Annotated in this window: 54 protein-coding genes, 1 tRNA gene and 1 riboswitch (2 of these 56 cut by a window edge); of the genes, 30 read left to right on the forward strand and 25 right to left on the reverse strand. The window is 63.4% G+C overall.

Annotated elements, in window-relative coordinates; all coding sequences use genetic code 11:
- Positions 1–682: the 3' portion of a homoserine O-acetyltransferase MetX gene (gene metX, locus ACZ2HM_RS14605; protein ID WP_037480293.1), read on the forward strand. The gene continues 455 nt to the left of window position 1, outside the view; 682 of the gene's 1,137 nt are visible here — the last part of the coding sequence; its start codon lies off the left edge, out of view; its stop codon occupies positions 680–682.
- A complete protein-coding gene (gene metW / locus ACZ2HM_RS14610) occupies positions 679–1,272 on the forward strand; it encodes a methionine biosynthesis protein MetW (protein WP_037480289.1) in 594 nt (197 codons plus the stop codon). The genes metX and metW overlap by 4 nt, the downstream gene beginning before the upstream one ends.
- 6 nt (positions 1,273–1,278) lie before the next feature.
- Here metW and ACZ2HM_RS14615 read toward each other — a convergent pair whose 3' ends face one another.
- The gene (locus ACZ2HM_RS14615) at positions 1,279–2,436 is read right to left on the reverse strand and encodes a GGDEF domain-containing protein (RefSeq protein ID WP_096061318.1); all 1,158 of its coding nucleotides are present in this window, start codon (positions 2,434–2,436) and stop codon (positions 1,279–1,281) included.
- 85 nt (positions 2,437–2,521) lie between these two features.
- Complete coding sequence (locus ACZ2HM_RS14620; protein WP_069065702.1) at positions 2,522–3,406, reverse strand: LysR substrate-binding domain-containing protein; 885 nt, start codon at positions 3,404–3,406, stop codon at positions 2,522–2,524.
- A 336-nt stretch (positions 3,407–3,742) separates the two neighbouring features.
- Here ACZ2HM_RS14620 and ACZ2HM_RS14625 point away from each other — a divergent pair, with 336 nt between their 5' ends.
- The 3 genes from ACZ2HM_RS14625 to ACZ2HM_RS14635 all read left to right on the forward strand — a co-directional run bounded on the left by ACZ2HM_RS14625 (position 3,743) and on the right by ACZ2HM_RS14635 (position 8,152).
- Positions 3,743–6,034: a CDC48 family AAA ATPase gene (locus ACZ2HM_RS14625; protein ID WP_470425540.1), complete on the forward strand. Its 2,292-nt coding sequence runs from the start codon at positions 3,743–3,745 to the stop codon at positions 6,032–6,034.
- 143 nt (positions 6,035–6,177) lie between these two features.
- Entirely contained in the window at positions 6,178–6,813 is a 636-nt protein-coding gene (locus ACZ2HM_RS14630; protein WP_037480756.1) for a class I SAM-dependent methyltransferase, read from the forward strand.
- A 73-nt stretch (positions 6,814–6,886) separates the two neighbouring features.
- On the forward strand, positions 6,887–8,152 hold the full coding sequence (locus tag ACZ2HM_RS14635; protein WP_037480753.1) for a glutamate-5-semialdehyde dehydrogenase: 1,266 nt from the start codon (positions 6,887–6,889) through the stop codon (positions 8,150–8,152).
- 193 nt (positions 8,153–8,345) lie between these two features.
- Here ACZ2HM_RS14635 and kdsA read toward each other — a convergent pair whose 3' ends face one another.
- Positions 8,346–9,182, reverse strand: a complete 837-nt coding sequence (gene kdsA, locus ACZ2HM_RS14640; RefSeq protein ID WP_470425541.1) for a 3-deoxy-8-phosphooctulonate synthase — start codon at positions 9,180–9,182, stop codon at positions 8,346–8,348.
- Entirely contained in the window at positions 9,179–9,472 is a 294-nt protein-coding gene (locus ACZ2HM_RS14645) for a hypothetical protein (protein WP_470425542.1), read from the reverse strand. Before ACZ2HM_RS14645 ends, kdsA begins: the two co-directional genes overlap by 4 nt.
- 21 nt (positions 9,473–9,493) lie before the next feature.
- Here ACZ2HM_RS14645 and ACZ2HM_RS14650 point away from each other — a divergent pair, with 21 nt between their 5' ends.
- Both ACZ2HM_RS14650 and ACZ2HM_RS14655 read left to right on the forward strand, forming a co-directional pair.
- The gene (locus ACZ2HM_RS14650) at positions 9,494–10,627 is read left to right on the forward strand and encodes a hypothetical protein (RefSeq protein ID WP_470425543.1); all 1,134 of its coding nucleotides are present in this window, start codon (positions 9,494–9,496) and stop codon (positions 10,625–10,627) included.
- A complete protein-coding gene (locus ACZ2HM_RS14655) occupies positions 10,624–12,000 on the forward strand; it encodes a cytochrome P450 (RefSeq protein WP_470425544.1) in 1,377 nt (458 codons plus the stop codon). Before ACZ2HM_RS14650 ends, ACZ2HM_RS14655 begins: the two co-directional genes overlap by 4 nt.
- Positions 12,001–12,013: 13 nt before the next feature.
- Here the strand turns inward: ACZ2HM_RS14655 and ACZ2HM_RS14660 are convergent, their stop codons facing one another.
- The 4 genes from ACZ2HM_RS14660 to ACZ2HM_RS14675 form a co-directional block, all read right to left on the reverse strand.
- Positions 12,014–12,910: a transglutaminase family protein gene (locus ACZ2HM_RS14660; RefSeq protein ID WP_470425545.1), complete on the reverse strand. Its 897-nt coding sequence runs from the start codon at positions 12,908–12,910 to the stop codon at positions 12,014–12,016.
- Positions 12,907–15,381, reverse strand: a complete 2,475-nt coding sequence (locus ACZ2HM_RS14665) for a circularly permuted type 2 ATP-grasp protein (protein ID WP_470425546.1) — start codon at positions 15,379–15,381, stop codon at positions 12,907–12,909. The genes ACZ2HM_RS14660 and ACZ2HM_RS14665 overlap by 4 nt, the downstream gene beginning before the upstream one ends.
- Positions 15,381–18,740: a transglutaminase family protein gene (locus ACZ2HM_RS14670; protein WP_470426863.1), complete on the reverse strand. Its 3,360-nt coding sequence runs from the start codon at positions 18,738–18,740 to the stop codon at positions 15,381–15,383. The genes ACZ2HM_RS14665 and ACZ2HM_RS14670 overlap by 1 nt, the downstream gene beginning before the upstream one ends.
- 63 nt (positions 18,741–18,803) lie before the next feature.
- A complete protein-coding gene (locus ACZ2HM_RS14675) occupies positions 18,804–19,085 on the reverse strand; it encodes a hypothetical protein (RefSeq protein WP_470425547.1) in 282 nt (93 codons plus the stop codon).
- Positions 19,086–19,121: 36 nt separating this feature from the next.
- A riboswitch (TPP riboswitch) is annotated at positions 19,122–19,231 on the forward strand.
- Positions 19,232–19,275: 44 nt separating this feature from the next.
- Here ACZ2HM_RS14675 and thiC point away from each other — a divergent pair.
- The gene (thiC, locus tag ACZ2HM_RS14680; RefSeq protein WP_470425548.1) at positions 19,276–21,207 is read left to right on the forward strand and encodes a phosphomethylpyrimidine synthase ThiC; all 1,932 of its coding nucleotides are present in this window, start codon (positions 19,276–19,278) and stop codon (positions 21,205–21,207) included.
- Between the two features lie 605 nt (positions 21,208–21,812).
- Here the strand turns inward: thiC and ACZ2HM_RS14685 are convergent.
- From ACZ2HM_RS14685 to ACZ2HM_RS14710, 6 genes are all read right to left on the reverse strand, one after another.
- Positions 21,813–22,226, reverse strand: coding sequence for a DUF2442 domain-containing protein (locus tag ACZ2HM_RS14685; RefSeq protein ID WP_037476956.1), 414 nt, complete (start codon positions 22,224–22,226; stop codon positions 21,813–21,815).
- Positions 22,223–22,471, reverse strand: a complete 249-nt coding sequence (locus tag ACZ2HM_RS14690) for a DUF4160 domain-containing protein (RefSeq protein ID WP_037476954.1) — start codon at positions 22,469–22,471, stop codon at positions 22,223–22,225. Before ACZ2HM_RS14690 ends, ACZ2HM_RS14685 begins: the two co-directional genes overlap by 4 nt.
- 47 nt (positions 22,472–22,518) lie before the next feature.
- On the reverse strand, positions 22,519–22,785 hold the full coding sequence (locus ACZ2HM_RS14695; protein ID WP_037476952.1) for a type II toxin-antitoxin system RelE family toxin: 267 nt from the start codon (positions 22,783–22,785) through the stop codon (positions 22,519–22,521).
- Complete coding sequence (gene relB, locus ACZ2HM_RS14700; RefSeq protein WP_037476950.1) at positions 22,769–22,987, reverse strand: type II toxin-antitoxin system RelB family antitoxin; 219 nt, start codon at positions 22,985–22,987, stop codon at positions 22,769–22,771. Before relB ends, ACZ2HM_RS14695 begins: the two co-directional genes overlap by 17 nt.
- A gap of 70 nt (positions 22,988–23,057) precedes the next feature.
- Complete coding sequence (locus tag ACZ2HM_RS14705) at positions 23,058–23,345, reverse strand: type II toxin-antitoxin system RelE/ParE family toxin (protein WP_037476948.1); 288 nt, start codon at positions 23,343–23,345, stop codon at positions 23,058–23,060.
- Positions 23,345–23,587: a type II toxin-antitoxin system ParD family antitoxin gene (locus ACZ2HM_RS14710; protein ID WP_052027793.1), complete on the reverse strand. Its 243-nt coding sequence runs from the start codon at positions 23,585–23,587 to the stop codon at positions 23,345–23,347. The genes ACZ2HM_RS14705 and ACZ2HM_RS14710 overlap by 1 nt, the downstream gene beginning before the upstream one ends.
- Positions 23,588–23,672: 85 nt before the next feature.
- Here ACZ2HM_RS14710 and ACZ2HM_RS14715 point away from each other — a divergent pair, with 85 nt between their 5' ends.
- A complete protein-coding gene (locus tag ACZ2HM_RS14715; protein WP_081912942.1) occupies positions 23,673–23,900 on the forward strand; it encodes an AbrB/MazE/SpoVT family DNA-binding domain-containing protein in 228 nt (75 codons plus the stop codon).
- A 6-nt stretch (positions 23,901–23,906) separates the two neighbouring features.
- Entirely contained in the window at positions 23,907–24,314 is a 408-nt protein-coding gene (locus ACZ2HM_RS14720) for a type II toxin-antitoxin system death-on-curing family toxin (RefSeq protein ID WP_470425549.1), read from the forward strand.
- Positions 24,315–24,326: 12 nt separating this feature from the next.
- On the opposite strand, the gene ACZ2HM_RS14725 is transcribed toward ACZ2HM_RS14720, so the two are convergent.
- Positions 24,327–24,644, reverse strand: coding sequence for a hypothetical protein (locus tag ACZ2HM_RS14725; protein ID WP_043150137.1), 318 nt, complete (start codon positions 24,642–24,644; stop codon positions 24,327–24,329).
- A gap of 251 nt (positions 24,645–24,895) precedes the next feature.
- On the opposite strand from ACZ2HM_RS14725, the gene ACZ2HM_RS14730 reads away from it, so the two are divergent.
- A complete protein-coding gene (locus ACZ2HM_RS14730; protein ID WP_470425550.1) occupies positions 24,896–26,749 on the forward strand; it encodes an ABCB family ABC transporter ATP-binding protein/permease in 1,854 nt (617 codons plus the stop codon).
- A gap of 108 nt (positions 26,750–26,857) precedes the next feature.
- On the opposite strand, the gene ACZ2HM_RS14735 is transcribed toward ACZ2HM_RS14730, so the two are convergent.
- Together ACZ2HM_RS14735 and ACZ2HM_RS14740 are read right to left on the reverse strand one after the other, a co-directional pair.
- Positions 26,858–27,253 (reverse strand): acyl-CoA thioesterase, encoded by a 396-nt coding sequence (locus tag ACZ2HM_RS14735; protein WP_470426864.1) that lies wholly within the window; start codon positions 27,251–27,253, stop codon positions 26,858–26,860.
- A 122-nt stretch (positions 27,254–27,375) separates the two neighbouring features.
- Positions 27,376–29,436: a S9 family peptidase gene (locus ACZ2HM_RS14740; RefSeq protein ID WP_470425551.1), complete on the reverse strand. Its 2,061-nt coding sequence runs from the start codon at positions 29,434–29,436 to the stop codon at positions 27,376–27,378.
- Positions 29,437–29,557: 121 nt separating this feature from the next.
- Between ACZ2HM_RS14740 and ACZ2HM_RS14745 the strand changes: the two genes are divergently transcribed.
- Entirely contained in the window at positions 29,558–31,348 is a 1,791-nt protein-coding gene (locus ACZ2HM_RS14745) for an aminopeptidase P family protein (RefSeq protein WP_470425552.1), read from the forward strand.
- Here ACZ2HM_RS14745 and ACZ2HM_RS14750 read toward each other — a convergent pair.
- A complete protein-coding gene (locus tag ACZ2HM_RS14750; protein ID WP_257785054.1) occupies positions 31,345–31,470 on the reverse strand; it encodes a hypothetical protein in 126 nt (41 codons plus the stop codon). The two genes, ACZ2HM_RS14745 and ACZ2HM_RS14750, sit on opposite strands and share 4 nt — an antisense overlap.
- 115 nt (positions 31,471–31,585) lie before the next feature.
- On the opposite strand from ACZ2HM_RS14750, the gene ACZ2HM_RS14755 reads away from it, so the two are divergent.
- A tRNA-Thr gene (locus tag ACZ2HM_RS14755) sits at positions 31,586–31,660 on the forward strand.
- Positions 31,661–31,959: 299 nt separating this feature from the next.
- Here the strand turns inward: ACZ2HM_RS14755 and ACZ2HM_RS14760 are convergent.
- On the reverse strand, positions 31,960–32,790 hold the full coding sequence (locus ACZ2HM_RS14760) for a helix-turn-helix transcriptional regulator (RefSeq protein WP_037473128.1): 831 nt from the start codon (positions 32,788–32,790) through the stop codon (positions 31,960–31,962).
- Between the two features lie 98 nt (positions 32,791–32,888).
- Between ACZ2HM_RS14760 and ACZ2HM_RS14765 the strand changes: the two genes are divergently transcribed.
- The 4 genes from ACZ2HM_RS14765 (at position 32,889) to ACZ2HM_RS14780 (ending at position 36,724) form a co-directional block, all read left to right on the forward strand.
- Complete coding sequence (locus ACZ2HM_RS14765; RefSeq protein WP_470425553.1) at positions 32,889–33,797, forward strand: SDR family oxidoreductase; 909 nt, start codon at positions 32,889–32,891, stop codon at positions 33,795–33,797.
- 307 nt (positions 33,798–34,104) lie between these two features.
- Positions 34,105–35,121, forward strand: coding sequence for an AraC family transcriptional regulator (locus ACZ2HM_RS14770; protein WP_237748769.1), 1,017 nt, complete (start codon positions 34,105–34,107; stop codon positions 35,119–35,121).
- Positions 35,122–35,223: 102 nt separating this feature from the next.
- Positions 35,224–36,255: an SDR family oxidoreductase gene (locus ACZ2HM_RS14775; protein WP_076605455.1), complete on the forward strand. Its 1,032-nt coding sequence runs from the start codon at positions 35,224–35,226 to the stop codon at positions 36,253–36,255.
- Positions 36,245–36,724, forward strand: coding sequence for a DUF2147 domain-containing protein (locus tag ACZ2HM_RS14780; protein ID WP_037473133.1), 480 nt, complete (start codon positions 36,245–36,247; stop codon positions 36,722–36,724). The genes ACZ2HM_RS14775 and ACZ2HM_RS14780 overlap by 11 nt, the downstream gene beginning before the upstream one ends.
- Here ACZ2HM_RS14780 and ACZ2HM_RS14785 read toward each other — a convergent pair.
- Both ACZ2HM_RS14785 and ACZ2HM_RS14790 read right to left on the reverse strand, forming a co-directional pair.
- Entirely contained in the window at positions 36,721–38,064 is a 1,344-nt protein-coding gene (locus ACZ2HM_RS14785) for a spinster family MFS transporter (RefSeq protein ID WP_470425554.1), read from the reverse strand. The two genes, ACZ2HM_RS14780 and ACZ2HM_RS14785, sit on opposite strands and share 4 nt — an antisense overlap.
- An 85-nt stretch (positions 38,065–38,149) precedes the next feature.
- Positions 38,150–38,431: a hypothetical protein gene (locus ACZ2HM_RS14790; protein WP_052027812.1), complete on the reverse strand. Its 282-nt coding sequence runs from the start codon at positions 38,429–38,431 to the stop codon at positions 38,150–38,152.
- 563 nt (positions 38,432–38,994) lie between these two features.
- Here ACZ2HM_RS14790 and ACZ2HM_RS14795 point away from each other — a divergent pair.
- The 10 genes from ACZ2HM_RS14795 to ACZ2HM_RS14840 all read left to right on the forward strand — a co-directional run bounded on the left by ACZ2HM_RS14795 (position 38,995) and on the right by ACZ2HM_RS14840 (position 49,549).
- The gene (locus tag ACZ2HM_RS14795) at positions 38,995–39,792 is read left to right on the forward strand and encodes a MipA/OmpV family protein (protein ID WP_470425555.1); all 798 of its coding nucleotides are present in this window, start codon (positions 38,995–38,997) and stop codon (positions 39,790–39,792) included.
- Positions 39,793–39,898: 106 nt separating this feature from the next.
- Positions 39,899–40,513, forward strand: coding sequence for a class I SAM-dependent methyltransferase (locus ACZ2HM_RS14800; RefSeq protein ID WP_470425556.1), 615 nt, complete (start codon positions 39,899–39,901; stop codon positions 40,511–40,513).
- The gene (locus ACZ2HM_RS14805) at positions 40,510–41,373 is read left to right on the forward strand and encodes an MlaA family lipoprotein (protein WP_052027813.1); all 864 of its coding nucleotides are present in this window, start codon (positions 40,510–40,512) and stop codon (positions 41,371–41,373) included. The genes ACZ2HM_RS14800 and ACZ2HM_RS14805 overlap by 4 nt, the downstream gene beginning before the upstream one ends.
- Before the next feature lie 72 nt (positions 41,374–41,445).
- Positions 41,446–41,916, forward strand: coding sequence for a (2Fe-2S)-binding protein (locus ACZ2HM_RS14810; protein ID WP_037479840.1), 471 nt, complete (start codon positions 41,446–41,448; stop codon positions 41,914–41,916).
- A gap of 56 nt (positions 41,917–41,972) precedes the next feature.
- A complete protein-coding gene (locus ACZ2HM_RS14815; protein ID WP_202807687.1) occupies positions 41,973–42,587 on the forward strand; it encodes an Isoquinoline 1-oxidoreductase subunit in 615 nt (204 codons plus the stop codon).
- Between the two features lie 25 nt (positions 42,588–42,612).
- The gene (locus tag ACZ2HM_RS14820; RefSeq protein WP_470425557.1) at positions 42,613–44,793 is read left to right on the forward strand and encodes a xanthine dehydrogenase family protein molybdopterin-binding subunit; all 2,181 of its coding nucleotides are present in this window, start codon (positions 42,613–42,615) and stop codon (positions 44,791–44,793) included.
- A gap of 127 nt (positions 44,794–44,920) precedes the next feature.
- A complete protein-coding gene (locus ACZ2HM_RS14825; protein WP_470425558.1) occupies positions 44,921–46,009 on the forward strand; it encodes an endonuclease/exonuclease/phosphatase family protein in 1,089 nt (362 codons plus the stop codon).
- The gene (locus ACZ2HM_RS14830; protein WP_470425559.1) at positions 46,006–47,160 is read left to right on the forward strand and encodes a TonB-dependent receptor domain-containing protein; all 1,155 of its coding nucleotides are present in this window, start codon (positions 46,006–46,008) and stop codon (positions 47,158–47,160) included. The genes ACZ2HM_RS14825 and ACZ2HM_RS14830 overlap by 4 nt, the downstream gene beginning before the upstream one ends.
- 11 nt (positions 47,161–47,171) lie before the next feature.
- Positions 47,172–48,683: a phospholipid carrier-dependent glycosyltransferase gene (locus ACZ2HM_RS14835; RefSeq protein WP_470425560.1), complete on the forward strand. Its 1,512-nt coding sequence runs from the start codon at positions 47,172–47,174 to the stop codon at positions 48,681–48,683.
- A gap of 77 nt (positions 48,684–48,760) precedes the next feature.
- Complete coding sequence (locus ACZ2HM_RS14840; RefSeq protein ID WP_443211301.1) at positions 48,761–49,549, forward strand: YncE family protein; 789 nt, start codon at positions 48,761–48,763, stop codon at positions 49,547–49,549.
- 18 nt (positions 49,550–49,567) lie between these two features.
- On the opposite strand, the gene uvrB is transcribed toward ACZ2HM_RS14840, so the two are convergent.
- From uvrB to ACZ2HM_RS14855, 3 genes are read right to left on the reverse strand one after another with little or no spacing between them, the layout of a single operon-like run.
- Positions 49,568–51,751, reverse strand: a complete 2,184-nt coding sequence (gene uvrB / locus ACZ2HM_RS14845; protein ID WP_037475123.1) for an excinuclease ABC subunit UvrB — start codon at positions 51,749–51,751, stop codon at positions 49,568–49,570.
- Positions 51,752–51,791: 40 nt separating this feature from the next.
- Positions 51,792–52,220: a hypothetical protein gene (locus tag ACZ2HM_RS14850; RefSeq protein ID WP_037475120.1), complete on the reverse strand. Its 429-nt coding sequence runs from the start codon at positions 52,218–52,220 to the stop codon at positions 51,792–51,794.
- Complete coding sequence (locus ACZ2HM_RS14855; protein ID WP_470425561.1) at positions 52,207–52,968, reverse strand: DNA/RNA non-specific endonuclease; 762 nt, start codon at positions 52,966–52,968, stop codon at positions 52,207–52,209. Before ACZ2HM_RS14855 ends, ACZ2HM_RS14850 begins: the two co-directional genes overlap by 14 nt.
- A 402-nt stretch (positions 52,969–53,370) precedes the next feature.
- On the opposite strand from ACZ2HM_RS14855, the gene ACZ2HM_RS14860 reads away from it, so the two are divergent.
- On the forward strand, positions 53,371–53,931 hold the full coding sequence (locus tag ACZ2HM_RS14860; protein WP_470425562.1) for a DUF3617 domain-containing protein: 561 nt from the start codon (positions 53,371–53,373) through the stop codon (positions 53,929–53,931).
- 83 nt (positions 53,932–54,014) lie between these two features.
- Positions 54,015–54,521: a DUF3617 domain-containing protein gene (locus ACZ2HM_RS14865; RefSeq protein ID WP_470425563.1), complete on the forward strand. Its 507-nt coding sequence runs from the start codon at positions 54,015–54,017 to the stop codon at positions 54,519–54,521.
- 386 nt (positions 54,522–54,907) lie between these two features.
- On the opposite strand, the gene ACZ2HM_RS14870 is transcribed toward ACZ2HM_RS14865, so the two are convergent.
- On the reverse strand, positions 54,908–55,669 hold the full coding sequence (locus tag ACZ2HM_RS14870; RefSeq protein WP_470425564.1) for a COG4705 family protein: 762 nt from the start codon (positions 55,667–55,669) through the stop codon (positions 54,908–54,910).
- 137 nt (positions 55,670–55,806) lie between these two features.
- On the opposite strand from ACZ2HM_RS14870, the gene ACZ2HM_RS14875 reads away from it, so the two are divergent.
- Positions 55,807–55,902, forward strand: partial view of an efflux RND transporter periplasmic adaptor subunit gene (locus ACZ2HM_RS14875; RefSeq protein WP_470425565.1) — the 5' portion only. Its footprint extends 897 nt past the window's final position; only the first 96 of its 993 coding nucleotides appear in the window; it begins with the start codon at positions 55,807–55,809; its stop codon lies off the right edge, out of view.

The following is a 55,902-nucleotide window of genomic DNA, read 5'->3' on the forward strand; positions in this document are numbered from 1 at the left end:
GATCGGCGGGTCGATGGGGGGCATGCAGGCGCTGACCTGGCCGACCCTCTTCCCCGACCGGGTCGAAAGCTGCGTCGTCATTGCGTCGACCGCACGGCACAGCGCACAGAATATCGCCTTTCATGAAGTGGGGCGCCAAGCGATCATGGCCGATCCGCAATGGCGCGGCGGCGATTATTATGCCGACGGGCAGGTACCGAGCGCGGGCCTCGCCGTCGCGCGGATGGCGGCGCATATCACCTATTTGTCCGAAGCCGGGCTGACCGAGAAATTCGGGCGGCGTTTGCAGGGCCGCGACGCCAAGACCTTCGGCTTCGACGCGGATTTCCAGGTGGAAAGCTATTTGCGGCATCAGGGGTTGAGCTTTGTCGATCGGTTCGACGCCAACTCCTATCTCTACATCACCCGCGCCATGGACTATTATGACATTGCCGAGGATCATGGCGGGTCGCTGGCCCATGCCTTTACCGCGAGCAAGGCGCGCTTCTGCCTCGTCAGTTTCGATACCGACTGGCTTTATCCCACCACCGAATCACGGATCATCGTCCATGCGCTGAACGCGAGCGGCGCGCAGGCGAGCTTCGTCGAACTGTCCAGCCCGTTCGGTCATGACGCCTTCCTGCTCGAATGTCCCGAACTCAACCGGGTGGTCGACGGCTTCCTGAAGGGCGGGCGAGCATGAGCGCGGCGTTACGCCCCGACCTGGCGTTGATCGCGCGGACCGTGCGGCAGGGCGCGCGGGTGCTGGACGTGGGCTGTGGCGAGGGCGCGCTGATGGCGGCGCTGCGCGACAATGCCGGGGTCGATGCGCGCGGGCTGGAGATTGATGGATCGAACGTCGCGGCGGCGGTGGCGCGCGGCCTGTCGGTGGTGCAGGGGGATGCGGACACGGACCTGCGTTACTATCCCGACGCCAGTTTCGACTATGCGATATTGAGCCAGACGCTCCAGACGACCCGGCGGCCCGACCTGGTGGTGGAGGAATTGCTGCGCATCGGCGGGCAGGCGTTCGTGTCCTTCCCCAATTTCGCGCATTGGCGCGGGCGGCTGTCGTTGCTGTGGGGCGGGCGGATGCCGGTAACGCGGCTGTTGCCCGACACCTGGTACGACACGCTCAACATCCACCATGTCACCGTCGATGATTTCCGCGCCCTGGTGAAGGAGCGCGGCTGGACCATCGACGGGCAATGGTTTTTGAAGGGCGACCGCGAAACCACCCACGCGAACGCCAATCTGTTCGCGGAACATGCGGTGTTTTTGCTGCGCAAATAGCGCCGGTCAGTCGGTTTCGGCGGCGAGGTAGACGCGGTTGCGGCCATGTTCCTTGGCCAGATAGAGGGCGCGGTCGGCGGCCTTGAGCGCGGCGCGGGCGTCTTCATAGGCCAGCACATTGGCGACCCCGGCGGAAAAGCTGACCCGATCCATCCGCTCGCCGGTGGCGCGGTTGACGAGGCTGCGGTTGGCCAGATCCTCGCGCACGCCGTCCACCACTTCGCCTGCTTCGCCCGGCCCCTTGCCGCGGAACAGCATGACGAATTCCTCGCCGCCATGACGGGCGACATGGCAGCGGTCGTTGGACGCTTTGGCCAAGAGGCCAGCCACGAATTTCAACACCCGGTCGCCCGTGTCATGGCCGTGGGTGTCGTTGACATGCTTGAAATGGTCGATGTCGCAAAAGGCGACCGAGAGTTGCTCACCCTGCGCCTGGGCCAGCGCCACTTCCTCGCGCAGCACGGTCTCAAAGGCGCGGCGATTGGGCAGGCCGGTCAGATGGTCATGTTCGGCGGCGCGGCGGGCGGTTTCGAGGCTGGATTTAAGCGCCTTGGTCTGCTTCTGATTTTCGCGCAGCTGGGTTTCGACGAGGCGGGTCTTTTCGACCATCGAGCGGGTGAGGCCGACCAGCCGGGCCAGCACGGGCTCGCTATCGCCGCCTTCGACCAGATCCTTGGCCTGTTCCTGCAGCGCCGCGCCATAATCCTTCGCCGAATTGCGCGATTCATGCATCAGGCCGGTGAACTGGGTGAGATTTTCCTCGACCTTGTCGAGCATGGTCGCCAGCGAATCGGGGGTGACTTCATCGGCGCGCTGTTCGGCCGCGATCGTCTCGATCCAGCCATTGGTAATTTTGCCGCGCTCCATCATTACAGCGCGGATCGCCTTTTCCACGCCGATATTCGCGCCGGTCAGATAATCCAGCGCGACGCTGAAATTGATGGGCGTGAGGTCGAGGTCGTGGGCGAAGAGAAAATCACCAATATCTTCATAGAGCTGGCGGCGGCGGTTGATCTCGCGGCTGGACGATGATCCGGCGCGGGGCCGGGCTTCGACTTCCGCGCTTTCCTCCTCCGCCTTGCCCGACAGACCCTTGGCCCAGCGCGTCAGCCGATCGGTAAGCCCATGTTGCGAGCCTGCGGAAGAAGAAGATGCCCCGGTCATGACCCTCATAACGGCAGAGGTGGAACAGGGTTAAGAGCATAGCGGGAAAGAATCGATCCGTCTCCCCTTCCCTCCATGCGCCGTGTCAGATGTCGGCGGCGACCAGCCAGTCGCGGAAGATGCGGACGGCCCGCGTCTGCAGCGCGCGGGGGCGGCAGACGAAGAAATAGCGATAGGGGCTGTCGACATGCGTGTCGGGGAAGAGCCGCACCAACCGGGTATCGCCTGACTGGTTGAAATGGCTGGCATGCATGACGGCCACGCCCAGCCCCTGCGCCGCAGCCTCCAGCATCAACTGGCCCGAATCATAATTGTCGATCGCCAGCGGTTGCAGGTCGGGCAGGCCGACCGCTTCCTTCCAGGCGTCGAAGGATTGGGCCATGTCGCGGTGGATGAGGACGGTATGGTTCGCCAGTTCCTGCGGCGCGGTCAGCGCATGGGGCGCTTCGAGCAGTTCGCGCCGCCCGATCAGATAGACTTCGTCATGGTCCAGCTCATGGGCGTAGAGCGCCGGATCGATATCCTTGGCCAGCAGCACGATCGCCGCGTCCAGCCCTTCGCCAAGCCGCGCCACGGCATGGGGCGTCGTTTCGATGTCGATATGCAGCTGGGGGTGGAGTGCGCGCAGGGCACCCAGATGCGGGAAGAGACGCTGGGTCGCGAACAGCGGCAGCACCGCCAGCCGCAACCGCAACTGGTTGCCGCCGCTCTGGATATTTTCCAGCGCTTGCGCCAGAGAATCGAGGGCGGGTGCGATGTCGTCGAGCAGCCTTTGCCCCTCGGCATTGATCTCCAGCGCTTGATGCTTGCGGTCGAACAGGGGGCGGCCGATGAAGCGTTCCAGCGCCTGAACCCGGCGGCTGAGCGCAGGAGTCGAGAGCGCAAGCTCTTCCGCCGCCGCCTTGACCGAGCCGAGGCGTGCGACCTGCACAAAGGCCTCCAGGGCCGTAAGGGGCGGTAATCTCCGCATGATCTTTTACAATTCCATCGCCGGTGCGCTGCGCCGCGTCATCGCCTGTTATCGAGTGGGCAGCTTCCGGTCTCAAGCATCCTTGCCCTACAGAGCAGGAAAATCAGGCGAATGGCAAGATGCATTTTTTGCAACCGGAACTTTTGCGTTCGCACTTGCAATATCGCGTTTAACGCTACATATAGAGCAGGCCTTTCAGGCATCCTCTCCTAAAACTTTACGGGCTGGCCCTTGTGGCCGGCCCTTTTTTTATGCCCAGCGCGTGGCACATGGCCCCCTTTTCGCGGCGGCCGACGTTTCCTATCTCGTTACGGAACAAGAAGGACGGGGTGCCCGATGGCCGATGAGGAAATGACTGGACGCCGCATCCAGGTCGCCAATGCGCGGCCCGAAGATGCGGGACGCGGGCTTGCACGGCTGCCCTTGACGGTGATGGCCGAATTGCAGCTGAGCGAAGGCGATGTGATCGAGATCGTCGGCAAGCGATCCACGCCCGCGCGCGTGGTGCGTCCGTACAAGGAAGATGAAGGGCTGGACGTGCTGCGCCTCGATGGCTTGCAGCGCGCCAATGCCGGGGCCGGGTCGGGCGATTTCGTCCATATCGAGAAGGTCGAACCGCGCCCCGCCCAGCGGGTCGTGTTCGCGCCTGCACAAAATAATTTACGGCTTCAGGGTCATCCCGAAGCGCTCAAGCGGGTCTTCTTCCAGCGGCCGCTGACCGCGGGTGATGTCGTCGCGACGGCTGGCCAACAGCAGGTGCCGACCGGCGACATGCCGCCGCAATTGCGCCAGATGCTGGCTGCGCCCGCCTATGCGTTGCAGGAAATCCGGCTGGTCGTGGTGTCGACCGTGCCCAAGGGCGTGGTCCAGATCGACGCGGAAACCGAAGTCGAGCTGCGCCCCGAATATGAGGAGCCCAAGGAAGCGCGCCGTGCCGACGTGACCTATGACGACGTCGGCGGCATGGCCGATACGATCGACCAGTTGCGCGAAATGGTCGAATTGCCGCTGCGCTATCCCGAACTGTTCCAGCGGTTGGGCGTCGATCCGCCGCGCGGCGTGCTGCTCCATGGCCCGCCGGGCACTGGCAAGACGCGGCTGGCCCGCGCCGTCGCCAACGAATCGGAAGCCGAATTCTTCCTGATCAACGGGCCGGAGATCATGGGGTCGGCCTATGGCGAATCCGAAAAACAGTTGCGCGAGATATTCGAGGCGGCGGCCAAGGCTGCCCCCTCGATCCTGTTCATTGACGAGATTGATTCGATCGCGCCCAAGCGGGGACAGGTGACCGGCGAAACCGAAAAGCGGTTGGTCGCACAATTGCTGACGCTGATGGACGGGCTGGAGCCGCGCACCAATCTGGTGGTGATCGCTGCGACCAACCGCCCGGAGGCGATTGACGAGGCGCTGCGGCGACCCGGCCGCTTCGACCGCGAGATCGTGGTCGGGGTGCCCGACGAGCGCGGTCGGCGCGAGATATTGGGCATCCACACGCGCGGCATGCCGCTGGGCGACAAGGTCGATCTGTCCGAACTGGCGCGCATGACCTATGGCTTTGTCGGCGCGGACCTTGCGGCGCTGACCCGCGAGGCGGCGATCGAGACGGTGCGCCGTTTCATGCCGCGCCTCAACCTGGAGGACGGGACGATCCCGGCCGATGTCCTGGAAGAATTGTGCGTCACGCGCGAGGATTTCATGTCGGCGATCAAGCGGGTGCAGCCATCGGCCATGCGCGAGGTGATGGTGCAGGCACCCAATATCGGTTGGTCCGACATTGGCGGGCTGGACGATGCGCAGATGCGCTTGAAGGAAGGGGTCGAGCTGCCGCTCAAAAATCCCGACGCCTTCCGCCGGATCGGCATCCGCCCGGCCAAGGGCTTCCTGCTCTACGGCCCGCCCGGCACCGGCAAGACGCTGCTGGCCAAGGCGGTGGCGCGTGAGGCGCAGGCGAACTTCATCGCCACCAAATCGAGCGACCTCTTGTCCAAATGGTATGGCGAAAGCGAGCAGCAGATCGCCCGGCTGTTCGCCCGCGCGCGGCAAGTGGCCCCGACGGTCATCTTCATCGACGAACTGGACAGTTTGGTCCCCGCGCGCGGCGGCGGGCTTGGCGAACCGGCGGTGACGGAGCGGGTGGTCAATACCATTCTCGCCGAGATGGATGGGCTGGAGGAATTGCAGTCGGTGGTGGTGATCGGTGCCACCAACCGGCCGACGCTGGTGGACCCGGCGTTGCTGCGGCCCGGCCGGTTCGACGAACTGATCTATGTCCCCGTGCCGGACGAAGGGGGGCGGGCGCGCATCCTGTCGATCCATACCGGCAAGATGCCGCTGGCCGACGATGTCGATCTCGCCTCGCTGGCGGCGCGGACGCAGCGCTTTACCGGCGCGGATCTGGAGGATCTGTCGCGTCGCGCGGGCCTGTTCGCGCTGCGCCAGTCGATGACGGTCGAGAAGGTCACGATGGCGCATTTCGAGGCCGCGCTGCTGGAAACCCGCGCGTCGGTGACGCCGGACATGGAGCGGGAATATGAGCAGATCCAGGCGACGTTGAAGCAGAGCGCGATGCAGATCGATCCGATCGGCTTCGTGTCACCGGGCATGGTGCGCGGGCGCGACCGGGCCTGATCGAGCCTCACCGCTAGGGTGACGCGCAGGCGGCGGGGAAACCAATCGCCGCCTGCGCGTTCCTGCTCGATGCGCGCAATGCGGCTTGCAAGGCTTGCCGATTTTTGCGACGCCCGACCGTAATGACAAACAGGCGGATAATGATGGCCTCCATTCCCTTGAAAAAGAACGACAATCGCGCTCGCAAGGGCGTGTTCCTGAGCCAGTGGAGGCTGTTTTTCCGGCAGTTCGTCAAGCATCCCGGCATGATCGGGTCGATCATCCCCTCGTCCGCGACGCTGGTGAAGCGCATGCTCGACCCCGTCGATTGGCAGCGCACGCGCCTGTTCGTGGAATATGGGCCAGGCGTCGGCACCTTCACGCAGGCGATCCTCGACCGGATGCACCCGGACGCCACGCTGCTGGCGATCGACCTCAATGTCGATTTCGTCGCCTATCTAGAGGCGCAGATCGATGATCCCCGCCTGCGGGTCGTGCATGGATCGGCCGCCGACGTGCGCCGCTTCATTCGGGAAGCGGGGCATGTTCAGGCCGATTATATCCTGTCGGGCATCCCCTTTTCCACCCTGCCCGACGGCGTGGGGGAAGGCATTGCGGCGGAGACGCTTGGCGCGCTGCGGCCCGGCGGGGCCTTCCTCGTCTATCAATATTCGCGCTTCGTGCGCCGCTTGATCGATCCCCTCTTCGGCGAGGTGCAGGATGCGCTGGAATGGCGCAATATTCCGCCCTGCCGCCTGTTTCGCGCGGTGAAGGATGAGGGGCTGGCCAAGGCGGCCTGACGCCGGTCCTATCGCCTTCGCAACGGTCGGCTTTCATGCTAAGCCGCCGCGCATCCGAATGGCGAGAGTGATGATGAACGACCTGACCCAGACCCCCGAAATGCTGATCGCGACGATGGGCGCGCGCGCGCGCCGCGCCGCCGCCGTGATCGCGCAGGCGAGCGACGCGCAAAAGGCCGACGCGCTGCGTCGTGCGGCCCAGGCGTTGCGGGATCAGGCACCGGCGATCATCGCCGCCAATGCGCGCGACATGGATAATGCGGTGGCGAACGGCCTGTCGCCTGCACTGCTCGACCGGCTGCGGCTGGACGAAGGGCGGGTCGCGGCGACGGCGGCGGGCGTGGAGCAGGTCGCGGGCCTGCCCAATCCGCTGGGCAGCGTGATCGACCAGAGCGTGCGCCCCAATGGGCTGGACTTGCGCCGGGTGCGGGTGCCGCTGGGCGTGATCGGCATCATCTATGAAAGCCGCCCCAATGTGACCGCCGATGCGGCGGCGCTGTGCCTGCGCGCGGGCAATGCGGTGATCCTGCGCGGCGGCAGCGAGGCGAAGGAGAGCAACCGCGCGATCCACGCCGCGATCGTCGAGGGGATCGTCGCCGCTGGCCTGCCCGCCGATGTCGTACAGCTGGTGCCCACGACCGATCGTGCGGCGGTCGGCGCGCTGCTCAAGGCGGCGGAGTTTGTCGACCTGATCGTGCCGCGCGGCGGCAAGAGCTTGGTCGCGCGCGTGCAGGACGAAGCGCGCGTGCCCGTGCTGGCGCATCTCGACGGCATCAACCACAGCTATGTCGATGGCGCGGCGGACCCGACGATGGCGCAGCAATTGGTGGTCAATGCCAAGATGCGCCGCACCGGCATTTGCGGCGCGACCGAAACGGTGCTGATCGACCGCGCTTATGCCTATGCGCCCGCGCTGGTCAGGGCGCTGCTCGACGCGCAATGCGAAGTGCGCGGCGACGAAGCGGTGCAGGCAATGGACGCGCGGGTGAAGCCCGCCGACGAGGCGGACTGGGATACCGAATATCTCGACGCGATCGTGTCGATCCGGCTGGTCGATGGCGTGGAGGAAGCGATCGCCCATATCGCCGTCCATGCCAGCCACCATACCGACGCGATCATCACCGACGATCCCGCAACCGCCGAGCGCTTCCTCAACGCGGTGGACAGCGCGATCGTGATGTGGAACGCCTCCACCCAGTTCGCCGATGGCGGCGAATTCGGGCTGGGCGCGGAAATCGGCATTTCCACCGGACGGTTGCACGCGCGCGGGCCGGTCGCGCTGGAGGGGCTGACGACGTACAAGTGGATCGTGCGGGGGACGGGGCAGGTTCGGCCCTGACCGCATAAAGGGCGACCGCCACACCTCTCCCGCCTTCGCGGGAGAGGGAGGGGCCCGCGCCGAAGGCGTGGGAGGGTGAGGGTCTGTCTAACGCTGCAAGAAAGGCCCTCACCGACTGCGACTAGGCAGCACGCTGCCAAGTCTTCATAGCCTCTCCCGCGAAGGCGGGAGAGGGCGGGGTTGGGCCTTTGCCTTACCCCTTCACCACTTCGTCGATGGCTTTCAGCTTCGCGAGCATGGGCGCGACCCAGTCTAGCGGGAGCATGACCGGGCCGTCGGAGGGGGCGTTGTCTGGGTCTTGGTGGGCTTCGGCGAAGATGGCCGCGACGCCCGCTGCGATCGCGCTGCGGGCGAGGAGCGGCGCATATTCGCGTTGGCCGCCGGATGCGGAGCCCAGGCCGCCCGGCTGTTGCACCGAATGGGTGGCGTCGAAGACGACCGGATAGCCGGTCTGCGCCATCACGGGCAAAGCGCGCATGTCGCTGACCAAGGTATTGTAGCCGAAACTCGCGCCGCGTTCGGTCAGCAGGATGCGGTCATTGCCGGTCGAGGCGACCTTTTGCGCGACCGCCGCCATGTCCCAGGGGGCCATGAACTGCCCCTTCTTGACGTTGATGACCGCGCCCGTCCGCCCGGCGGCGAGCAGCAAGTCGGTCTGGCGGCAGAGGAACGCCGGGATCTGGAGGATGTCCACCGCCTGCGCGGCGGCCGCCACCTGGCCTGCATCATGCACGTCGGTCAGCACCGGGCAGCCCAGCGTCGCCTCCACCTCCGCGAGGATCGCGAGGCCTGCATCGATGCCGACGCCGCGCTGGCCCGATACCGATGTCCGGTTCGCCTTGTCGAAACTGCTCTTGAAGATGAAGGGCACGCCCGCTTGCCGTGCGATCTGCGCCAGCGCATCGGCCATGAACAACGCATGGTCGCGGCTTTCGATCTGGCAGGGGCCGGAAATGAGGACGAAGGGCAGGTCGTTGCCGAAGGTGACGGAACCTGTGGAGATATGTTTCGGGCTGGTCATGGCGCTCATTTGGGCGCTTTGGCGAAGCGGCGCAACAATTGCCCGCGCCACAGCCCTTTGCCCGGATGATAGTTCCAGCAGAACCAGCCGAAGGCGAGGCAGGCGATCAGGGACGGCAACGCCATCGGATCGCCCTGTCCCCTCATATGGCGGTAAAAGGCCATGTCGGCGCGCCAGCGGTCCCGCTCGCTGCCGCCGCCATTAATGCCATAGGCATTGTCATGTTTCCTACAGCCGATGTTTCGGTTGTATTTGCGATGGTCTATGAAATAGCAATAGTCGCGTTCGGGTGTGCTCATGCCCCGATTAGGGCTGGGTCAGTGCAAAAGTTCAAGCGTAAAGTCTTCTACCTCGGCGGTTTCGATCCGCGCGGCGTGCGTTTCTATCATCAGCTCTACCGCGAACAGGCGGCGCGCTATCATAAGCTCACGGGGGAGGATGTGACCGTCGGCGCGCGGCGGGCCGGGCCGGACGGGTCGCTGGTGTCGGTGCAATGGGATGTCGCCAATGAACAGGCGGGCGTCGCGGTCGATTATGAATATCTGCGCTGGGAAGATCTGATTGCCAAGGTGTGGATCCGCAATCCGCTGCCGCTCGCGCTGCGGGCGGCGCGGGCTTATGTCGGCCATGCGCGTTTCATGCAGTTCGGGCGGATGCGCAAGCTGCGGTCCGGGCCGGTCATCACCATCCTCTATCCGCCGCTGTTCGCCGTGCTGATCCCGTTGTTGCTGGCTTTGGTGCCTGCGCTGTTGCTGTCGCTGCTGCTGCCTTTTTGGGTGAGTGCTCTCATCGGGATCGGCATCAGCGCGCTGTTGTCCGGGCGTTTGCTGGCCAAGCTGGTCGTGCCCTGGCTATTGCGGTTCATGACCTATCATGGCGCGCTGGCGGCCAACGGGCCGGGCGCGGAGCTGGATACCCGGCTCGACCAGTTTGCCGCGCGCATCGCGGCGGAACTGGATGGCGATTGGGACGAAGTGCAGATCGTCACGCACAGCGCGGGCACCATATTGGGCATGAGCATATTGCGCCGGCTGTTTGCATTACGGAATGCGGCGATGCCCGACCATGCCGTCATGGTGGGCATGGGGCAGGTGGTGCCGGTGATCGGCCTGCGCCGCGACGCGCGCTGGTATCATGCTGATCTGGCGGCGCTGGCGGACAAGGCGTTCCGCTATGTCGATATTTCCTCGCCGCCCGATGGCGCGGCCTATTATAACGTCAATCCGCTGCGCCTTGTCGCAGACAATCATGCGGCGCGGGTGGACATGCTATCGCCGCGCTTCCATCTCTTCTATCAGCCGGAAAACTATCATGGCGGCTGGTCGAACAAATATGAGGCGCATTTCGACTATCTGCGCGTGGGCGACCGGCTATCGCCGCTCGATTTCATCAGCCTGACCGCTGGCCCTCGCACCGTGGACGACGCCGTCGCCGCCTTCAGGACGATCCCTTGACCGACCCGCTTTTCACCCCGCCCTATCCGCAGCCGCCCCGCACCAAGCGCGGCCTCATCAAACGGTTCCTGCGTGGCTGGCATAGCTGGATCCATGTGCTGTTCGACAAAAGCTATACGATGAAGATGGGCGAGATCCGCCTGCCGCGCCGGACCATGTATATCGCCAATGAACTGAGCCTGGTGGACCAGATTTTGCGCGGCGGCACCGCCTATCCCAAACATAGCGAACTGGTCCGCAATCTCGATCCGCTGATCGGCAACAGCGTCTTTTCCGCCAATGGCGCGGATTGGGAAAGCCAGCGGTCGATGGTCAATCCCGCCTTTGCCCATACCGCGCTGGGGCGGACCATGCCGCTGATGGTGGCGGCGGCCGACGATCTGCTGGCACGGCTGGAGGCGGCCGATCGCGGCCAGCCGGTCGATATCGACCCGATGATGACGCATGTCGCGGCCGACATCATCTTTCGCACATTGTTTTCGCAGGCGCTGGACGCGGCGCGATCGAACATCATCCACATCGCTTTCGGCAAGTTCCAGCGGCTGGCGCACAGCGCGTCGATGCTGCGGCTCTACGGCATTCCCGCCGGTTGGTTCGAGAAACGGTCGAAAGGCCCGGCGCGCGCCATCCATGACGTGTTCCGCCCGATCGTGAAGGCGCGCTATGAGGGCTGGCATGCGCGCGGGGAAGCGCCGCATCGCGACATTCTCCAGTCGCTCATTGAGGCGACACATCCCGAAACCGGAGAATCCTTCACCTGCAACCAGGTGATGGAGCAGGTTTCGACTATCTTCCTCGCAGGCCATGAAACATCGGCCAGCACCATGACCTGGGCGCTCTACATGCTCGCCGAATGTCGGCATATTCAGGATCGGGTGCGGGCGGAAATTGCAGCGGTTGCGGGCGACGCGCCGCTGACCGCGCCGATGCTCAAGGAAATGGGGCAGCTACGCAATATCTTCCGCGAGACGCTGCGCCTCTATCCGCCCGTCTCCTTCCTGCCGCGCGAAGTCACCTGTCCCATGGACATGCGCGACAAGCATCTGGAGAGCGGATCAATGCTGGTGGTCGCGCCGTGGCTGACCCAGCGGAACAAGGATAATTGGGCCTGTCCCCATGCCTTCAACCCCGATCGCTTCGATGATCCCGCCAATGCCGACATGGTGAAACAGGCCTGGTTCCCGTTCGGCCGGGGACCGCGCGTCTGCGTCGGGGCGGGCTTTGCGCAGCAGGAGGTGATGACGGTGATCGCCGCGGTCGTGCGGCGCTTTGCCCTGAGCGTGCCGCCGGGGTTCAGGCCCGAACCGATCAGCCGCCTGACCATCCGGCCAAGGACGGGGATGCCGTTGTTGTTCGGGGCTGTGGGCGATTAAAGGGCGGTGAGGGCTACGCCCCTCCCGCCATCTCCTCCTCCGGCACGACATCGACCATCAGTTGCAGGCTTTGCCCGCCGCCGCCGACGAACAGCCCGTCCATCGGCGCGACGTCGGCATAGTCGCGGCCCATGGCGACGAAGAGATGCCCGTCGCCGGTGATCACGCCATTGGTGGGGTCAAAGCCGATCCAGCCGCGCGTCCGCCCGCACCAGAGCATGACCCAGGCGTGCATGGCGTCCGCCCCGATCAGGCGCGGCTTGCCGGGGGGCGGATAGGTGCGCAGATAGCCGCTGACATAGGCGGCGGGCAGCCCGGCGAGGCGCAGCGCGACCACCATGACATGGGCGAAATCCTGGCACACGCCATGGCGCGCGGCAAAGGCATCGGCGACGGGTGTCGCCGCGTCGGTGCTGCCCGGTTCGTAGCGAAATTCGGCGCGGATGCGCTGCGCCAAGTCAAGCGCGGCGGCGACGATCGGCCGGTCGGGGGAGAGGCCATCGCCGACCCAGGCACCGATGTCCGGCAAGAGCGGCGCGCGGACCGAGGCATAGAGATAATGGGCGGGTGCCGCCGGTCCCATGTCGCGTTCGGCCAGCGCCGCCTGCGCCACCGCGCCGATGGTGGGGTCATCCGCCTGCGGCACGATCGCGCCACCCTGCACGCCGATGCGGAAGCGGCTTTCAATGGTGAGCTGGCGGATCGGGCTTTCGATCACCAGCCGGGCGACATGGACCGGCCAGGGACCGGGGCGCGAATCGATCGCCGACGGCAGCGGATCGACCTCCAGCGCATAGTCGGACGTCCATTGACCCGGCCAGGGCGCGGGCCGCAGCCGCAGGTTGAAGCGGGCCAGCCGCATCGGGCTGGCATAGCGCAGGATGGTGCGGTGCCGGACGTGGTAGATCATGACAGCAGGTCCATCGTCTCGGTCTTGCGGACCTGCAGGAAATAGCGCTGGCCGATCGCGTCGGACAGGCCGAGCAGTCGGCTTTCCACATCGGCGATGTCGGCCATGGTCAGCATGTCGCCGGTCAGCGGCGCGAGCCGCGCCACCAGCGCATCGGCGCGGCGCAGCGGCTCTTCAGGCATGCCGTCGGCGCGCAGCGTAGGGAGCGCCGCGATATGCTCCGCCAGCCGCGCCGCCTGATAGGCGATCGCGCGCGGATTATGCGGCTCCAGCGCCACGAGATCGCGCACCGGCGGCAGCGCAGGGCCGGTCAGATAGCGAGTGCGATAGCTGATCTGGCTGTCCTGCAAATCGAGCAATACGGTCAGGTCGTCGGCGCTCGCGCTATCGCCCCCGAACAGGCTGACGAGGCGACAGCCATTGATCGCGCGCTCCATGCGGCGACCCATATCATGGAAGCGCCAGGCGTCGGTGCGCGCCATATTCTCCGCCGCCAGCCCCGACAGCGCGGAAATTCGTTCAATCATGCGGGAGGTGGCGTCGAGCAGTGTCTCGGTCACCGCGCCGTCGAAGCGGGGCAGCGGCAGCCGCACCAGTCGCCACACGTCGCTCGCCAGCCGGTCGCGCAGCCCTTCGCCGATATTGGCGACCCGCCCCATCAGCGTCCGCACGCTGCCATCCTGGCTGGCATCGCCCAGCGCGATGGCGCAAAGCGGACCGACCGCGCCGCGACTGCCGGGGATCGCGCCCCACAAAGCCAGTTGCCCGACCAGCCGCGCCATGGTGGGTGAGGCAAGCGAGGGGCCGATGTCCGCCTCGATCGATCCGCCAACGATCGCGCGGATCAGCCGCAGCGTCATTTCGGTGCGCTCGATATAGCGGCCCAGCCAGAAGAGATTGTCCGCCGCCTTAGCCGGCAGCATCCCGCCCACCCGCCGGATCGCGGGCGCGCCGCCCGATCCCAGCAGCGTGTCGGGCGGCACGGGCTGGCTGTCGATGACGCACATGTCGGCGGACATGTCGCCCCGCCCCATGAGCGCGGCGCGGATGTCGCCATGGCCCGCGAGGCGCGCGAAAGCACCCGGCATCACGCGCCATTGGCCGAGCGCATCGCGCGCCACGAACACGCGCAGGGTGAAGGGCAGGGGGGTCAATTGCCCGTCGACGATGGCGGGGGTGGTGGATAATTTCACCACTTCCTGCCCGACATAGTCCATCGGCCGTCGCGCCATCGCGCCGAGCAGCGTGGCGCGTTGATCCTTGTCCAGCGTCGATCCGGGGGCGAAATGCGCGTCGGGCAGGCCCGCTACGGTCTGATCGAAGGCGGAACCGACGACCAGTTCGTCCAGCCGGTCGCGGACATGGGCGCATTCCTTGGCCTGCCCGCACCACCAGGTCGCGATATTGGGCAGGATCAGTTCCTCGCCCAGCACAGCCCGCGCCAGTTGCGGCAGGAAGGCAGCGAAGGCGCGGGATTCGATCACGCCCGCGCCCGGCCAATTGCTGACCATCAGGCCACCGCGCGCGCAGGCATCATAAAGGTCGGGCACGCCGATGCGCGACTTGCTGTCGAAGGCGAGCGGGTCGAGAAAGCGGCTGTCCAGCCAGCGCCACAGGCCGTCAATGCGCTTCAACCCCTGAATGGTGCGGACGAATAATTGCCCGTCGGTGACGATCAGATCCTCGCCCTCGACCAGCAACAGGCCAAGATAGCGGGCGAGATGCGCCTGTTCGGCATAGCTTTGATTGAAACGGCCGGGCGTCAGCAGGCCGATGCGCGGGTCCGACCGGGCGCAATCGGCGGCCAGCCCCCGGCGCAATTCGTCGAAAAAGGGGGCGAGCCGCCGCGTGTTCATTGCGCCGAGCAGGTCGCCGGTGGCGCGCGACAAAGCCAAGCGGTTTTCCAGCGCATAGCCCACACCCACCGGGGTTCTTACCCGGTCGGACAGGACGCGCCATTCGCCCGCCGGGCCGCGCCCGATATCGGCGGCGTAGAAATGAAGCTGATGCCCCTGCGGCGGCGGCGCGCCGTTCATGACGCGCCAATAATGGGCGCTGCCGGTCACGATGCTGGCGGGCAGATTGCCGTCCATGACCAGCGACTGGGTTGAGTAGATGTCGGCGATGACCCGTTCGAGCAGGTCGGCGCGCTGGGCGAGGCCCCGTTCGATATGCGCCCATTCGTCCGCGCCGATCAGCAGCGGCACTGGCCCCAGCGGCCAGGCGCGTTCCTGTTCATCGCCGGTCAGGCGAAACGCCATGCCAAGGTCGATCGCCTGCCGCCCAACATGGTCGGCGAGTGTCGCAGGATCGCCCTGCGCCTGCGCCGACAGCCGCTCCAGCATCGTCCGCCAGCGCGGGGCCATGGCGGGCGATGCATCGGCGAACAAATCTCCCGCCGGTGCGGCGGCGAGATAGGCGTCGGCCCATCCCGCCGCCGCGCCGGGCGGGGCCGCGGCGTCGGCGGCCATCACAGCCCCGGTTGTTTGAAGCGCAGGTCCAGCGTCATCGGAAATTCGCTGGCCGTTTCAGCGGCGGGCATATCGACTTGGCCGGGGGTGTGGCCATAATCCTGGAACCGCGCCTTGCGCCGGGCTTCGGCCTCATAGCCGTTGATCGGCAGCGTGTCGTAATTGCGGCCGCCCGGATGCGCGACATGATAGACGCAGCCGCCCAGCGACCGCCCGCTCCAACTGTCCAGCACGTCGAAGGTCAGCGGCGCATTGGCGGGCAGGTGGGGGTGGAGGCAATTGGCCGGTGCCCATGCCTTGTAGCGCACGCCGCCGACCGCTTCGCCCGGAACGCCGGTGGCGGTCATCGGCACCTGCCGCCCGTTGCACGCGACGATATGCCGCCCGGCGACCAGGCCCGTGGCGCGCACCTGCAATCGTTCGGTCGATGAGTCGACATAGCGCACCGTGCCGCCGATCGCCCCGGTTTCGCCCAGCACATTCCACGGTTCGAGCGCATGGGCGATTTCCAGCCCCACGCCGCCCGCATCGACCGTGCCATGGACCGGGAAGCGGAACTGGCGCTGCGCCTCGAACCAGTTGGGGTCGAAATCATAGCCCGCACCGCGCAGGTCGGACAGGATCTCCAGGAAATCGGCCCAGACGAAATGGGGCAGCATGAAACGGTCATGCAGCGTCGTGCCCCAGCGCACCAGATGGCCCTGCTGCGGCTGCCGCCAGAACCAGGCGGTTAGCGCGCGGAGCAGCAATTGCTGCGCCAGGCTCATGCGCGCTTCGGGCGGCATTTCGAACCCGCGAAACTCCAGCAGGCCCAGCCGCCCGGTGGGACCATCGGGCGAGAACATCTTGTCGATGCAGATTTCGGTGCGGTGGGTATTGCCCGTCACATCGACCAGCAGGTTGCGGAACAGCCGATCGACCAGCCAGGGCGGCGGCGCAGCCCCTTCGCCCGCAAACGGGTTGGGCACCTGCGCCAGCGCGATCTCCAGCTCGTAGAGGCCATCATGCCGCGCTTCGTCGATGCGCGGTGCCTGGCTCGTCGGGCCGATGCAGAGCCCTGAAAACAGGTAAGAGAGCGAGGGATGGCGCTGCCAATAGAGGACGAAACTCTTGAGCAGATCGGGGCGGCGGATGAAGGGCGAGTCACCCAATGTCGGCCCGCCCAGCACGATATGATTGCCCCCGCCGGTGCCGACGGAGCGCCCGTCGACCATGAATTTGTCGGCGGTCAGCTGACATTCGCGAGCATGGTCATAGACTTGCTGGGTGATATGGACCGTCTCGTCCCAGCTGGCGGCGGGCTGGACATTCACTTCGATCACGCCGGGGTCGGGCGTGGCCTTCAGCACGTCGATGCGCGGGTCCGGCGGCGGCGAATAGCCCTCGATCCGCACGGGGATACGCAGCGCTTCGGCGGCGGCTTCGACCTCGGCGATCAGCTCCAGATAATCTTCCAGCGCCTGCACCGGGGGCAGGAAGACCGAGAGATAATGACCGCGCGGCTCCACAGTCACGGCGGTCCGCACCGCGCCTTCGATGATGACCTGCTCGACCCGTTCCTGCGCGGCCATGCCGCCTTCGGGACCGGCGACCCGCTGCGACTGTTGCGCGCGCACTTCCTCGACGCTCGCCTGCTCGACGATCTGGGTGCGAAAGTCGGGCAGCGGTTCGCGCGGCTCGCTGGTGTCGCGGGGGTGGATATAGGGATAGTCGGATGGCGGCACATAGGGCAGCGACCCCAGCGGCAGGCGATAGCCCAGCGCCGAATCGCCCGGCACCGCGAACAGCTTGCCGCGCCGCAACTGCCAGATTTCGCTCTGCCAGCGGGGCTTGGCGACCTGGCTTTGCCAACGCTGCACCGGCAGCACATAGCCGACCGGCTGGTCGAGGCCGCGCTCGAACGTCTTGACCATGCGCGCGCGGGCTTCGGGATCGCTGATCTTGGGATCATCGGGGCTGGCATTGATCGGCAGGTCGGCTTCCTTGACCGCCCAGACTGCCGGATCTTCATAGACCGCATGGGTATATTCGTCGGTAAAGCCCATATTCCCGGCCATATGGCTCAGGAACGCGCGGGCGTCGGCAGGCGTCACCATGCGCGCGCCATCGGGCGCATCGTCGGGCGCGATCAGGCTTTCGTCGCGCCAGATCGGCGTGCCATCCTTGCGCCAATAGACCGCATAGGCCCAGCGCGGCAGGCTTTCGCCCGGATACCATTTGCCCTGGCCATGATGCAGCAGGCCGCCGGGCGCAAAGGTCGCGCGCAGCTTGCGGATCAGCCGGTCGGCATAGGCCGCCTTAGTCGGCCCGACCGCATCGCCATTCCATTCGCCCGCATCGCCGCCATCGACCGCCACGAAGGTCGGCTCGCCCCCGGTGGTCAGGCGCACATCTTGGCGCTTCAGGTCGGCATCGACTTGTGCGCCGAGCGCCATCACCGCGTCCCAGCGGCTGTCGGTGAACGGCTTGGTGATCCGCACGGCTTCGGCAATGCGCGACACGTTCATCGCGAACTCGAAATCGACTTCGGCGGGTTCGGCCATGCCGCTGATCGGTGCGGCGGACTTGTAGTGCGGCGTCGCGCAGAGCGGAATATGGCCTTCGCCCGCGAACATGCCGCTGGTCGCGTCCAGCGCCACCCAGCCTGCGCCGGGCACATAGGCCTCCGCCCAGGCATGGAGGTCGACGACGTCCTGCGTCACGCCCTTCGGCCCTTCGATCGGCTCGACATCGGCGACCAGCTGGATCGAATAGCCCGACACGAAACGCGCGGCAAAGCCCAGCCGGCGCAGCAATTGCACCAGCAGCCAGGCCGAATCGCGGCACGATCCCGTGCCGATCTCCAGCGTCTCTTCCGGCGTCTGCACGCCCGCTTCCATGCGAATGACATAGCCGACCTGCTGTTGCAGGCGGCGGTTCACCTCGACCAGGAAATCGACCGTCCGGCTTTGAAATCCATCATATTGCGCCACCATCGCGTCGAACATCGGCCCTTGCGGTTCGATGTCGAAATAGGCGGCGAGGTCGGTCTTCAGCTGATCGTCATAGGCGAAGGGGTAAGTCTCCGCATAAGGCTCGACGAAGAAATCGAACGGATTGATGATGTCGAGGTCCGCGAGCAGATCGACCTGGATGCGGAAATGGTCGACCGGATCGGGAAACACCACGCGCGCCAGCCAGTTGCCGTGCGGATCCTGCTGCCAGTTCAGGAAATGGTTCGCCGGTTCGATCTTCAGCGCATAATTGGGGACTTTGGTCCGGCTATGCGGCGCGGGGCGCAGGCGGATGACCTGCGGCCCCAGGCGGATCGGGCGATTATAACGATAGGCGGTGAGGTGGTGGAGTGCGGCTTTGAGCATGGTCGCGATCAAACGCTACCCCCTGCTGCAATGCAACAGCCAATCGCGCGGGGCGTGCAGATTCTAGGGAGTGCCCAGCCGCCCGCGCCGATAGCGCCGCCGCAGCACCGCCCCCGCGATCAGCAGCGGCGTCGCCACCAGCATCAGCGCCATGCCGATCAGGCTGGGCGACCAGCCCATGATGCTGTGCAGGCCAAAGGCCGACGGCGCGAGCAGCAGCAGAAATCCGGCGGTCAGCAGCCATAGTCCCCAACGGCGCGGGCGCACCGCGACCATGCGATATTCATGCCGCCACGCCTTGCGGCCTTCCTTGGTCGACAGATCGGGGGCGGGATGATGAGACATAAGCGCTGGACTCATGCCGCGAACGGATTACCCTGTCCAGCATCCCCGGGGGACCGTCCGCAGACGGTTGAGAGGCAGCTATGTGGCTGCGACCCGTTGAACCTGATCCGGCTAACACCGGCGTAGGGAGGGTCAGCGCGCCGTCACACCGCCCGCCGTCGCTCTCTTCGCCCATGAAGGAGAGACGATAATGGCAGATGTTCCCGCCCGCACCGAAATCGGCGTCACCACTGGTCCCATCCGGGGATCGCGCAAGATCCATGTCGGGCCGCTGAAGGTCGCGATGCGCGAAATCACGCTGGAGCCGGGCAGCGGCGAGGCGCCCGTGCGGGTTTACGACACGTCCGGCCCCTATACCGATCCGACCGCGCAGATCGACATTCGCGCGGGCCTGCCGACGCTGCGTCACGACTGGATCGTTGGGCGGGGCGATGTGGAGGCATATGACGCGCGGGAGGTGCGGCCGGAAGATAATGGGCTGAAAGGGCCGGATCGTAGCGGCGGCGTCGCGCAATTTCCGCTGGGCGCGCGTCGCCCGTTGCGTGCCAAGGCGGGCGCGAATGTCAGCCAGATGCACTATGCCCGGCGCGGCATCATCACGCCGGAAATGGAATATGTGGCGGAGCGCGAGAATCTGGGCCGGGCGCGGCTGGCCGAATATGTCCGCGACGGGCAGGATTGGGGCGCGGAAATCCCCGATTATGTGACGCCCGAATTCGTCCGTGACGAAGTGGCGCGCGGCCGGGCGATCATCCCCAGCAACATCAACCATCCCGAATCCGAACCGATGGCGATCGGCCGCAATTTCCTGGTCAAGATCAACGCCAATATCGGCAACAGCGCGGTCGCATCCGACGTCGCCGCCGAAGTCGACAAGCTGGTCTGGTCGATCCGCTGGGGCGCGGACACGGTGATGGACCTGTCCACGGGCCGCAACATCCACGACACGCGCGAATGGATCATCCGCAACTCGCCCGTGCCGATCGGCACCGTGCCCATCTATCAGGCGCTCGAAAAGGTCGGCGGCGTCGCCGAGGATCTGACCTGGGAGATTTTCCGCGACACGCTGATCGAGCAGGCGGAACAGGGCGTCGACTATTTCACCATCCATGCCGGCGTGCGGCTGCCCTATATCCCGATGACCGCCAAGCGCGTCACCGGCATCGTGTCGCGTGGCGGCTCCATCATGGCGAAATGGTGCCTCGCCCATCATCGCGAAAGCTTCCTCTACGAGCGGTTCGACGAGATTAGCGAGATCATGAAGGCCTATGACATCGCCTATTCGCTGGGCGATGGCCTGCGCCCCGGTTCGATTGCTGACGCCAATGACGAGGCGCAATTTGCCGAACTCTATACGCTGGGCGAACTGACCAAGCGCGCCTGGGAACAGGATGTGCAGGTGATGATCGAGGGGCCGGGCCATGTGCCGATGCACAAGATCAAGCAGAATGTGGAAAAGCAGCTCGAAGCCTGCGGCGAAGCGCCTTTCTATACGCTGGGGCCGCTCACCACCGACATCGCGCCGGGCTACGACCATATCACCTCAGGGATCGGCGCGGCTATGATCGGCTGGTATGGCACGGCGATGCTTTGCTATGTCACGCCCAAGGAGCATCTGGGCCTGCCCGACCGCGACGACGTGAAGGTCGGCGTGGTGACCTACAAGCTCGCCGCCCACGCTGCTGATCTGGCCAAGGGGCATCCGGCGGCGAAGGTGCGCGACGATGCGCTGAGCCGCGCGCGGTTCGAATTCCGCTGGCGCGACCAGTTCAACCTGTCGCTCGACCCCGACACGGCGGAACAATATCACGACCAGACGCTCCCCGCAGAGGGCGCGAAAAGCGCCCATTTCTGCTCGATGTGCGGCCCCAAATTCTGCTCGATGAAGATCACGCAGGAAGTCCGCGATTTCGCCGCGAAGCAGAATCAGGAAGCCGACGCCTTCATCGCCGCCAATCCTCCCCGGCACGGGGAGGGGAACCATTTGGCGAAGCCAAATGGTGGAGCGCGCGCGCCCCTGGACGCAGCCTCCGCCGAACAGGGCATGGCAGAAATGAGCAAGGTGTTCAGGGAAACGGGGAGTGAATTGTATATGGGGGCTGGGGATCGGGAGCGGGATTGATTTTCAATTGCCAACAAAGTTTCAAAAGGGGGCCGGTGATCGACCGGCCCCCTTTTTCACGGCTTGTTGCTAGGCGTAACGGATGAGCGTCCATGTCGTCGCCGCCCCATTATAAGGAGGCATCCGATTGCCCTCGGCGATCGGCGCGGTGGTGGTCCCATTCGCTGGTTTCCACACCCCGGATTCGGGGCAGTTTTCCCCGGTGCGAGCAGTTGTTCCGATAGGCTTAGACATTGTTTTTCCTTCGTTTGGCGTCAATGATTAGCCACACTCATTGACGGCGTGAAGGAGGGTGCTTTATGCTCCGCCTCGCGTGTCCTAACGCACGAGGTGGGTGACTACCTCCCGGCCTCGGTTGTCGTTGCTGCGACTTCCGAGGCCGTTTTGGTATCCTAATAATTAACTCACCGCAATACACCACGTTATACTGAATGGTAGTTCATCACGATGATGAACTACGTAGGCATGTTGTTCAACGGCATTGGGTGTGATATGCGTGGCTGGTCACGTTCGATGAACAACGTGTTGCCGTTGGACCGTGATCTCTGGGTGGCGTGATCTGTAAAAAGGATCACGCCATTTCTGGATACAGGTTGTCACTGATATCACCCCACCTTCTTCGGCCGCCCACCCTTCGCCCCATTAGCCCGCGCCGCCGCTGCTTTGGCGGGCGATGTCACGCTGCCCGCGCGCCGCGCCAGTTCGCGCATCCATGCCTTGGTGCCAAATGATCCGGCCATCAGTGCCGGAACGGAGAGGTCGACGTCCAGCACCTCCCAATGCAGGCCAAAGCCCGCGCCCGCAATCTCCACCTCTGCCAGTTGATCGGGCGTGGCCGCTTCCAGCCCTTGCCCCAGGCTGGGCGGAAAGGCGAATGTTGCGCCGCTGGCTAGGTCGACGATGATGCGCGCCGCCTTGCGATCATAACGCGCGGCCAGCGCGCGCGGTTCGTTGGCCAGCGCGTCCCGCCCCCGCGCCTCTGCCGCGTCGATCTGCGCATCGGACCAGTGATCCGTCATTCCTCATCTCCATGTATCGCCCGCCAGTGCGTCATGAACGCCGCCTGCCGCTCCAGCACCACATCCATCGCTCGCCTGCGATCCGCCGCTTTCATGCCGATCGCATATAGGAGTTGGGGCAGTGCGCCATCCGGCGACAGCGCGACCTTCAACTCGCCATTGCCCAGCACATGGACATGCGGCGGCTCATGATCGTGCGTGTAGATGACGAAGCGCATGCCATGCGCACGATGGATCGTAACCATGGCGATAAATAACCTATCGGTTGGGTTATTTCAAGCGAGCAACGAGTTCACCGATAAACCTCCCGCCGATGCGCAACCCGCACCACGATAATCACCACCCGCTCATCCTCGATCCGCGCCACCACGCGATAATCGCCGACCCGCCAGCGCCAATAGCCTGCATGGTCGCCGGTCAGCGCGCTGCCCAGCGTACGCGGATCGTCCAGCGTGGCGATCCGTTCCTCCAATGTCGTAATGATCCGCCGGGCCACGCTACGGTCGAGTTTCTTCAACTCCTTTACCGCATCGGGCAGAAACTCAATCCGCCAGGCCAAGATCGCGCTTCACATCGGCAAGTGGAATGGCGTCGCCCGCGCGAAAACCCTTCATCCGTTCCTCGGCGAGATAAAAATCTTCCAGATCATCCAGATGCGCCTCGATTGCTTCGCGCGCATAAAATGTCTTTGTCCGCCCCGTTCGCGCTGCCAGCGCATCAAGGCGGCTCTCCAATTCAGGCGTCAGGCGCACGGCAAGCATATCAGCCTCCAGGGGTCGCTATACATATATAGCACTTGCCCCGGACACGCAATCGCACGCTACACGCCCGTCAAAAATGCCGCGCCGGGTCCATCGCCTTGTGCAGCACGCGGACGATCAGCACGATATCGCCGTCGAGCCGATAATGAACGAGATGCTCCCCGGCGGGCAGCGTTCTTATGCCCGCTTTAATGTCTGGCCTCGCCATACCCAAAGCCGGATAATCCAGCAGCCGACCGAATGTCGCATGGATCATCCGCAAATAGGCTTCCGCACGATCCCGCCCATGGGCAGTCATGCCATAGTCCAGAATGGCGTCCAGATCGGCATCCGCCGCCTGACTGATCAGGACGTGCATCAGGCTATGCCGTCCCGCTTCCTCCGGTCGGCAATAATATCCTCGATCGTCCTGTCACTAACCCCGGACGCGAGCCCTTCTTCGATCGCGGCACGCAAGATGCGCAGCTTTTCCTCCGCTTCCTGCTCGCGTCGAACCAGGTCGCGGACATAATCGCTGCTGCTGCTGTAGCGGCCTTCGGCGACGCGGGCCTCTATCCAGCTTTTGAGGCCATCGGGGAGCGAGATGTTCATCTGTGCCATGGCCATAATACCTACAATATTGCGCTAATATTGACAAGAAGCGCGGCCGTTGCACCCTCGCCGCCATCCATGTTATAACGCGCGTATGAACATGCCCCTCAAAATCACCAAGATCGGCAACAGCGCCGGAGTCATCCTGCCCAAGGAATTGCTGGCGCAGCTGCGCGTCGGGCCTGGGGATATGCTCTATGTTACCGAATCCCCCGATGGCGTGCGCTTGACCGCGGCCAATCCCGACTTTGAATCGAAGATGGATCTGGCCGAGCAGATCATGCGCGAGGATCGCGACATATTGCGCGTGCTGGCGAAGTAAGCGGACATGGTGGAAACCGGCGAGCAGCGCCGCGAGCCGGTCTGGATCGAAAAGCCCGTCGCGTTTGCCATTCATGACCGCCAACTGGCCGAACATGGCGGCGGCACCGGCGTTCGCGATGACGGTTTGCTTGAGTCCGCGCTCGCGCGTCCGCTCAACCAGTGGACTTATGGCGAGGAGGATCACTGCCAACTGGCCGCTGCCTATGCTTTCGGCGTCGTGCGCAACCATCCCTTCGTCGATGGCAACAAGCGCACCGGCTGGGTGCTGGCGCGCTTGTTTCTGGCGCTCAACGGCATCGCCCTAAGTTTCGACGCGGGCGACGCGACCCGCACCATGCTGGAGTTCGCCGCCGGGGATCTGGGCGAAGCGGACCTTGCCGACTGGTTCCGCCAGCACCTCGCCCCCGCCTGACCGCGCGCTCCCTTACCCCCGCTCGCGCGCCTTGATTTTGCGCACGTCGGCCAGCTGCCCCATCAGTATCGCCAGCGCGTCGCGTTCCGGCTGGGGCAGGTCCGTCGTGTCGAAATGGCGGATCAATATTTCGAGCGCATCACCGATGCGGCCGATCTGGCGGCCATAGCTGCCGACTTCGTCCAGCACCGTGCGTTCGATGTCGGGGCGCGCCGTCTGCCCCAGGGTGATGTTGACGAGGCCGATCTGCCCGCCATTTTGCGTCCAATAAAGCGGATTGATCGCCTGCCACAATTGTTCGGGTGCCAGCGCCATGGTGAAGGGTTGCATCGGGCCGTCCTTCGCTCGTTCGAGACGAACCGAAAGCTGCCATGGCGGACGCGCCGACGCAAGCGCGCTGTCCTACTGGCGGCACCGCTGCTATGCTTCCGTCTCAACTTTGCGATAGGACCAGGCCGGCGCAACATACTATCGCAATGTGCAGGAAAAGTGCGAAGCTAAGGCCTCGACACCGCATGTCCCTCAGCCCGCACCCTCCTTGCCACTGGACCGCCCGGCCATAACCCCTACATAGCAGGCCCATGCCTCCCGAAACGCCCGAAACCGCTCCCTTGCCGCCCGTCTGGGCGACCTTCCGCCGCTTCCTGCCCTATTTGTGGCCGGTCGATGCGCCCGCGCTGCGTCGCCGCGTCGCCATCGCCATGCTGCTGGTGCTGCTCGCCAAGCTCATCAGCATCGCCATGCCCTTTGCTTATAAGGGCGTGATCGACCGGATGGCACCGGGCATGGAACCGGCGGTCGGCCTCGCCATCGCGCTGGTGCTGGTCTATGCCGGTGCGCGGTTCAGCGCGGTCCTGTTCGACAATCTGCGCAATGCCGTGTTCGAGAAGGTAGGGCAGGAGGCCAGCCGTCGCCTGGCCGATGACGTGTTCGTCCATCTCCACCGCCTGTCGCTGCGCTTCCATCTCGACCGCCGCACCGGGGCGGTCACCAAGATCGTCGAGCGCGGCACCAAGAGCATCGACACGATGCTCTATTTCCTGCTGTTCAACATCGCCCCCACCATCATCGAGCTGGTCGCGGTCTGCGCCATCTTCCTGTTCAAGTTCGGCTGGGGCCTGGTCGCCGCCACGCTCGTCATGGTGGTCGCCTATATCTGGTTCACCCGTACCGTCACCGAATGGCGCAACCAGCTGCGCCGCGACATGGTGGACATGGACACCAGCGCGGTCGCCCATGCAGTCGACAGCCTGCTCAATTTCGAAACGGTCAAATATTTCGGCGCGGAACAGCGCGAGGCCGACCGTTATAGCGGGGCGATGCGCCGCTATGCCAAAGCCGCGATCAAGAGCGAGAACAGCCTCGCCTGGCTCAATGTCGGCCAGTCGCTGATCACCAACCTGATGATGGCGGGCGCGATGGCCTATAGCGTGTGGGGCTGGAGCGTCGGCCAGTTCACCACCGGCGACGTCGTGCTGGTCAATACGCTGCTCGCCCAGCTGTTCCGCCCGCTCGACCTGCTCGGCATGGTCTATCGCACCATCCGCCAGGGGCTGATCGACATGGAGGCGATGTATCAACTGATCGACACCCAGGCCGAGGTCGCCGATGCGCCGGACGCGACGGTGCTACGGGCACCGGGCGGCGCGGTGCGGTTCGATCATGTCCGCTTCGGCTATGATCCAGAACGCGAGATTTTGCATGACGTGAGTTTCGAGGTGCCCGCCGGGCATACGCTGGCGATCGTCGGGCCTTCGGGCGCGGGCAAGTCCACCATCGCGCGCATCCTGTTCCGCTTCTACGATATCCAGTCGGGCCAGGTGACGATCGACGGGCAGGATATCGCCAAGGTGACCCAGGCCTCGCTGCGTGCCGCGATCGGCATCGTGCCACAGGACATGGTTCTGTTCAACGACACGGTCGGCTATAATATCGGCTATGGCCGCGAAGGCGCATCGCAAGCCGAAATCGAAGCCGCCGCCAAGGCCGCGTCGATCCACGACTTCATCCTCAGCCTCCCCAAAGGCTATGACACCCGCGTCGGCGAGCGTGGCCTCAAGCTGTCGGGCGGGGAAAAGCAGCGCGTGGCGATTGCGCGGACATTGCTCAAGGACCCGCCCTTGCTGGTGCTGGACGAAGCGACCAGCGCGCTCGACAGCCGCACCGAAACCGAGATTCAGACGGTGCTGCGCGACATCAGTCGCAAGCGCACGACGCTGGTGGTCGCCCACCGCCTGTCCACCGTGGTCGATGCCGAAGAGATTATCGTGCTCGACCAGGGCCGCATCGTCGAACGCGGCCGCCATGCCGATCTGGTGCGCGCCGATGGCCTCTACGCGCTGATGTGGAACCGGCAGGCGAGCGAGCGGGAAGCACTGCCCGGTGAGGAGTCGGGAATTGGCGATGTGTTCGAGGTGGTGGTGCCGTCGCCCTGACCTGTTCTCCGGCGTAGGCCGGAGTCCAGAAGCCCCAGGCGCGGTGCCAAGTCGCCCTGGGCCCCGGCCTCCGCCGGGGAACAGTTCTATGCCTCGTGCGTCACGGCCTCAATCCACGAAGTTCGCCGCCACCTCCGGCGGCACGCGCAGGATGCGGCCGGTGGCTTTGTCGATGATCGCCCAAGTGGATTTGGCCGCCACCTTCACCTTGCCGTCGGCCCCCACAAATTCCATCATCCGGTCGAACCGCGCGCCGCGGGGTGCCTCTGGGATCCAGGTGCTCGCGGTGACGCTTTCGCCCGCCGTCACATTGCCGCGATAGTCGATCTCATGCCGGGTCACGACCCAGATATAAGCATCGACATGCGCCGGGTCGGCGTCGCGGTTCCAATGGTCGACCGACACCCGCTCCATCCACTGGACCCAGACCGCATTGTTCACATGGCCGAGGATGTCGATGTCGTCGGGGGTGGCGGTGATCTGGCAGCTGTAGGATGATGGCATGGTCTGGGTTCCGAGTTTCAAAGCCCCTCCCCTTCAGGGGAGGGGTTGGGGTGGGGGCTATCAATCACGGGCAGCACAGGGGGCACGCCCCCCCCCCTGCCCCTCCGCTGAAGGGAGGGGAGTTAGGATGCTAACCCCAACTGCCACAGCAGAAACGCAAATTCCTCTGCCGTCTCATGCAAACTCTCGAACCGGCCCGACTTGCCGCCATGGCCCGCGCCCATATTGGTCTTGAGCAGCAGGATATTGTCGTCGGTCTTGTTGGCGCGCAGCCTGGCCACCCATTTGGCCGGTTCCCAATAGGTGACGCGCGGATCGTTGAGGCCCGCCGTCACCATCAGCGGCGGATAGGCCTGTGCGGTCACATTATTATACGGATCATAGCCCAGTATCGTCTCGAACGCCGCCTTGTCCGCGATCGGATTGCCCCATTCGGGCCATTCGCCCGGCGTCAGCGGCAGCGTTTCGTCCAGCATCGTGTTTAGCACATCGACGAAGGGCACATGCGCCACTACCGCGCCCCACAGGTCGGGATCGCTATTGATCACCGCGCCCATCAGCTCCCCGCCCGCAGACCCGCCCGAAATCCCGATCTTGCCCGCTGCCGTATAGCCCAAGTCGATCAGCCCCTTTGCCACGTCCACGAAATCGGTGAAGGTGTTGGTGCGCTTGTCGAGCTTGCCATCGAGATACCATTGCTGGCCGAGGTCATCGCCGCCGCGAATATGCGCGAGCGCGAACACCATGCCGCGATCCAGCAGCGACAGCCGCCCAGTCGAAAAGCCCGGCTCCATCGCCAGCCCATAGGCGCCATAGCCGTAGAGATGCAGCGGCGCGCTGCCGTCGCGGGGCAGATCCTTGGGGTAGACGATCGACACGGGAATCGCGGTGCCGTCGCGCGCCGGGATCATCAGCCGTTCGGTCGTGTAGCGACTGGCGTCATAGCCCGATGGGATGGCCTGTACCTTCAACTCTTCGAGCCGTCCGTCGTCGAGATGATAGTCATAGATGGTGTCGGGCGTGACCATCGATTCATAGCCGATGCGCAGCTTCGTCACATCATATTCGGGATTATCGTCCAACCCCGCGCAATAGCTGGCTTCGGGGAAGGGGATGCGCTTTGGCGTATGGGTAGCGTAATCGCGCAGTTCGATCTGGTCGAGCCCGTCCTGCCGCCCCTCGGTGACGTAGAAACGCTGGAACAGGGTGAAGTCGGTCAGGTAGAAATGATCGTCGGGCGCGATCACCTGCGTCCATTGGTCGGGCGCGTCGAGCGAGGCCGTCACCAACCGGAAATTGGGGTGGGCATCGTTGGCGCGGATATAGAGGCGGCCCTCATGCTCATCGACATCATATTCGCGACCCGGCTGGCGCGGCGCGACCAGGATCGGGTCGGCCAGCGGATTGTCGGCGGGGATCAGCCAGGCTTCGGTCGTCACATGGTCGCCGGTGGCGATGACGATCCATTTTTCCGAGGAGGTCAGGCCGACGGAGACGCGGAAGCCTTCATCATCCTCATGGAAAAGTTCGACGTCGCTCGCGACGCTCTGGCCCAGCCAGTGGAGCCGCGTATTGTCCGTGCGCCAATTATCATTGGCGATGCCGTAGAGCAGCCCCTTGCTGTCGCTGGTCCACACCAAAGATGACAACGTATCGGGGATGATTTCGGGCAGGATCTCGCCGCTCAGCAGATCCTTGATCCGCGCCTCGAACCGTTCGGAGCCGTTGGTGTCGATCGCATAGGCGAGATAGCGGCCATCGGGGCTGACCGACATCGCGCCCAGCCGGAAATAGTCATGCCCCTGCGCCAGCGCGGTTTCGTCCAGGATCAGCTGATCCGGCCCGCCCGCCACAGGCTTGCGATACCATTTGCGATATTGCGCGCCGATTTCGAAAGCGCGCCAATAGATATAGTCGCCATCCTTCTGCGGCACCGACTGGTCGTCTTCCTTGATCCGCCCCTTCATCTCGGCGAACAATGTGTCGGTCAGCGCTTTGTGCGGGGCCATCGCCGCTTCGAAATAACGGTTTTCTTCCGCCAGATAGTCCAGCACTTGGCTGTCCGTTACCTCCGGGTAGCCAGGGTCGCGCAGCCAGGCATAATCATCGGTCAGGGTGATGCCATGATGGGTGAAGCTGTGCGGACGGCGGGCGGCAACGGGCGGCTGGGAAAGATCGGTCATTCAGTGTCCATATATGATCGGGTCGTTTTGATCGGGTCGGCGGCGCTGGCATAAGCGCCTTTGCCTGCTTATGTTGTCGCCTTTGCGGCCTGCGCAAGGGCCGATAGACAAGGAAGCATGAATGTCCACCTATGAAGACCGGCTGAAGGCGCTGCGCGCGCAGTTGGTGCGCGTGTCGCTCGACGGCTTCGTCGTACCGCTAACCGATGAACATATGAGCGAATATGTCGGCGCCTATGCGCAGCGGCTCGCCTGGCTGACGGGGTTTCAGGGGTCGGCGGGCAGCGCGGTGGTGCTGCCGGAGCAGGCGGCGATCTTCACTGACGGCCGCTATACCTTGCAGGTGCGCGAGCAGGTGGACGGGGCGCATTGGGCCTATGAAAGCGTGCCGCAGACCTCGATCGCCGACTGGCTGGGCATCCATGCCCCCAGCGGCGGCCGGATCGGTTATGACCCCTGGCTGCATACCAGCGCTTGGGTGAAGGCGGCGAGCGCAGCACTGGCGAAGAAGGGGGCGACCTTGGTCGCAGTCGACACCAACCCGATCGACGCGGTCTGGCCCGACCGCCCCGCGCCCAGCGCCGCACGGCTGGTGGTGCATGAGGACCGCTTCGCCGGGCGTAGCGCCGCCGACAAACGACAGGCGATCGCCGACTGGCTGGTGGAGACGGGCGCGGATGCCGCCGTGCTGTCCGCGCTCGATTCGATCGCCTGGGCCTTCAACATCCGCGGCAAGGATGTCGATCGCACGCCCGTAGCGCTCGCCTATGCCATCATCCATGCCGATGCGACCGCCGACCTCTATGTCGCGCCGGAAAAGATGGACGAGAACGTCGCCCAGCATCTGGGTAACGCCGTGCGGGTCAGCGATGGTGTGAACTTCGCCGCCGCGCTGCAGGATTTTGCCGGAAAGACGGTGGTCGCCGACCCCGAACGGGCGGTGGCGGCGATCTTCGACGCGCTGGAACAGGGCGGCGCGACCGTGCTGCCGCTGCGCGACCCGGCAGTGCTGCCCAAGGCGATCAAGAACGACGTCGAGATTGCCGGGCACAAGGCCGCGCAGGCGCGCGATGGGGCGGCGCTCAGCCGCTTCCTCCATTGGGTGTCGGTCGAAGCGCCCAAGGGTGGCCTGACTGAAATGTCCGCCGCCGACCGGCTGGAAGCCTTCCGCAAGGAGACCGGCCTGCTCGAAGATCTGTCGTTCGACACGATCAGCGGCGCGGGACCGAATGGCGCGGTGGTTCATTATCGGGTGGAGGACAAGACCAACCGCCCGATCGAGAGTGGCACGCTCTATCTGGTCGATTCGGGCGGCCAATATCGCGACGGCACCACCGACGTCACCCGTACGCTGGCGATCGGCACGCCGACCCGCGAGATGCAGGAGCGGTTTACGCTGGTGTTGAAGGGCCATGTCGCGCTGGTGCGGGCCGTGTTCCCGGTGGGAACGCGCGGCGGCCAGCTCGACATATTGGCCCGGCAATATCTGTGGGCGCAGGGGCTGGATTATGCCCATGGCACCGGCCATGGCGTCGGCAGCTTCCTGTCGGTGCATGAAGGACCGCAGCGGATCGCGACCTTCGGCGGCGGTGACGAGCCGTTGCAGGCGGGGATGATCCTGTCCAACGAGCCGGGCTATTACAAGACCGGCGCATATGGCATCCGCATCGAAAATCTGGTGCTGGTCGAGGAACGCGCCGTGCCGGGGGCGGAAAAGCCGATGCTGGGGTTCGAAACGCTGACCTTCGCGCCGATCGACCGGACGCTGATCGCCACCGACATGTTGAGCGCGGAAGAGCAGGCGTGGATCGACAGCTATCATGCCCAGGTGCTGGACGTGGTCGGGCCGCAACTGGAGGGCGACGCGCTGGCGTGGCTCAAGGCCGCCTGCGCGCCTTTACAGCGCGGTTAATCCTTGGCGGGATCGGGCGCGGGAGCGGGTGGCGTCTCCCGCGCCTGCGCCTTGCGACGGCGCAGATTGTCGCGCAACGCCTGCGCCAGTCGCGCCTTTTTGTCATCCTGTGTCTCGGCCATGCCGACGCCCTAAGCAAATTGCATCATCCGCCGCAACCCGCCTTGACAAGGGCAGCGCACGCAGCCATAGGCCCGGCTCCCAGCGCGACGAGCGCTTGCGGATGAGAAACAGAGTGCTGCTGTAGCTCAGTGGTAGAGCGCGTCATTGGTAATGACGAGGTCGGGAGTTCAATCCTCCCCAGCAGCACCATTTTTATCCCCTAAATTCCATCGATTGCCGGAGTGTTTCGCTTGGCCATTGGGCTTGGCCGTCAAGCAGCCGGATCGCGGCGTCGATCCGCTGTCCATAACAGTTGCACAACGATCCAATGCGACCATGGCGCATTCTGGCACGCGGCCCTTGCGCCAACGGCGACCGGCACATTCGGAGGATCAGGCAAGCGTGACGGACGAACAGACTACCGCCGCAGCATGGTTTCAGGGCAGGTCGGGAGATAGTCACGAAAACCGAACCGACAGGGGATGCTCCCGATTCAGCGCCCCTACAATTTAGCCTGTCGCCTGAGCCATGAGCGCTTCAACACGGCGGGCGGATTCGCGCGACGCGGGGTTATAGACGAGCATGCCCAGGTCCGGGCGACCATCGACGGCAAAAACGGAAAATTCCAGTTCGATCAGACCATGTTCGGGATGGCGCAAACGCTTGAACCCGTCAGCATGGCCTATGACGTCATTCTCGCGCCACAATGCTGCAAATTCCGGGCTGGCGCTCGACAATTCATCGACCAGCTGCTGGATTTCGACCCCTGCTCCGGCGCGCGCGGCGTCGGCGCGAAAGGCGCCCACGACATAGCGCGCGACATTTAACCAGTCCGCCTGCGCCGCCCGCGTGCGAGGATTGGTGAAGATGAGGCGCAGTACGTTGCGTTCTTCGCGCGGGAGCTTGGCATAGTCGGTCAGCAGCGTCGCCGCCGCCCTGTTCCAGGCGACGACATCCCAGGTCGCCGTCTTGATGATGGCGGGGCTCAGCGGCAGCGCATCAAGCACGCGCTGAAGCCGCGGCGTGACATCGTCGCAGGCGGCATAGCGCGCCACTGGTGCGCGCCCAAGGCCGAGGATGAACAGATGCTCGCGTTCCGGTTCGGTGAGCATAAGCCCGGCGGCAAGGCGGTTGAGCACATCGGCAGACGGTGCGCCACCGCGTCCTTGCTCAAGCCAGGTGTACCAGGTGGGTGATATGTTGGCGCGCTGCGCCACTTCCTCGCGCCGCAGTCCAGGCGTCCGCCGTCGTCCACCGCCAAAGCCGAACGCAGCCGGGTCCATTCTCGACCGGCGGTCGCGCAGGAATGTGCCGAGGGGATTGCCGCTCTGGTCAGGCATAGGCATCCTGTTATAATTTATACCCTGATAAGGTCACTACTTTAACAGGATTGATGGTGGCGGAATAGCGGCAGTCGAACAATAATGGAGACGCTGCCATGCGTATTTTTCTGACCGGCGCGACCGGATTTGTCGGTTCGCTTATCCTCACAGAACTGCAATCGGCAGGGCATCAGGTGCTGGGCCTGACTCGGTCCGAGAGCGGCGCGCGCAAACTGGCCGCAGCCGGGGCGGACGTGCATCGTGGTACGATCGAAGACCTGGACAGCCTGCGCGCAGCGGCCGATCACGTCGATGCGGTGATTCATACCGCCTTTGACCATGATTTTACGACTTATGCCGCCAATTGTGAGAAGGATCGCGCGGCGATTCTGGCCATGGGTTCGGTCCTGCGCGGCTCTCGGCGGCCGTTGGTCATCACGTCCGCTACTGGAATGGGGGATGTCGGCGAAGGCCGGCCCGCCGTCGAGCATATTTTCAACGCCGATTACCCCATTCCGCGCGTTGCCAGCGAACTGGCCGGCCATGCCCTGTTGCAATCGGGCGTGGACGTTCGCGTCGTGCGGCTTCCCCAAGTGCATGACACCGTCAAACAGGGTTTGATCACCCCCTATGTCGAACATGCACGCAAGGCGGGATCGGTTGGCTATCTCGGCAAAGGGAACGACTGTTGGTCGGCGGCGCATGTCACCGATGTCGCAAGGCTGTATGTGCGGGTTCTTGAAGCGGGCAGAATGGGTGCCCGCTACCATGCGGTGGCGGAGGAAGGGGTTATGTTCCGGCATATCGCCGAGGCAGTTGCGGCGGGGCTTGGCCTGCCGGCGGTGTCGCTTTCTGCCGCCGAAGCAGAGACGCATTTTGGGTGGTTGTCGATATTCATCGGGCTCGACAAGTCGGCGTCGAGCGACTGGACCCGTGAGCAACTGGGGTGGGAACCGATCGGCCCGACGCTGCTCGGCGACCTCAGGGCGATGGACTACGCCGTTTCCGAACAGGGGGCGGCATGATGGGCGATCCACCGTTGGAGCTGCCGTGTCTGACCCGGCAATAGCCAAACAGTATCCGTTGCTGTAGTTTCGGCTCCGTTGTTGATATTTTCGGTGATTAGATATATAAATTACAGATAGACTATATTAATTAATCACGTCTGATTTTTATAGAACCAGTAGATTAGATGATTTTGTAAAATTTACATTGAATTTAATATGAAATTAAATTTATACTACGCGTGTTAATTTGAAATACTGTCAACCAGACCAGAATTTTAGATGTTTCTGACTTGATGCGGCCCCGTCAAGCTACAGGGATCATAGGATGACCAGAATGCCGGATACCGCGAAAATCTTGCCTTTTCCTCCAAATGCGGCGAAATCGGCCGTAGCGGAACCTCATCCAGAAGCGCCATCTATCGGCGCCGCCACGGCTGCGGCCGCCCCGCTGCTCGCAGCGGTGAACGAATTTATCGACGCCAAGGGCGGCGGCCAGGGGCATTTTCAGACGTCTATGGATGGCGTCCATATCATGCGCGCCTTTCAAGACATCATGCCGATCCGCCGGATGTACCGGCCATCGCTTTGCGTTGTCCTGCAAGGTACCAAGGAAATCCTCTTTGGCGAAACCGCGCTTCGCTATGCGCAGATGGAATGTCTGGTCGTCAGCATTGAATTGCCCGCAACGGGATGGATGGTCGGCGCGACCGAGGATGACCCGTTCGTCGGCGTCAATATCGAGCTTGACGTCGCCATGCTGCGGGAGGTGATGCAGCAACTCGCCGCACCGCCACGGCCCGATGGTGCGTCTAGCGCATGCGTCTTCGTGGGCAAGGTCGATATGATGCTGAGCGAGTGCGTGCTGCGCTTCGTCAGACTGGCGCAGACGCCTGAAGCCGCCGCCGTTCTATACCCCTCGACCATGCGGGAGCTATGCTATTTGCTGCTGACGGGTGCCTATGGCAGCGAACTGGCGAAGCTGGCGCTGCCCGAAACCCATACCGAGCGGGTCGCCAGGGCAATCTACCTGCTACGTCAGAATTTCAACCAGACATTGCGGGTCGAACAATTGGCGGACGCCGCGCGGATGAGCCTCTCGTCCTTCCATCAGCATTTCAAGACGATGACGTCGATGACGCCCGTGCAGTTTCAGAAGCAATTGCGCCTGTTGGAAGCAAGACGCCTGATGGTCAGCGACGCGATCAATGTATCGGAAGCGGCCTATCAAGTGGGATATGAGAGCGCCTCGCAATTCAGTCGGGAATATGCCCGGACATTTGGCGTCGCGCCCAAGCGCGATGTGTTGAATTACAAGGCGTTGCTGGCCGCCGGATCGCGCTAGGATCAGGCAAGTTTTCCCCTCTATCCGGCATGGAGCTTTGCGGTCTGTCCCCTATCCTGCTTTTCAAGATGCCGACATCGGCCCTTTTGAAAGGCAGGCTCCATGACAGGTTGGACAGCGTCCGACATCCCTCCGCAGCAAGGCCGGGTGGCTGTCGTCACCGGTACGGGTGGCCTGGGATATGAAACAGCATATGCACTGGTAAAGGCCGGTGCAGAGGTAATTCTCGCGGGACGCGATCTGGCCAAGGGCGCGGCTGCGATCGAACGGATCGCCAGTCATGTGCCGGACGCAGCGATCCGCTTCGAACGGCTGGATCTGGCAAGCCTTGCATCGATTGCGGACTTTGGTCGTCGGCTTGCGCGTGAAAGGGATAGTCTGGACCTGCTCGTCAACAATGCCGGCGTCATGGTTCCGCCTCGGCATATGGTGACCGCCGATGGCTTCGAATTGCAGATGGGCACCAACTATCTTGGCCACTTCGCCCTGACCGGACATCTTATGCCGTTGTTGCGAAAGGGCCAGGCGACACGCATCATCTCCGTATCGAGCGTCGCGGCGCGTAGCGGGGAGATCGACTTCGACAATTTGCAGGGACAGCAGACATATAGGCCCATGGTGGCCTACAGCCAGTCCAAGCTGGCCTGCCTGATGTTTGCGCTGGAGTTGCAGCATCGCAGTTGGACTCATGGCTGGAACGTGACCAGCATTGCCGCCCACCCCGGCGTATCTCGCACCGGTTTGTTGCACAATGGACCTGGACGCTGGAGTGTGCCCGGCCTCGCCCGATCGGTCTTGCCATTCCTGTTTCAACCCGCCGCACAAGGCGCTCTACCTTTGTTGTTCGCGGCAACATCCCCACAAGCCAAGGGTGGTGCCTATTATGGTCCGAACAGGATGGGGGAAACACGCGGGCAGCCCGCTTTGGCCAAAGTGCCGCCCCAGGCCTTGGACGAGGCATCGGTCGCTCATCTGTGGGACATATCCGAGGCGCTGACGTCCGTCAGCTATGAGCCTGAAGCGGTGGACGATGTCGGCCTCTTATCGCTGGCGGAGAACAGCCCAGGGTCCGTTGCCAGGTCGCGCCATATTCCCCCTATCCCTATGGTACAGGAAAACGACAATGTTCAATAGGTTCGGAATGCCCTTGGTCACGGTCTTTGCCGCGCAAATGGTGGCCATGTCGCCCGTTTTCTCACAGGTCGCCCAACCCGCAGCGATCAAGGGGTTGTGGCAAGCGGAAGATGGCAGCATGAAGATCGATATGTTCGACGCGGGCGGCGGCAATTATGCGGGACGGCTGATCTATGGCCGCCGCGCTGTCGAAGCAGATGGCAAGACATTCAAACGCGACGTCCGCAACCCCGATGCCAAATTGAGGGCACGGTCGCTTGAGGGGATCACGATCCTGAACAATCTTAAATGGAATGCCGGCAATCGGCGTTTCGAGGGCGGCACATTATATGACGGCACGTCGGGCCGGACCTATTCCGCCCGCGTCACGATCATCGGCGAGAAGATGGAATTGCGCGGCTATATGGGGTCGCCTTTGCTGGGGCGCACGATCACCTTCAATCGGGCGGCACGCGATGCTGTCCGCTAACCACGCCGATGCTCTGGAACGACTGATGCCTGAAACCAGTCATGAATGCGGCGATTTGCGATCAGATAGGCTGTCGCCGTCAACACTGTGGCGACTGGCACGACCAACAGGCCCAGCCCCAGGCCATTTGCGACATGCGCGGCGCTCGCGGCGTCGCTGATGACGCCTACCAATAATGGGCCGATGGCAGGTCCGACCAGGCTGGAACCGATCATGCCAAGGCTGGATGCCATGGCTTCGCGGCCTCGGCCAGCCACCAGATGCGCGCTGCCAAAGGCGTAAGGCAGCGTGAAAGCAAAGGCGAACATGGCCGGCAGGAGCAGGACGATGCACAGCCAGCCGACCGGGACGAACAATGCCATCGTCGTGGTAACCGCCGCGATGATGAAGAGGATGGCCGGTGCAGCGAGCATGGCACTGGATTTATGGCGGGCGACGCGGTCGAAGCCGCGTCCGCCCAGCAGCGTTCCGGCAACACCCGATATGCCCTGAAGCACGCCGAAGGCCAGCCCGGCCTCGCTGGCGCTATAGCCATGGGTGCGGATCAGGAACGGCGTTGCAAAAGCATAGAAGGGGGTGGCCGCAAAGCCAAGCGTCACAGCACCGACGACCAGCCAGCGAAACGGCGGGGACGCCAGCAATTGCATGCTTGCCCCGACAAAGGACTGCGTGTCCGCCCCTCTTTGGGGTCGTCGCGGCGGTGTCGGGCCGATGGCCAGCAGCGCGAAAATGCCGATCAGGCATCCCATCATGCCGGCGCCCATGAGCGCGGCGCGCCAGCCGAACATATCGTTGATCGCCCCACCAAGGCCGAAGCCAGCCATCGTCCCGATCGGCATGCCCAGGGAAAAGACGCCGATCGCGACGCCACGATGCATCGGGCTTACCTTGCGGGCGATCAGGGCATGGCCGGATGGCACAGCCCCGGCTTCGCCGATCGCTACCCCAAAGCGCGTCATGGCGAGGAGCATGAAGCTTGCAGCCAGACCGCCCATTGCCGTCATGACGCTCCAGACGAGGGTGCATAGCACCAATATCGCGCGCGGTGACCCGCGATCCGACAGATAGGCAAAGGGCAAGGATAACAGGGCATAGCAGACGGCAAATGCGACGCCGGTCAACAAGCCGACCTGGGTGTCGCTCAACGATAGATCCGCCTTGATGGACTCCAGCAGGATGAAAGGGAGGACGCGATCGATCTGCGCAAAGGCACTGATCAGAAACAGCGACACAAGCAGCAGGAAGCGACGACGGTTCGACGGATAGCCGCTCCCGCTTTCCGTCTCTTGCGCGATCGAGTTCGGCTTCGCCATGATCGGGGAGGGGCTATCGAAGGCCATCTCTATTGCGCTGATGGTCTATCATGCGCACGCACTTCTTTGCGCCTTCTATCGGTGCAAGCCGCTCCTTCCGGCACATCTTCGATCATGAAAATAAATGCCCCATGCCGATCATCATCTTCGGTCCCCAATTGAGCGCGGTGAAGCGCCAGGTCGCCAACAGGATGAAGCTGCTGGCGAGCAGCAATATAGCGGTCGTTGCCATGCTGGCCATCGCACCGCGGTCATGGCGACACGACCGGATGAACAGTTCCGCAACCAACAGGTTCGGCAGGTAGAAGAAAAACGCCATTATCGTGTCGAACCAACCGGTAAAACCGTCAATAGCAATGCCCCCGGTCAATGCGAACCAGACGCCATATTCCATGCGGTAAAGTCATGATCCGACCGTCAGTGCGAACAGCCTGATCGCCTAGGCGCGATGATCCCCGTAGCGGCCTGACCGGGCGCGACTATAAATCATGGCCGCGCGCAACCCTCCGAAAGACGCGGTCTTTCAAATGCTGCAACCATAGGATCGGGCAACCGACCCATTTCCGACATAGTTTCGCGCGTGACCATAACTCTCGTGCATTGGCGGATATCGACTACCTCCTTGGGGATGTCATCCGTCAGGACGAGCCGCCCCAATTCTCTGGGCAGTGCCACCGAGTGGGCTGCCAGGTTGCACGAATAGGCAATTTTATTGCGGTTTCCGGCATTCCGATGCCCCGCAGGTCGATCTAGAGATTGGGCCAGTGGTCGACATGACCAGAAAGAACAGGGGTTGGGATGCATCCCGCCTCTCAAAAGCCAACGGATGCTGCCGTCTCCCCCTCCCCCCTCGATGCGGCATCCGGGGCCACCGAAGGTCAGTCCTGCAAAAGCAGGATGTCTTCGGTGGCCACCCCAGACTTCGGTCAAAACCCAACTTTTCGCCAAGGATAGTCGATGATGCGCTATATTCCACCGATCCTGTTTCTTCGCACCATGGCTCTCGCCGTTCCGACAGCGTCGGCCCAAGTGGTGCCGACCGACGGCTCGCCCCATGGCATGGTCGCCGTCGGTGCTGGCATCGTGCCTGAATTTGACGGTGCGCAGGATATGCGCGCAGTGCCATTCGTGCTGGGAGATGTGCGCTGGGGCGACGTCACGATGGAGTTTCGCGGGCTGCGTGCCCGTGTCGATCTGGCATCCGATCCGCGCCTTTCGGCGGGACCACTGATCGGTCCCCGGCTGGGGCGGAACGACGCCGACGGCGCGGTTGGCCGGTTGCCGGAAATAGACATGGCGGTCGAAGCGGGCGCATTCGTCGGCTATCGGTTCGGTGGCGAGCGCTATGGCCAGGGTTCGGTCCAGGTCGAACTGTCGCTCGCGCATGATGTGTCCAATACCCACAACGGGCTGATCGTGACGGCCAGTGCCAGCTATGCCGCCGTTCGCACCACCGATTTCTTCCTTTCGGTGGACGCACAATCCAGTTGGACCAATGCGGACTATGCGCGCACCTATTTCGGTGTCGATCGCGCTGGTGCGACGGCCAGCGGGCTTGACCTGTATCGGCCCGGGGCGGGCTTCCGTGACATTGGCGGGGGCATGTCCGCAGGCTATTGGTTCAGCCCGCGGTTTGGCGTGATGGCCCGCGCGGGTGTCAACTATCTTGTGGGCGATATTGCCGATAGCCCGATCACCGATGAGGGACGCCGCCTGCAGCCGATGGCCGCCCTCGCACTATCCTACCGGTTCTGAGGCGCGCCATGCCCGATCCCGTCGGCGCGCTCCTGATCGCGCACGCGCAATGCCGTTTCGCCTGGCTATGGCTCAGCGCGCAACTTTGTCTGCGGGGGACATTGCCTTGACCAGCCGCACCGCCGAAGCCTGCCATTCCTTTCGCGCCTGGCTGGCGGAGCCGTTGCGGGTCGCGGCGGTGGCCCCTTCCGGTCGTGCCCTGTCCGCGCTGATGCTATCTGAAATATCGCCTGCAGCAGGACCGATCATCGAACTTGGTCCCGGAACCGGAGCCTTCACCCGCGCCATGGTTGCCAAGGGCGTTGCCCAGGAAAAGCTGGCCTTGATCGAATATGGGGCCGATTTCGTTGCAAAACTCTCCGTGGACTTCCCGCGCGCGCGGACGCTCCGGATGGACGCAACCCGGCTGCGGAATGTGGCGTTGTTCGACGGTGCCTCGGCCGGAGTGGTCATCAGCGGCCTGCCTTTGCTGTCGATGACCGTCAGACAGATTTTCGCCATCATGGACGGTGCGTTCGCCCATCTGCATGGGGATGGCGTCTTTTATCAGTTCACTTACGGCTTGCGCTGTTCGGTCCCGCGCCCGGTACTCGACCGCCTGGGTCTGAAGGCCACATTTGTCGGCCATACGTTCGCCAATCTACCCCCTGCATCCGTGTATCGCATCTGCCGCCGTCGGTCGCGCCACCCACACCGCTTTGTCGAAGGGACGGAGGCATGACCATCTCCGCCCTGATCCTGGCTTTGCCGTTCGTCGGCATGCCGTCGGAGAATGCTTTGATCGCGGGTCATGAACAAGGCTACCGGCCCCCGGAAGCCGTCGTACAGACCCTGTCGATCGAGCCTGAGGTGGCGACCGAGACAGAACCGCCCGAAGACGGCGCCATTGTCGTGACCGGGCGTGGGCAATCCGAGCGCATCGATCCATTGCGCGCGTTGAATGCGGAAAGTTTCGCGATCGTCCAATCTGTCGATGGCGCGGTCACGCGGCCTGTCGCGTTGGCCTATCAACGCACAGTGCCTGCGCCGGTTCGCAGCGGTCTGCGCAACTTTCTGGGCAATCTTCAGGAGCCGGTCGTTTTTCTCAACTATCTTCTGCAATTCAAGGTCGGCAAAAGTGTCGAGACATTGGGGCGTTTTTCGATCAATTCGACGATCGGCGCCGCCGGGCTTTTCGACATCGCCAAACGCCGCCCCTTCAATCTTCCGCATCGCAATAATGGCTTTGCCTATACCCTGGGCTTTTATGGCGTAAAGTCGGGACCATATATGTATTTGCCGCTGATGGGACCGACCACGCTTCGCGACCTTGCGGGTCGCCTGATTGATCTTTCGGTGCTGCCCTTCGCGGTAGGGCAGCCCTTGAACGACCCGGCATTCGTCATTCCAACGACGGTCCTCCGTCTGGTGGACGAACGGGCCGAATCGGATGAGACCACGCGGAAACTGCTGGACGGAGCCGACGATCCTTATTCGACCATCAGAACCGAATATCTGCGTTTGCGACAGGCAGAGATCGATGCGCTACGCGGCAGATTGCCCATGGCACGCCAAATGGAGGATCAGGCATGTTTTGCGTAGCTATCGGCCTTCTGCGGTCTAATCGATCATCCTACTCTCTTCCCATGATCCGGGTTTCAAAGGCTTAGCGCGATGCCATACTCCCTTTCGGTCAACGGCCAGGTCCATGATGTGGAGGATGACGGCCAGACTCCGCTTCTGTGGGTTCTGCGCGATACGCTCAAGCTGACAGGCACCAAATATGGCTGCGGCATTGCGCAATGCGGTGTCTGTACGGTGCATGTCGATGGCCAACCTATGCGATCCTGCACCCTGCCGCTGGAGGCTGTGGCCTCAGCACAGATCGTGACGATCGAAGCGGTGGAAGGCGTCGAGGCGCGGGCGATACAGGATGCCTGGGTCGCCCGCGACGTGCCGCAATGTGGTTTTTGTCAATCCGGTCAGGTCATGAGCGCGATCGCGATGTTGCGTGCCATCCCTGCTCCCACCGATGGCGATATCGACATCGCGGTGAGCGGCAATCTTTGCCGTTGCGCGACCTATAATCGCATTCGTGCCGCGATTCACGATGCTGCGGCGGCTGTCGGGGCGAGCAAGTCGTGACGCGCCGGCGGACATCGCGATGGCGGTTGGGCTGTGTTGGGCTATTGGCGCTTCTGATGATGGCGGTCATCGTGACGGGCACGATTGCGCTGTGGCCCCGATCATTGCCGGAAAGCCAATCGCTTCCTGCTGATCTTTCGCCTGTTACCTTCGCTCCCCTGCGCCCGGCGGCGGCGTTTGCGACCATAGCCGATCGCAAAGCCCGGTCCGTTGCTTTGTTCACCGAAGCGGGCAGGGTGATCCAGCATCCCCGCTGCGTGAACTGCCACCCCCGCACCGACAGGCCGACGCAGACGGACGCAATGCGCCCGCATCGGCCCTTGGTGACGCGCGGGACGGACGGCGGCGGTGTAGCAACGCTTCGCTGTTCGACATGTCATCATGACGCCAATTTCACGCCGTCCGGCGTGCCGGGCAACCCGAAATGGAAACTCGCGCCCGTTGAAATGGCCTGGCAAGGCAAGACGCTTGGCCAGATTTGCCGACAGATACTGGACCCGGCGCGTGCCCACATGACCCGCGCGCAATTGCTTCACCACATGACACAGGACGAACTGGTCGGTTGGGCCTGGCATCCAGGCGGAGAACGCACGCCAGCGCCGGGTGCGCAGGCGCAGTTCGGCGCGCTGATAGCGGCGTGGCTCGATACCGGTGGCCAATGCCCGGCATAGCCCCTTTGCAGACAGGAAATGGCTTGTGACAGACGCCCCCAAAGCCGCGCGCTCCATCCAGATGTCTCGTCGCAGGATGATCCTGGGCGGCTCTCTGATTGGCGGCGCATTGGTCGTCGGCTATGCCGCGACGCACCCCATGCAGGTGGCAGGCGCGATTTTGCAAGCGGGTGGAAGTGATCCGGAACCCAACGCCTTCGGATCGTTCATCCGGATCGACGCCGAAGGCTGGGTGACGGTCGTCAACAAGCAGCAGGAATTGGGGCAGGGCATCCACGCCGGCTTGGCCGCGATGATCGCCGAAGAAATGGACGCCGATTGGGATAAGGTGCGCGTTATGACGGCACCGTCCAATTTTCGCGTTTACGGCACGCAGATGACGGCTGGATCGACGGCGACGGCGAGCAACTGGGATACGATGCGAAATGCAGGCGCAGCGGCGCGCGCCATGTTCGTTGCGGCGGCAGCGCACCGTTGGAATGTGCCGCCCCAGTCGATCGCAGTACGCGACGGCCTGGTCTCCCATGTCCGGTCGGGGCGATCCGCCAGCTTTGCGGATCTGCTTGTGGAGGCCTCGCGCCAGACGCCACCGCAGCAGCCCGCTCTCAAGGAGCCCAAGGACTATAGGCTGATCGGCACGGATCGCGTCCGCCGCAAGGATAGCCTGCCGAAAAGCAACGGCCGCCAGATCTATACTCAGGACGTCCAATTGCCCGACATGCTGGTCGCGATAGTTGCCCATAGTCCGCGCTTCGGCGGTACGCTTGCCAAGTTCGATGCCGCCGATGCGCGCACGGTGAAGGGAGTCGTCGATGTCTTTGCAATCGAAAGCGGCATCGCCGTCGTTGCGGAAAACACCATCGCCGCACGGCGGGGGCGGGATGCGCTTCGGATCATATGGGACGACAGCGCCGCTGAAAAACGTTCCACGCCCGATCTGGTGCGCCATTATCATGACATCGCTGCCGGGCGTTCGGATGTCGAGCCGAGCGATTTTCATAGCAAGGGGGAAGACCCTCAAATTGCATTTGGGCGGGACGCGATCGAATTCACATTCGATTTCCCCTATCTGGCACATGCGCCGATGGAGACGCTGGATTGCGTCGCGCAAGTTGATGGTTGGGACGTCAAGATCATCTCCGGCTCTCATCTGCCAACAGTCGATCAGGTGCATGCCGCACGCGCAGCCATCACCATACCCGGCCGCGTCGATATCGATGTGATACCCGCGGGCGGATCATTCGGGCGGCGGGGAATCATGACATCCGACTATCTCGTCGAATGCGTGCGGATCGCAAAGCGAACGAACGGGCGGCCCGTCAAACTGATCTGGACACGGGAGGATGAGATGGCGGCGGGATATTATCGCCCGATGGCGCATCATCGCGTCTCCGCGGAACTTGATCGGGATGGATTTCCCAAGCGCTGGCGCCACCATGTCGTCGCGCAATCGTTGATCCCGTTCATCACCGGACCGACCGTGGAGGGCATTGCCGAGTCACCCTATCTGGCATCGGCGGAGAGTATCGACGGCAAGGTTTTCGCGCCTTCCTGCCCGGTGCCGGTCGCCTTCTGGCGATCGGTCGGCCATTCCTATAATGCTATGGTGATGGAGCATATCGTCGATCAACTCGCCCGAAAGGCCGAGCGCGATCCGGCGGATTATCGCCGCGCCATGTATCGAAAAGCGACGGCGAAGCGGCATGAGGCCGTGCTCGAAATGCTATGCAGCAAAGCGGATTGGGGCATGCCGCTCGAAAGCGGATGGGCGCGCGGCATGGCCATTCACGAATGTTTCGGCACGGTCGTCGGCCAGGTTGCCGAAGTGAGGTTGGACGAAGGGAGGCCGGTCATACGCCGGGTCGTCGCCGTGGTCGATTGCGGCATCGCCATCTCGCCCGACCAGATCGCGGCCCAGATGGAAGGCGGTATAGGCTTTGGTCTGTCGGCCGCACTCCACGGCGCCGTCACGCTCAAGGACGGTATCGTTCAGGAATGTAATTTCGACACCTATCCCATCGTCCGCATGAACGAGATGCCGACGGTTGAAACGCATATCCTGCCGTCCACAAACAGGCCGAGTGGCATGGGCGAACCGGGCGTGCCCCCCATTGCCCCCGCAATTGCAAACGCAATTTTCGCTCTGACTGGCTCAGCCACAACCCGCCTGCCGCTGATTGACCTCACGGTGCCGAGAGACGCATAATTTACCCGGCCCGGTCCCCTCATTTCGATGACGGCAACGGCGCAAAAGTTTAACCGCACTGTCGCTTAAGCGACATGGGGACGACTCATTGGCCCGCTATCCTCCGACCAAACGGGGGGCCGTCACCATGTACCGACCATTTCGCGCTGTGTTGTTCGCAGGGCTTGTCGCGCTCGCCGCCGCCGGATCGACCCATGGTGGCGACCAGGCCGCGCCGCAATGGGGCATCGCGCAACCCGTTCCGAACGACGGGCGATTGTCGGTCATGACCTATAATATCAAGGGACTGCCCTGGCCGATCGTGTCGGATCGGCGCGCCGCGCTGACCGCTATCGCCGACCGGCTCGCCCGGCTGCGGCAATCAGGGCGACAGCCTCATGTCATCCTGTTGCAGGAAGCGTTTACGCCGGAGTCGGCGCAGATCGCCGCGCGCGCAGGCTATCGCCATGTCGCGCAGGGACCGGACGTAGCGCACCGTTCCACCGCGGCGGCGCAGGGGGCGGACCAATCGCATCTGGCGCAGGCGCGGTGGGATCGTGGAGAGGCGATCGGCAAGCAGCTGAGCAGCGGCCTGCAAATCCTGTCCGACTATCCCATCACCCGGATCGATCGCATGGCTTTTCCCGACTTTGCCTGCGCCGGGTTCGATTGCCTGGCCAATAAGGGCGTGCTGATCGCGCATATAAGCGTGCCGGGCTTCGAGCGACCCGTCAGCATCGTCAACACGCATCTCAATGCCCGGAAAGCCGCAGGCGTAGCGATCGACCGATCGCAGCGCGCCTTTGCCCGGCAGGTCGATCTGGTGACGCAGTTCGTGGCGGCGCATGTGCCTGCCGGTCAGCCGATGATCCTGGGCGGTGACATGAATATCGGGCAGGATCGGTTGCGCGCCCATATCTTCTTCACCCGGTTCGCGCAGGCCGAAATGCGCTTCATCGCGCCGGAACTGGACGGCGCACGCCGGGCGCTGGCGCAATCCGCCTGGGCCAACGACGCGATACGGCGCGACCTGACTTCTACCAGAGCGCGGGCGAAGGATTGGCTGTTCGCACGGGATGCGGGCGACCGTCCGCTCAAGGTGGTCGCGGCGCATGTGCCCTTCGGATCGGAACCCGATAGCCAGCCGCTTTCCGACCATTTTGGTTATGTTATCGACTACAGCCTGCGTAGCGGGGTCGATCTGGCGCGATCGGACCGCGCGGGGGCAGCATCATGAGCCGGGCCGTGTGGTCGTTGCTCTGGCTCATCCCTGCCTCTACCGCCGCCCAGGCGCAGGAGATGCCGGTGGAAACGGGTATCCGCTTTTCGCTGAAACGCCCATCCGGCCTGTCACCGATGACGGCTCCTCGGCCAGCCTATTCGCAGTTCCGCCCACGGATGGAAGCGGCAACGCCGGTCCATGTCGACGATCGCGACCAGGACATCCAGATCCGCTGGCAGACGACCGCGCGTCGTTTCCTTGGAACGACCGCCGCGACGTCGTTCGCGCCGCATAGGCTCTCGCGCAGCCGGATGGTGCGCTATGGCGTGCAGGATCGCTGGCTGGTCGGCGAGCATCTGACCGCCACGCTGGGCTGGCATGGGATCAAGGTCAGCAACCGCAATGCCAATGTCACCGCCGGGCCAGGGCGCGAAAAGCTGCGCGCAAACGACTGGTTTCTGCCGCGCGCGACGTTAGTCCTGCAAGCAAGGCAGGATTTGGCGTTGAGCCTGGATTATGCCAACACATTAAGGGCCTATGGCGAAACGGGCATGAGCGGACCGATGGGATTGCGCCACGATGATTTTCTGGCGTTGCGCCGGACGCTGAAGCCGGAAACACAAAGCCGCGTGCAGATGCGTGCCGACTGGAGCGCTGCGCCCACGCTCGGCCTGTCCCTGTCCTTGCAGGGCGGTCGGATCGACGACCGGTTGCGCTTTACCGGGCGCGGCACGGTGCCGGTCAACAGCGGCTCCGCACGGATCGATGGTGCGATTCTGGAAGCGCGCCATCAGGTGACACCGCAGTGGCAATGGTCGATCCGCTACAGCGACGCGCGGGTTCGCATGTCCGGCGGCGACGTCGTGCGCGAACAGAGCCTATCAGCCGGGTCCGTCTGGCAGGACGGTCCCTGGCGCGCGGCCCTGTCCGTTGCGCGTACCAGCGCGCCTGCCATGGCGGTGTCCGGCCCGCGCGCCGTGCGGGTCGAGGCCGGCGTCGATTATGCGCTGGCTGCGGTCGGCGGGCGACCGATTACCCTGTCGCTGCATATGACCGACCCGGACAATCTGGTCAGCGGGACATTTGCGCGCGATGACCTGTCCGGTTCGTTGCGCGCCACCGACCAGGCGCGCGCGGTGATGGCCCGCGCGCGGCTTGGCTGGTAGGCGCAAGTCCTATGCCATTGCGGATTGCCCTGTTGCTGCTGATCGCGGCCCTGATGTTGACCGTGGCGGCGTTCCGCCCGATCGATCATGACGAGGGGCAATATGTCGGCGCGGTTGCGATGATGCGCTTCGGCTTGCCCTATCGCGACTTCGCCTATCTCCAGACGCCCCTGCAACCACTGCTGTTCGCGCCGCTGGCGTGGATCGCGGAGGGGTGGCTCTTTCCGGCACTGCGCGCCATCAATGCCTTGCTCGCGCTGGGGGCGAGTGTCTGTCTGTGGATCGCCGCGCGGCGGGCGGGTGCGTCCGACCGGGCGGCAGCCATCGCTGCGGTGGCCTTATTGTCGAGCCATATGCTGTTGTTCGCCGGGAGTGTTGCGCGCAACGATGCGCTGCCCGTGTTGCTGATGACGGCCGGGCTGGCCGCCATGATCGGTCTGCTCCAGAATGACCGTGCGCGGTGGATGGCGTTGCTGGCCGGGCTGTTGCTGGGGGCGGCCGCGTCGGCGAAAATCAGCTATGGCCTTCCGGCCGCCGCCGTCGGCCTGTTTGCGCTATGGCACTGGCGGACGCTTGGCGCGGGCAGAGTCGGCCTGCTCGCTCTGGGCGGCGTGCTGGGCGGTCTGCCGACGATGGCGCTGGCCCTGCTGGCGCCGGACGCGGCCTGGTTCGGGATTATCGACTATAGCCTGAAGGCCCCGTTCGAGTGGCGCGCCTGGAATGAGAAGGCCGCCATGGTCGGCGGGCCGAAGAGCCTCATGCGGCTTGCCCGCTTCCTGGCGCAGGGCTGCGGCCTGATTGCGCTGGTCGCGGTTGCTTTGGTGGTCACCCGGCGCCGCACGCCGGTCGAACGATTGCTCGATATGATGATCGCCGCTGGGCTGGTGGCCGCCTGGCTGCCGCGACCGGTCTATGTCCAATATCTGGGGCCTTTGCTGCCTGCGCTTTTCCTTCGCTTTGCGTTGTTGACCGACGCGCCCTTCTGGCATCGTCGCGCTGGCCGCGCCCTGATCGCGTTGGGCATCGTCGCAGGCGTGGCACAGACCGCGACAAAGACAGCGGCCAATATGCTGGCGGGCCACAGTCCGGTTCAGGGGATCATGCAGGATGTGCGTGCAGTGGATCGCATCGTGGCTTCGACCGGCCTGTCCGGGTCGATCGTTACCCTGTCGCCGGAACGGTCGGTGGATGCGGCGCTGTCGATCGATCGCCGCTTCGTGACCGGGCCTTTCCTGTTCCGCACGCGCCACATCCTGACACGCGATGAGGCGCGGGCCTTTCATGCGACGACCATCCTATCTGCCGAAGCGGATCTGGATGCGAAGCCGCCCGCCATCATCCTGACGGGCAGTGAAGGCAAACCCACGGCGGCCTTTCCTCGCGGTTTGGATGCGGTGCTGATCGATTGGGCGCGATCGCATGGCTATCGTGCCGTCTCCTTGCCTTCGGGCACCCATCAGATGTTCCTGGCACCGCCATCGCCTGGCACAATGGCTGCGACCTTTGCCACGCAACCGTTATAATGCTGGTCTAGATCGGCTGGTCGATGCAATCGGAAGCCCCCCTCATGCCCTTTATCCTGCTGATCCTCGCGAGCCTGATGCTCGGCCTTGTCCCGGCAGGGGCAGAGCCGATGGCCGAGGTGCCATCGCCGCCACCCGTTCCCGTCATACTGCGCATGGCGGCGCCGGAAGCGCGGCAAGGCGTCGCATCGGACGGCACGCATCTCTATGCCATCGACAATGACCGAATCGGCAAATACCGTATCGCCACCGGCGAGCGGGTCGCCCAATGGCAGGGGGAGCGACGGCTGTTCCCCCACATGAACAGTTGCACCGTCGCGGGGCATGACCTGGTCTGCGCCGCGTCAAATTATCCACAGCTGCCCCAGACCAGCGCCATCGAGATTTTCGACACTCGCACGATGCGCCACAGTCGCACGATCAGCCTGGGCTTTGGCCCCGGTTCGCTCACCGCGCTCGACCGGCATGATGGCAAATGGTGGGCGGTCTATGCCAATTATGATGGCAAGGGCGGCGAGCCGAACCGGGACCATCGCTACACGCTGCTGGCGCGGCTGGACGATGCCTTCCGGCAGGAAGCGGCATGGACCTTTCCGGTCGACGTGCTGGCGCGCTTTGCGCCGTTCAGTTGCTCTGGCCTTAGCTGGAGCAATGATGGTCGCCTCTATGCGACCGGCCATGATCGGCCGGAAATATATGAACTGGCGCTACCCGAAGCCGGATCGCGCCTGGAACTGCGCCGCACCATCGGCATTGCCACACCAGGCCAAGCGATCGACTGGGATCCGGTCGAGAAAGGCCGTCTATGGTCCATCGACCGCGCCAGGACCGAAATGGTGGCGAGCTTTATCTCTGACGGAGACTAAGCCGGGAGACAGTTGAGGCTACCGCCCGAATTTCTTCTGCGTCTTACCGTAGCGCAATTTCCGCGTGCCCGGCTTGCCCTCGGTCGCGCGGCCCCTGGGCGCCGCAACCTGCTGCTCGTGCGGCAGACCCAGTTCTTCGGCTTCCAGCTTGCGGATTTCGTCGCGGATGCGCCCGGCCTCTTCGAACTCCAGGTCGGCGGCGGCGGCGCGCATCTTCTTTTCCAGATCCTCGATATAGGCGCGCAGATTGTGGCCGACCATGTGGGGGCGGTCGGCGTCGCCGGTGTCGACTGTGACCTGATCCTTTGACGCGACATGGGCGATGATGTCGCCGATATTGCGCTTGATCGTGGTCGGCGTGATGCCATGCTCTAGGTTATAGGCCTCCTGCTTTTCGCGCCGACGGGATGTTTCGCCCAGCGCCCGTTCCATGCTGCCGGTGATGCGATCGGCATAGAGGATCACGCGCCCGTCGACATTGCGCGCCGCGCGGCCGATCGTCTGGATGAGCGAAGTTTCGGAGCGCAAGAAGCCCTCCTTGTCTGCATCCAATATCGCGACCAGGCCGCATTCGGGGATGTCCAGCCCCTCGCGCAGCAGGTTGATGCCGATCAGCACGTCATAGACACCCAGCCGCAAATCGCGGATCAGCTCAATTCGCTCCAGCGTCTCGACATCGCTGTGCATATAGCGGACCTTCAAGCCCGCCTCGTGCATGAACTCGGTCAGATCCTCCGCCATCCGCTTGGTCAGGGTGGTGACGAGCGTGCGATAGCCTTGCGCGGCGACCTTGCGGCATTCGTTGATGAGGTCATCGACTTGATCCTCGACCGGCTTGATCTCGACCGGCGGGTCGATGAGGCCGGTGGGGCGGATGACCTGTTCGCTGAACACGCCGCCCGTCTGCTCCATTTCCCAATTGCCGGGCGTTGCGGAAACGCTGACCGTCTGCGGCCGCATCGCATCCCATTCGTTGAAGCGCAACGGCCGGTTGTCGATGCAACTCGGCAGCCGAAAACCATATTCGGCCAGTGTGATCTTGCGCCGATGGTCGCCGCGCGCCATCGCGCCGATCTGCGGCACGGTCTGGTGGCTTTCATCGACGAACAGTAGCGCATTTTCGGGCAGATATTCGAACAGGGTCGGCGGCGGTTCGCCCGGCAGGCGGCCGGTCAGGAAGCGCGAATAATTTTCGATCCCCGCGCAGCTTCCGGTCGCCGCGATCATCTCCAGGTCGAAATTGGTCCGCTGCTCCAGCCGCTGCGCTTCCAGCAGCTTGCCTTCAGCCTCCAGTTCCTTGAGCCGCTCGGTCAGTTCATGGCGGATCGCCTCCATCGCCTGTTTCAGCGTCGGGCCGGGGGTGACATGGTGGCTATTGGGAAAGATCTTCACATAGTCGAGGCTCGCAACCTTGCGCCCCGACAGCGGATCGAACTCGACAATCTCTTCAATCTCGTCCCCGAAAAAGGATATGCGCCAGGCTGTATCTTCATAATGCGACGGGAAAATCTCCAGATTGTCGCCCTTCACGCGAAAATTGCCGCGCGAAAAACCCGCATCGTTGCGCTTATATTGGAGCGCGACCAGCTTGCGGATGATCTCGCGCTGATCCTCGATCCCGCCCTTCTTCATCGAGAAAGTCATGGCCGAATAGGTTTCAACCGAGCCGATACCGTAAATGCAACTGACCGACGCGACGATGATGACATCGTCCCGCTCCAGCAGCGATCGCGTCGCTGAATGGCGCATCCGGTCGATGCTTTCGTTTACCGAGCTTTCCTTCTCGATATAGGTGTCCGACCGCGCGACATAGGCTTCGGGCTGGTAATAATCATAATAGCTGACGAAATATTCGACCGCATTGTCGGGAAAGAAGCTCTTGAACTCGCCATAGAGCTGGGCCGCGAGAATCTTGTTGGGTGCTAGGATCAGGGCAGGGCGCTGCAACGCTTCGATCATCTTGGCCATGGTGAAGGTCTTGCCGGAGCCGGTGACGCCCAGCAGCACCTGATCCTTCTCGCCCGCCAGCGCGCCCTCCACCAGTTCGGGGATCGCGGTGCGCTGGTCACCCGCCGGTTCATAATCGCTGACCAGCGTGAAGCGCCGTCCCCCCTCGCTCTTTTCCGGCCGCGCCGGGCGGTGCGGCACGAAACTGGTGCCGGTATCGGGTTCGTCGAGGGTTGTGCGGATCTGAATGGCCATGGGGGCAATATGGGGGCTTCGCGTCAGGACGCAATTGACGTCAGGGCTTCAACTCGACTGCGCCCTTCGGCATGGGTGGATAGACGACAGGCTTGCTGCCGAAACGCGCACGCAGAGCGGCCTGACGGCGTTCGTCATCGATTACTTCGACATCCACCTCGTCGGGATAACGGTAGTTGATCTCGAACTTTCCGTCCTTGATCTCATATTCCAGGATCGACCAGCGCTTGATGCCGCCTTCATCCGATTCGGCATACCAGGCTTTCCAAAGAAGGTCGGAAAGAGCCTCGGTGTCGTCGAGATTTCGAATCTGATGCCCTTCATCCTTGAAGATATTGGGGCTGATCCATCGGTCGCCGACTTCAACGTAGAGGAAAATGCCATCGGGATCGCTGCCGACGATATTGACCAGCTCCACGCCGATCTCGTTGTAAAGCGGCCCCAGAATGTCGAACTTATCTTTTGCCATCTTCGGCGCCTTTCGCTTCGTTCGGGAACTTCCTTCTGAATTTTTTGCCATCGATCTCCCAGATGACATTGAGCTGGTAGGGCCGTTGCGAAGTTCCTTCATAGAGGGGCTTGATATCCACGAACACTTTATGCCCGGCGCGCAATTCCCTGGCCCAGGAATCTTCCATGACGCGATAGCTGCCGCGGTTGAAGTTGGAATTCTGGGCGAAATGGTTGAAGCTGTCGCGGGGACCGTTGAAACGAGCAGCGATAAAATGGCCGCCATCGTCGTTGGCAAGACGGTCTGGCTTACCCGCCTGTGCCTGCCTATGGCGTGATCGCACAGGGGAAGCGGCCAGCGACAGTCCGCCATAGGTCCGGCGATTGCGCGCAATGACATCGATATGGAAATCATAGCCATTCTTCGTCTCCTTGCGCCAGTTGGTGTCGAGTATCTGGCTTTCCAGCGAAGGCGGATTGGCCGGGTCGGGCGGCAATTTCCCGCCATGCGTGTCCATATAATGGGCCAGCGCCAGAAACTTGGTTCTGGCTGCCTGCCCCGCATCCAGATAGGCCTGATGCGGCAGCTTGATCCGCTGGCCGATGCGGAGCGGCCGATCGAGCGGATGCTGGTTCAGCCATGCCAGATCGCGCACGGTCAGCCCTTTTCGGCGCGCGGCAATCTGGGTCAGCGTATCGCCTGACTGCACCATATAGATCGAATGGTTGCCCGGATAATCGGCGCGATTCGGACGGCGATCGGGCATCCCGTTGTCATCCGCGCGAACGACCCGACGATTCCGATCCCTTGGCGGCACAACGCCCCGCGTACCACCAGCCGGAAAATAGCGCCCCTGCCCGGCGAAGGTGAAGCGTCCGTCCTCTTCATCATGCCAGGGGTTGAATTTCATCTCCACAGGAGGAGGTGGAGAATCCATTCTTCGACCAGTACGTAGGTAGAGGTTGAAGGCCGTTAATCTATGTTGTTGGCTTGTCTCTTTCATCCGCACACCCCCCGATCTGCTGTCGTAGATGTAACAAATTACGCAGAACAAATCAAGAACGATATTGTGAGGCGTCGATACCGCCTAAGAATTTGAAATGTCGCTTCGGCCTGATATGCTCTCGAAAACAACGGGCCGCCACCGCGCGCGAACAGGGGAAATGCGATGACGAAGGCTTTTGGGATTACCGCCACGGCGCTGCTGATGCTGGCCGCCTGCGGCGACAAGCCGGGCGAGACGACCGGCAATATCGCGGCCACCGACGCCATGAGCCGCGAAGAGGTGAAGGCCGCGGTCGACAAGGTGCAGCTGAAGCCGGGCCAGTGGGAGGGGCGCTTCACCATCCAGGATATTGACCTGTCCAAAATGCCGGGCGCGCCCGCGGGCATGGAGGATCAGATGAAGAGCATGATGAGCCAGACCGCGCTCAAATATTGCGTCACGCCCGAAGAAGCGGCCGACCCCAGCGGCGAGATGTTTGCGGGCCAGGATAATAAGGACTGCGCCTTCAAGGACTTTGCCGTCAGCGGCGGGACGGTGAAGGGGCAGGTGTCGTGCAAGGCCGATGGCGGCACGATGAACGCGACGATGGCGGGCACCTATGCCTCCGACAGCTATGCGATGGACATGGACATGCAGATGGCGGGCGGCCCCGACGGCACCGCCATGGCGATGAAGGCGCGGTCGGAGGGCAAGTGGATCGGGGCGGACTGCACGGCGGAATGATCGCCGCGCATTTCCGCTTGCGCTTTATGCCCGACGGGTAGAGCCTTGCCCTCGTTCCGACATGTAAGAACGGGGGAGAGGATATGGACAAGAGCCTTTTGGCGGCGCTGCCGCTTGCGATGATGCTGGGGCTCGGCGGCTGTGGCGGGGAACCGGCACCAGCGCCGGAGGCCGAAGCGGCACCGATCCTGATGCGCGCGGGCGAGTGGATATTGACCCGCAAGACCACCGGCTACAACACCCCGACCGTCACGCCGGCGCAATATCAAGAAGCGCTGCGCCAGGTCAGCGAGGACAAGATCTGCATCGCGATCGCGCCTGATGGGGTGCCCGATGTTGCCGCGCTGGCCGGTGGGGAGGGTACGGACTGCAGCTATAAGGACAAGCTGGCGCGGAATGGCCGGTTGATCGTGACGCTGGCCTGCAAGGCGGGGGCGGGCACGTCGGAAATCATGGCGGAGGGCAATTATACCGCCGATACCATGACGCTGGGCACCACTATGACCAAGACGCAGGGCGGACAAGCCGTGTTGCGCACCACCCATGACCTGACCGGCAAGCGGGTCGGCGACTGCCCGGCACCGGGATGACGGTCAGGTGTTGACCGCTGCCCGGATCATTCCCACTCGATTGTTCACCGTGAACATAAGCATATGATATTAAAAGGAAAAATATTTTTTTGCGGCCGCGATACCGTCGCAGGCGCCAACACAAAGTCGGGCTGTTGATATCATTGGAGAATTTGCCCTCCTTTTTGTAACCCACGTTTCCGGGTCAATCGCCACCTTTCGCGCCACTCGTCGCATATGTGGTCAACTGCCTTTGAGCTCAGATCCGGAAGAAGCACCGAAAAAATACCGTCACAGGCCGCGTCAAACAGGCATACAGATAACAACGAATGCCGTCACCAGAAACCCAACTTGGTTACCGTTGTTGGCCTACTCGCCGATCCCGGCCCGGCGATCTCCGGTGGGGGCTATTTCGAAGGCGCCTTCGTTGCGCTCTTCGGAAGGAGGGCCACAAGCGCAACAATTGCGATCGCGAGCACAACTGATGCCAGTGGCCGGCTGAATGCCAAGCCTCCATGATCGAGCGGCTTGTCGAGGAAATCTCCCACGGCCGCGCCCAGCGGACGCGTCAGGATAAAAGCAGACCAGAAAAGCGTGACCCGGCTGATATTCGTCGCGAAATATCCCGCTGCCAAAAGCGAAAGCGCGGCAGCAAAGATTGCCGCGGCACCGAGGTAGCCCAGGCCGCTGGTGTCAGCGAGCCAGTCGCCAAGCGCAGTGCCGAGCGTTTGGGATATTGTGATCGTGACCCAGTAAAACAGCTCTGCACGCGGCTCATGGACCGTTTCGACGGATATGGAGCCTAGCGCCCGATACCAAGCGAAAAGGGAGAGTAGTACGAGCGTCAACAAGAGCGCTGACCCTCCCGCGTATCCAATTCCGAGGGAGCGGGTGGCGAAATCAGCCATCGTTGTGCCCGCAGTCGTCGATGCGATGATCGTCGCCCAATAAAGCGCCGGTCGATAGCGTGTTGCGGCAATCTGCCAAGCAACCAGCGCGACAAGCACGCCTAGAAAGATCGCGCTGCTCACCAAATAGCCGAGGTTCAGCGTCATGCTGACAGTGTCGCCGGCTGTTTCACCAAGGGTGGTCGCCAGGATCTTGATGATCCAGAATCCCAACGTGATGGCGGGCACTTTGATAAGTGCGGCTCGGGCCTGGTTCGTCATAGACATTGGGTTTCCTTCAAGCACCTTTGCAGCGCTTCTACGCCCATTTTGCCGCATCCAAACCGGCCAGCCTCGACATTGGGGTTTTGTATAGAACTGCCAAGCTGGCCCCAATCGCGCTGTCCTATGCATGTGCGATGACGCGCGCCCTCCACCCTGCATTGTTTTTGCCCATAGTTTTGCTCCACGGATGCGGCAGCGAACCTTCGGCGAAGCCTGTCGCACCGGCCAAG

Source organism: Sphingobium sp. KKT206, from assembly GCF_055640555.1.

Coding starts and splice junctions, on each gene's coding strand:
- metW (WP_037480289.1), top strand. CDS start 679: ATGAGCGCGGCGTTACGCCCCGACCTGGCGTTGATCGCGCGGACCGTG.
- ACZ2HM_RS14615 (WP_096061318.1), bottom strand. CDS start 2,436: ATGACCGGGGCATCTTCTTCTTCCGCAGGCTCGCAACATGGGCTTACC.
- ACZ2HM_RS14620 (WP_069065702.1), bottom strand. CDS start 3,406: ATGCGGAGATTACCGCCCCTTACGGCCCTGGAGGCCTTTGTGCAGGTC.
- ACZ2HM_RS14625 (WP_470425540.1), top strand. CDS start 3,743: ATGGCCGATGAGGAAATGACTGGACGCCGCATCCAGGTCGCCAATGCG.
- ACZ2HM_RS14630 (WP_037480756.1), top strand. CDS start 6,178: ATGGCCTCCATTCCCTTGAAAAAGAACGACAATCGCGCTCGCAAGGGC.
- ACZ2HM_RS14635 (WP_037480753.1), top strand. CDS start 6,887: ATGAACGACCTGACCCAGACCCCCGAAATGCTGATCGCGACGATGGGC.
- kdsA (WP_470425541.1), bottom strand. CDS start 9,182: ATGAGCGCCATGACCAGCCCGAAACATATCTCCACAGGTTCCGTCACC.
- ACZ2HM_RS14645 (WP_470425542.1), bottom strand. CDS start 9,472: ATGAGCACACCCGAACGCGACTATTGCTATTTCATAGACCATCGCAAA.
- ACZ2HM_RS14660 (WP_470425545.1), bottom strand. CDS start 12,910: ATGATCTACCACGTCCGGCACCGCACCATCCTGCGCTATGCCAGCCCG.
- ACZ2HM_RS14665 (WP_470425546.1), bottom strand. CDS start 15,381: ATGGCCGCCGACGCCGCGGCCCCGCCCGGCGCGGCGGCGGGATGGGCC.
- ACZ2HM_RS14670 (WP_470426863.1), bottom strand. CDS start 18,740: ATGCTCAAAGCCGCACTCCACCACCTCACCGCCTATCGTTATAATCGC.
- ACZ2HM_RS14675 (WP_470425547.1), bottom strand. CDS start 19,085: ATGTCTCATCATCCCGCCCCCGATCTGTCGACCAAGGAAGGCCGCAAG.
- thiC (WP_470425548.1), top strand. CDS start 19,276: ATGGCAGATGTTCCCGCCCGCACCGAAATCGGCGTCACCACTGGTCCC.
- ACZ2HM_RS14685 (WP_037476956.1), bottom strand. CDS start 22,226: ATGACGGATCACTGGTCCGATGCGCAGATCGACGCGGCAGAGGCGCGG.
- ACZ2HM_RS14690 (WP_037476954.1), bottom strand. CDS start 22,471: ATGGTTACGATCCATCGTGCGCATGGCATGCGCTTCGTCATCTACACG.
- relB (WP_037476950.1), bottom strand. CDS start 22,987: ATGCTTGCCGTGCGCCTGACGCCTGAATTGGAGAGCCGCCTTGATGCG.
- ACZ2HM_RS14705 (WP_037476948.1), bottom strand. CDS start 23,345: ATGCACGTCCTGATCAGTCAGGCGGCGGATGCCGATCTGGACGCCATT.
- ACZ2HM_RS14710 (WP_052027793.1), bottom strand. CDS start 23,587: ATGGCACAGATGAACATCTCGCTCCCCGATGGCCTCAAAAGCTGGATA.
- ACZ2HM_RS14715 (WP_081912942.1), top strand. CDS start 23,673: ATGAACATGCCCCTCAAAATCACCAAGATCGGCAACAGCGCCGGAGTC.
- ACZ2HM_RS14720 (WP_470425549.1), top strand. CDS start 23,907: ATGGTGGAAACCGGCGAGCAGCGCCGCGAGCCGGTCTGGATCGAAAAG.
- ACZ2HM_RS14725 (WP_043150137.1), bottom strand. CDS start 24,644: ATGCAACCCTTCACCATGGCGCTGGCACCCGAACAATTGTGGCAGGCG.
- ACZ2HM_RS14730 (WP_470425550.1), top strand. CDS start 24,896: ATGCCTCCCGAAACGCCCGAAACCGCTCCCTTGCCGCCCGTCTGGGCG.
- ACZ2HM_RS14735 (WP_470426864.1), bottom strand. CDS start 27,253: ATGCCATCATCCTACAGCTGCCAGATCACCGCCACCCCCGACGACATC.
- ACZ2HM_RS14740 (WP_470425551.1), bottom strand. CDS start 29,436: ATGACCGATCTTTCCCAGCCGCCCGTTGCCGCCCGCCGTCCGCACAGC.
- ACZ2HM_RS14745 (WP_470425552.1), top strand. CDS start 29,558: ATGTCCACCTATGAAGACCGGCTGAAGGCGCTGCGCGCGCAGTTGGTG.
- ACZ2HM_RS14750 (WP_257785054.1), bottom strand. CDS start 31,470: ATGGCCGAGACACAGGATGACAAAAAGGCGCGACTGGCGCAGGCGTTG.
- ACZ2HM_RS14760 (WP_037473128.1), bottom strand. CDS start 32,790: ATGCCTGACCAGAGCGGCAATCCCCTCGGCACATTCCTGCGCGACCGC.
- ACZ2HM_RS14765 (WP_470425553.1), top strand. CDS start 32,889: ATGCGTATTTTTCTGACCGGCGCGACCGGATTTGTCGGTTCGCTTATC.
- ACZ2HM_RS14770 (WP_237748769.1), top strand. CDS start 34,105: ATGACCAGAATGCCGGATACCGCGAAAATCTTGCCTTTTCCTCCAAAT.
- ACZ2HM_RS14775 (WP_076605455.1), top strand. CDS start 35,224: ATGACAGGTTGGACAGCGTCCGACATCCCTCCGCAGCAAGGCCGGGTG.
- ACZ2HM_RS14780 (WP_037473133.1), top strand. CDS start 36,245: ATGTTCAATAGGTTCGGAATGCCCTTGGTCACGGTCTTTGCCGCGCAA.
- ACZ2HM_RS14785 (WP_470425554.1), bottom strand. CDS start 38,064: ATGGCCTTCGATAGCCCCTCCCCGATCATGGCGAAGCCGAACTCGATC.
- ACZ2HM_RS14790 (WP_052027812.1), bottom strand. CDS start 38,431: ATGGAATATGGCGTCTGGTTCGCATTGACCGGGGGCATTGCTATTGAC.
- ACZ2HM_RS14795 (WP_470425555.1), top strand. CDS start 38,995: ATGATGCGCTATATTCCACCGATCCTGTTTCTTCGCACCATGGCTCTC.
- ACZ2HM_RS14805 (WP_052027813.1), top strand. CDS start 40,510: ATGACCATCTCCGCCCTGATCCTGGCTTTGCCGTTCGTCGGCATGCCG.
- ACZ2HM_RS14810 (WP_037479840.1), top strand. CDS start 41,446: ATGCCATACTCCCTTTCGGTCAACGGCCAGGTCCATGATGTGGAGGAT.
- ACZ2HM_RS14815 (WP_202807687.1), top strand. CDS start 41,973: ATGATGGCGGTCATCGTGACGGGCACGATTGCGCTGTGGCCCCGATCA.
- ACZ2HM_RS14825 (WP_470425558.1), top strand. CDS start 44,921: ATGTACCGACCATTTCGCGCTGTGTTGTTCGCAGGGCTTGTCGCGCTC.
- ACZ2HM_RS14830 (WP_470425559.1), top strand. CDS start 46,006: ATGAGCCGGGCCGTGTGGTCGTTGCTCTGGCTCATCCCTGCCTCTACC.
- ACZ2HM_RS14835 (WP_470425560.1), top strand. CDS start 47,172: ATGCCATTGCGGATTGCCCTGTTGCTGCTGATCGCGGCCCTGATGTTG.
- ACZ2HM_RS14840 (WP_443211301.1), top strand. CDS start 48,761: ATGCTCGGCCTTGTCCCGGCAGGGGCAGAGCCGATGGCCGAGGTGCCA.
- uvrB (WP_037475123.1), bottom strand. CDS start 51,751: ATGGCCATTCAGATCCGCACAACCCTCGACGAACCCGATACCGGCACC.
- ACZ2HM_RS14850 (WP_037475120.1), bottom strand. CDS start 52,220: ATGGCAAAAGATAAGTTCGACATTCTGGGGCCGCTTTACAACGAGATC.
- ACZ2HM_RS14855 (WP_470425561.1), bottom strand. CDS start 52,968: ATGCCCGATCGCCGTCCGAATCGCGCCGATTATCCGGGCAACCATTCG.
- ACZ2HM_RS14860 (WP_470425562.1), top strand. CDS start 53,371: ATGACGAAGGCTTTTGGGATTACCGCCACGGCGCTGCTGATGCTGGCC.
- ACZ2HM_RS14865 (WP_470425563.1), top strand. CDS start 54,015: ATGGACAAGAGCCTTTTGGCGGCGCTGCCGCTTGCGATGATGCTGGGG.
- ACZ2HM_RS14870 (WP_470425564.1), bottom strand. CDS start 55,669: ATGACGAACCAGGCCCGAGCCGCACTTATCAAAGTGCCCGCCATCACG.